Origin of the sequence: Carboxylicivirga sediminis (assembly GCF_018156225.1) — a bacterium.
GTDB classification, from domain to species: domain Bacteria; phylum Bacteroidota; class Bacteroidia; order Bacteroidales; family Marinilabiliaceae; genus Carboxylicivirga; species Carboxylicivirga sediminis.
Genome location: NZ_JAGTAR010000024.1, coordinates 57,672 through 99,592, shown reverse-complemented (window position 1 = coordinate 99,592; position 41,921 = coordinate 57,672). Strand labels below are relative to the sequence as shown.

Annotated in this window: 35 protein-coding genes (1 of these 35 only partly in view); 33 read left to right on the top strand and 2 right to left on the bottom strand. The window is 42.2% G+C overall.

What is annotated here, in order from left to right:
- Nucleotides 1-429: 429 nt before the first annotated feature.
- The 22 genes from KDU71_RS15325 to KDU71_RS15220 all read left to right on the top strand — a co-directional run bounded on the left by KDU71_RS15325 (nt 430) and on the right by KDU71_RS15220 (nt 24,404).
- The gene (locus KDU71_RS15325; protein WP_212191970.1) at nt 430-1,266 is read left to right on the top strand and encodes a 1-acyl-sn-glycerol-3-phosphate acyltransferase; all 837 of its coding nucleotides are present in this window, start codon (nt 430-432) and stop codon (nt 1,264-1,266) included.
- 29 nt (nt 1,267-1,295) lie between these two features.
- Nucleotides 1,296-2,243 (top strand): GNAT family N-acetyltransferase, encoded by a 948-nt coding sequence (locus KDU71_RS15320; protein ID WP_212191969.1) that lies wholly within the window; start codon nt 1,296-1,298, stop codon nt 2,241-2,243.
- Between the two features lie 88 nt (nt 2,244-2,331).
- Nucleotides 2,332-3,822, top strand: coding sequence for a dihydrolipoyl dehydrogenase family protein (locus KDU71_RS15315; protein ID WP_212191968.1), 1,491 nt, complete (start codon nt 2,332-2,334; stop codon nt 3,820-3,822).
- A 318-nt stretch (nt 3,823-4,140) separates the two neighbouring features.
- Nucleotides 4,141-5,388 (top strand): aspartate aminotransferase family protein, encoded by a 1,248-nt coding sequence (locus KDU71_RS15310; protein ID WP_212191967.1) that lies wholly within the window; start codon nt 4,141-4,143, stop codon nt 5,386-5,388.
- Between the two features lie 122 nt (nt 5,389-5,510).
- The gene (locus KDU71_RS15305; RefSeq protein WP_212191966.1) at nt 5,511-6,494 is read left to right on the top strand and encodes a CoA transferase subunit A; all 984 of its coding nucleotides are present in this window, start codon (nt 5,511-5,513) and stop codon (nt 6,492-6,494) included.
- Between the two features lie 20 nt (nt 6,495-6,514).
- On the top strand, nt 6,515-7,291 hold the full coding sequence (locus KDU71_RS15300; RefSeq protein ID WP_212191965.1) for a CoA-transferase subunit beta: 777 nt from the start codon (nt 6,515-6,517) through the stop codon (nt 7,289-7,291).
- A gap of 53 nt (nt 7,292-7,344) precedes the next feature.
- Entirely contained in the window at nt 7,345-8,169 is an 825-nt protein-coding gene (kce, locus tag KDU71_RS15295; RefSeq protein WP_212191964.1) for a 3-keto-5-aminohexanoate cleavage enzyme, read from the top strand.
- A gap of 90 nt (nt 8,170-8,259) precedes the next feature.
- A complete protein-coding gene (kdd, locus tag KDU71_RS15290) occupies nt 8,260-9,300 on the top strand; it encodes an L-erythro-3,5-diaminohexanoate dehydrogenase (RefSeq protein ID WP_212191963.1) in 1,041 nt (346 codons plus the stop codon).
- A gap of 59 nt (nt 9,301-9,359) precedes the next feature.
- Nucleotides 9,360-10,643, top strand: coding sequence for a lysine 2,3-aminomutase (kamA, locus tag KDU71_RS15285; RefSeq protein ID WP_212191962.1), 1,284 nt, complete (start codon nt 9,360-9,362; stop codon nt 10,641-10,643).
- Between the two features lie 97 nt (nt 10,644-10,740).
- Nucleotides 10,741-11,604 carry a hypothetical protein gene (locus KDU71_RS15280; RefSeq protein WP_212191961.1) on the top strand — a complete coding sequence of 288 codons (864 nt, stop codon included), beginning with the start codon at nt 10,741-10,743 and terminating at the stop codon, nt 11,602-11,604.
- On the top strand, nt 11,591-13,168 hold the full coding sequence (gene kamC / locus KDU71_RS15275) for a lysine 5,6-aminomutase reactivase ATPase KamC (protein WP_212191960.1): 1,578 nt from the start codon (nt 11,591-11,593) through the stop codon (nt 13,166-13,168). Before KDU71_RS15280 ends, kamC begins: the two co-directional genes overlap by 14 nt.
- Before the next feature lies 1 nt (nt 13,169).
- Nucleotides 13,170-14,732, top strand: a complete 1,563-nt coding sequence (gene kamD / locus KDU71_RS15270; protein WP_212191959.1) for a lysine 5,6-aminomutase subunit alpha — start codon at nt 13,170-13,172, stop codon at nt 14,730-14,732.
- A 4-nt stretch (nt 14,733-14,736) separates the two neighbouring features.
- Nucleotides 14,737-15,468: a lysine 5,6-aminomutase subunit beta gene (gene kamE, locus KDU71_RS15265; RefSeq protein WP_212191958.1), complete on the top strand. Its 732-nt coding sequence runs from the start codon at nt 14,737-14,739 to the stop codon at nt 15,466-15,468.
- Nucleotides 15,469-15,621: 153 nt separating this feature from the next.
- Nucleotides 15,622-16,803 carry an acetyl-CoA C-acetyltransferase gene (locus KDU71_RS15260; RefSeq protein WP_212191957.1) on the top strand — a complete coding sequence of 394 codons (1,182 nt, stop codon included), beginning with the start codon at nt 15,622-15,624 and terminating at the stop codon, nt 16,801-16,803.
- A gap of 264 nt (nt 16,804-17,067) precedes the next feature.
- Nucleotides 17,068-18,456 (top strand): serine hydrolase, encoded by a 1,389-nt coding sequence (locus KDU71_RS15255; protein WP_212191956.1) that lies wholly within the window; start codon nt 17,068-17,070, stop codon nt 18,454-18,456.
- A gap of 368 nt (nt 18,457-18,824) precedes the next feature.
- Nucleotides 18,825-19,625, top strand: coding sequence for a DUF5677 domain-containing protein (locus KDU71_RS15250; protein ID WP_212191955.1), 801 nt, complete (start codon nt 18,825-18,827; stop codon nt 19,623-19,625).
- 222 nt (nt 19,626-19,847) lie between these two features.
- On the top strand, nt 19,848-20,615 hold the full coding sequence (locus tag KDU71_RS15245; RefSeq protein ID WP_212191954.1) for a hypothetical protein: 768 nt from the start codon (nt 19,848-19,850) through the stop codon (nt 20,613-20,615).
- A 77-nt stretch (nt 20,616-20,692) separates the two neighbouring features.
- Nucleotides 20,693-21,991: a hypothetical protein gene (locus tag KDU71_RS15240; protein ID WP_212191953.1), complete on the top strand. Its 1,299-nt coding sequence runs from the start codon at nt 20,693-20,695 to the stop codon at nt 21,989-21,991.
- Between the two features lie 145 nt (nt 21,992-22,136).
- On the top strand, nt 22,137-22,535 hold the full coding sequence (locus tag KDU71_RS15235) for a flotillin-like FloA family protein (RefSeq protein WP_212191952.1): 399 nt from the start codon (nt 22,137-22,139) through the stop codon (nt 22,533-22,535).
- A gap of 56 nt (nt 22,536-22,591) precedes the next feature.
- Entirely contained in the window at nt 22,592-23,314 is a 723-nt protein-coding gene (locus tag KDU71_RS15230; RefSeq protein ID WP_212191951.1) for a hypothetical protein, read from the top strand.
- A 270-nt stretch (nt 23,315-23,584) separates the two neighbouring features.
- Entirely contained in the window at nt 23,585-24,031 is a 447-nt protein-coding gene (locus tag KDU71_RS15225; protein WP_212191950.1) for a hypothetical protein, read from the top strand.
- Nucleotides 24,021-24,404, top strand: coding sequence for a hypothetical protein (locus KDU71_RS15220; protein ID WP_212191949.1), 384 nt, complete (start codon nt 24,021-24,023; stop codon nt 24,402-24,404). Before KDU71_RS15225 ends, KDU71_RS15220 begins: the two co-directional genes overlap by 11 nt.
- Nucleotides 24,405-24,451: 47 nt before the next feature.
- Here the strand turns inward: KDU71_RS15220 and KDU71_RS15215 are convergent, their stop codons facing one another.
- Nucleotides 24,452-25,474, bottom strand: coding sequence for a DUF4421 family protein (locus KDU71_RS15215; RefSeq protein WP_212191948.1), 1,023 nt, complete (start codon nt 25,472-25,474; stop codon nt 24,452-24,454).
- Between the two features lie 301 nt (nt 25,475-25,775).
- On the opposite strand from KDU71_RS15215, the gene KDU71_RS15210 reads away from it, so the two are divergent.
- From KDU71_RS15210 to KDU71_RS15160, 11 genes are all read left to right on the top strand, one after another.
- The gene (locus KDU71_RS15210; RefSeq protein ID WP_212191947.1) at nt 25,776-27,035 is read left to right on the top strand and encodes a M28 family metallopeptidase; all 1,260 of its coding nucleotides are present in this window, start codon (nt 25,776-25,778) and stop codon (nt 27,033-27,035) included.
- 143 nt (nt 27,036-27,178) lie between these two features.
- On the top strand, nt 27,179-27,760 hold the full coding sequence (locus KDU71_RS15205; protein WP_212191946.1) for an RNA polymerase sigma factor: 582 nt from the start codon (nt 27,179-27,181) through the stop codon (nt 27,758-27,760).
- Between the two features lie 100 nt (nt 27,761-27,860).
- Entirely contained in the window at nt 27,861-28,910 is a 1,050-nt protein-coding gene (locus KDU71_RS15200; RefSeq protein ID WP_212191945.1) for a FecR family protein, read from the top strand.
- 221 nt (nt 28,911-29,131) lie between these two features.
- Nucleotides 29,132-30,556, top strand: a complete 1,425-nt coding sequence (locus KDU71_RS15195) for a DUF6242 domain-containing protein (protein WP_212191944.1) — start codon at nt 29,132-29,134, stop codon at nt 30,554-30,556.
- A 119-nt stretch (nt 30,557-30,675) separates the two neighbouring features.
- On the top strand, nt 30,676-33,864 hold the full coding sequence (locus KDU71_RS15190) for a SusC/RagA family TonB-linked outer membrane protein (RefSeq protein ID WP_212191943.1): 3,189 nt from the start codon (nt 30,676-30,678) through the stop codon (nt 33,862-33,864).
- Nucleotides 33,865-33,888: 24 nt separating this feature from the next.
- Nucleotides 33,889-35,310 carry a RagB/SusD family nutrient uptake outer membrane protein gene (locus tag KDU71_RS15185; RefSeq protein ID WP_212191942.1) on the top strand — a complete coding sequence of 474 codons (1,422 nt, stop codon included), beginning with the start codon at nt 33,889-33,891 and terminating at the stop codon, nt 35,308-35,310.
- Nucleotides 35,311-35,327: 17 nt separating this feature from the next.
- Complete coding sequence (locus tag KDU71_RS15180; protein ID WP_212191941.1) at nt 35,328-35,843, top strand: hypothetical protein; 516 nt, start codon at nt 35,328-35,330, stop codon at nt 35,841-35,843.
- Nucleotides 35,844-35,863: 20 nt separating this feature from the next.
- A complete protein-coding gene (locus tag KDU71_RS15175) occupies nt 35,864-37,003 on the top strand; it encodes a TlpA family protein disulfide reductase (protein WP_212191940.1) in 1,140 nt (379 codons plus the stop codon).
- Nucleotides 37,004-37,026: 23 nt separating this feature from the next.
- On the top strand, nt 37,027-38,337 hold the full coding sequence (locus KDU71_RS15170; protein ID WP_212191939.1) for a thioredoxin family protein: 1,311 nt from the start codon (nt 37,027-37,029) through the stop codon (nt 38,335-38,337).
- A 75-nt stretch (nt 38,338-38,412) separates the two neighbouring features.
- Nucleotides 38,413-39,588 (top strand): thioredoxin family protein, encoded by a 1,176-nt coding sequence (locus tag KDU71_RS15165; protein WP_212191938.1) that lies wholly within the window; start codon nt 38,413-38,415, stop codon nt 39,586-39,588.
- 177 nt (nt 39,589-39,765) lie between these two features.
- Nucleotides 39,766-40,884, top strand: a complete 1,119-nt coding sequence (locus KDU71_RS15160) for a DNA alkylation repair protein (protein ID WP_212191937.1) — start codon at nt 39,766-39,768, stop codon at nt 40,882-40,884.
- A gap of 742 nt (nt 40,885-41,626) precedes the next feature.
- On the opposite strand, the gene KDU71_RS15155 is transcribed toward KDU71_RS15160, so the two are convergent.
- Nucleotides 41,627-41,921, bottom strand: the 3' end of a protein-coding gene (locus tag KDU71_RS15155) for an amidophosphoribosyltransferase (protein ID WP_212191936.1). Its footprint extends 1,607 nt past the window's final position; only the last 295 of its 1,902 coding nucleotides appear in the window; its start codon lies beyond the right edge, outside the window; it ends in the stop codon at nt 41,627-41,629.

Below are 41,921 nucleotides of genomic sequence, written 5' to 3'. Positions count from 1 at the left end.
CTAAACACCGCACCCCCATCTCCCGTCATCCAGCTCATTCAACTTTCAACTCCTCAACTCTAAACTCTTCAACTCTAAACCCCAAACCCTAAACCAGCTACCATTAACTACCAAATAACACGCCTCAACCCACGTCTCATTACTCTCTAAAATAACTCCGCGTCTTTGCGACTCTGCGTTTATAAGACCGTAGATGCCAGACTAAACACCAAACGCCTATCTCCCGTCATCCAGCTCATTCAACTTTCAACTCCTCAACTTTCAACTCTTCAACCCTAAACCCCAAACCCCAAACCCCAAACCCTAACTACTGACTACTGACCACTGACTATTGACTAATCACTATTCAATCTTCTCCCAGAAAAACCTGCTAATTACCGCATCTTTCTAAAATATTTCCTAAAATTGAACTCGATTAGTTATTGAAGCATGGAAAAGAGACAAGGAGACGACAAGTTTATTGATATCGATAAGGTATTTCATGATAAAAACCCGCGGCTTAAAAAATTCATCCCTAAATTCCTGATCAACTACCTGAAGCGCATCACTCACCAGGAAGAGATCAACGAATTTATTGCCGACAAACGCGATGTATATGGCATCGAATACGCCGAAGCCATTATTGCCAATTTCCAGTCGCGTTACGAGATTAAAGGTGCAGAAAATATACCCCAAGAAGGGCGTTATGTATTTGTAGCCAACCATCCGCTGGGAGGATTAGACGGCATGGTGTTCGTAGCAGCTGTAGGACGTTATTTTAGAAACCTTAAGTTTCCGGTCAACGACATACTGATGAACCTCACCAACCTGCGCGACATTTTTTTACCCATCAACAAACACGGTGGTCACAGTCGCGATGCAGCCAGGCTCATTGACGAAGCCTATGCCAGCGATAATCAATTACTGATGTTTCCGGCCGGACTGGTATCACGCAAAGGTAAAAACGGCATTATTAAAGACCTCGACTGGAAACCTAATTTCATTAAAAAGGCCAAAACGCACAACCGCGATATCGTACCGGTACACATATCGGGTGAAAACACCAAACGCTTCTACAACCTGGCCAACTGGCGTAAGAAACTGGGCATTAAAGCCAATATTGAGATGCTTTACCTGGTGGATGAACTTTATTTACAACGCAATAAAACAATCACCATCACATTTGGGCAACCAATTAACATTTCAGACGTAGAAGTGGGCAAAGCCAGTAAAGACTGGGCTCAAAAAATTAAAGACGAAGTCTACGCCTTAGCGAAAATAAATTAATTTTGTAGTCTACTGTAAGAAATCACCGAATGAGAGTAAAAGAAATAATACCTCCTGTGCCGCGAGAAGAGCTGGAAGCTGAATTGAATCAGGAGACATTTGTTCGTAACACCAACAAAGGCGATAACAAGATATACGACTTTACTGCCCATCAGGCACCTGCGTTGATGCGCGAGGTAGGTCGTTTGCGCGAAATCACTTTTCGAATGGCTGGTGGCGGAACCGGTAAACCAACCGACATTGACGACTACGATACAGCCGAGGTACCCTATCGCCAGCTTATAGTTTGGGATCCTCAACAAAAAGAGATATTAGGCGGCTACCGTTACCTGCTGGGCAGCGACATACCTGTTGATAAAGACGGCAATGTGAAGCTGGCCACCTCTCGCCTTTTTCACTTCTCTGAACAATTTGTAAAAGATTATCTGCCATACATGATTGAGTTGGGACGCTCGTTTGTGCAGCCCACCTATCAATCGTCTAAAGCGGGCACCAAAAGCCTGTTTGCGCTGGATAATCTGTGGGACGGTTTAGGTTCATTAATTGTGAGCCACCCCGAAATGAAGTATTTCTTTGGTAAGGTAACCATGTACACCCATTTTAACAGGTTTGCACGCGACCTGATTCTGGGCTTCATGCAAAAGTACTTTGGCGATCCGGATAAGCTGCTGTATCCACACAAACCGGTAGAAATTGATCTGACACCCCAGGATTTGAAAGAAATCTTCTGTGGCCAGAACTACCAGGAGGATTACAAGATATTAACGAAACGCGTGCGAGAGTTTGGCGAAAACATACCGCCGCTCATCAATGCTTATATGAACCTGTCGCCATCGATGAAAACATTTGGCACCGCCATCAACGACCGCTTTGGCGATGTAGAGGAAACAGGTATCATACTAACGATAAACGAATTATACAGGCAAAAAATTAATCGCCACGTTGATACGTTTACACCTAACGAGCCGCATGAATAACAAAATATTGACGGAGATATAAATAAAGAAGAGTTGCCAATAAACAATTGCGACTCTTTTTTTTTATATGGATATAAGTTTTTATACGATGACAAACACTTACGACCTGGTAGTTATTGGCAGTGGTCCTGCCGGATTTTCTTCCGCCATTCGCGCTTTAGATTACGGATTAAATGTATGTATTGTTGAAGGCAAACACCTGGGTGGAGCCGGTATCATGAATGGAGCCCTCACTTCCAAAACCATGTATGAGCTTTCAATGGACTATGCCATTGCAGCGCGCATCGACCGTGGCTACCGCGTCAGCTCACTAAGTGTTAATTTCGAAAAGGTGAAGAAAACGGTTATACAGGCCGCCAAAGAAAAGCAGTACCAGATGCTGAGCCAGATTGAAACCTTTTCGCCGGCGCAAAACAAAAAAGGAGCACTGACCATTGAATACGGTTGGGCCAGCTTTGTGGATGCCGATCATATTGAGGTAACAGGCAAGGAAGGCACGAAGCTGATTAAAGGCACCAACTTTGTTATTGCTACAGGTTCGCGACCACGCCTGTATGATGGTCTGCAGATTGATGGCGAGCGCATCATTACCTCCGACGGCATTCTGCATTTGAAAGAGTTTCCGGAGCGCATGCTCATCATTGGTTCGGGTATTATTGGTTGTGAGTTTGCCACCATCTTCTCCAACTTTGGTCAAACCGAAGTGCACCTGCTCGACCGTTCCAACAGGGTACTACCCTACGAAGATGATGATGTGAGCAGCTTTGTGTCGCGTAACCTCGAAAACAACGGCGTAAACATACACCACACGGCTACGCTTCGCCATATACGCAAGCATCCAGAGCACCTGGAAGTAGTGCTTGATTATCATGATGGACACAGTAAAGTAATTGAAGTAGATGTGGCCCTGGTGGCCATTGGGCGCGTACCTAATACCGAAGGCCTCAACCTCGAAAAAATAGGCATCGAATTGCACAAGAACGGTACCATTCCCATCCAGGATGATTGCCTGCTGAGAGATGGCAAAGGCACCTGCCATGTGTATGCTGCCGGTGATGTTACAGGTCACAGCCAGCTGTATAGCGTCGCCGAGTTTCAGGGGCGTCTGGCGGCTGAGAAAATTGGGGACATCCCACAGTATCCTTTAGACTACTCACACATGAGTACACTCATGTTTTTCAAACCCGAAGTAGCTGCTGTTGGCGCCAATGAAAAAATGCTGCAACAAAGACAAATACCTTATAAAGCAGCCTATTATTCCAACAAGCTGGTGAACCGGGCCATTGCCATGCGCAACACCAACGGCTTTGTGAAGATACTGGTCAGTAACGATGATGAGCAACGTATTTTAGGGATGCGGGCAGCCGGCCCCCAGGCATCGGCCTTTATTGTATCAGTAGCACACCTCATTAACCAGGGCAATAGCCTGCACGAAGTACTAAAAATCTTTTACCCCCACCCAAGTATTCCAGAAGGCATACAGGAATGCCTGCGCACACTGAGTGGCAAATCCATTTATAAACCAGAAGCTTTCCCCGATTTAATCAATATAAGGGAATGGACACCCAAGAAAGAGTAATCACTACTTGTATTTAGATTAAATTCAAATTACACAAAAGCGCATGTTTTAATAAAATTCATGCGCTTTATCATGTTGTAATTTTAACATTCATCTTATTTTTGTGTATATTTTAACACTAAAAACAACTAGCGTTACTATACAACAATGATTTGGGTGCATAAATTCATACACGATTCAAATGAAAGAATAGAAGTAACTGACTTCTAAAGCACCTCCTATGGCAATATTTCTTCTGCCATCAACCGATACTATCCTTAACCATACTGGTTCACCGAATAGTCAGATTTCGCATTAGTCCAAAAAAACAATATAGCTATGGAAGCAAAAAAGCTACACTTAGAAAATTCATTAAATGAATTAGAGAAAGGTAAATCCTTAATTCCTGGCGGAGTACTTGGTATTCGTCGCCCATATAATTTTGTGGAGGGTGAATTCCCTGTGTATTTCGATCATGGTAAAGGTGGCCGCGTTACCGATATCGATGGTAATGAATACATCGACTACCTATGCGCCTATGGGCCTATGATACTAGGCAATCGCGAAAAGGAAGTGGATGATGCAGTTATTGATCAAATCCAGAATAAAGGCTTCTGCTTCTCGTTGACCCAGAAATACCAGAACATGCTGGCTGAGAAGATGAATGAACTGATTCCATGTGCTGAAATGAGCCTCTTCGTATGTACCGGTTCCGATGCCACTTCAACAGCTATCCGCCTGGCTCGCTCTTATACCAAGCGCACAAAAGTAATGCGCTGCGGCTACCATGGCTGGCACGACTGGTGTGTGGAAGTAAAAGGTGGTGTTCCTGAAAAGCTTTACGAAGATGTATTTGAGTTCAGATATAACAACCTGGAGTCTTTAGAGAACCTGCTAAAAGAGCACGGTAACGATACAGCAGCAGTAATTATAACTCCACTGGGCCACCCATTGGCAGCTCCTATTACAGAACCAAAAGAAGGATTTCTGGAAGGCGTAAAAGAATTGTGTAAGCAATATGGTGTAGTACTTATCTTCGATGAAATTCGTACCGGCTTCAGAGCCAGCATTGGTGGTGCTCAAAAACTTTATAAAGTAACACCTGATTTGGCTGTATTTGGTAAAGCCATGGCTAACGGCTATCCTATCGGCGCTGTTACCGGCAAGGCCGAAATCATGAAAGAAGGCGAGTCTAATGTATTTATTTCGTCAACCTTCTTCCCAAACAGCTTAAGCTATGTGGCTGCATTAAAAACAATTGAAATCCTGGAGCGCGATAAAGTACTGGATAAAATCTGGGAAAAAGGCGAAGAGTTCAATAACAAGATTGACGCCCTGTTGAAGAAATATCCTGTTGGCGCACGCATCAGTGGTATTGCACCAATGATGTTCATCACCTTCGATAAAAACGAAGACGGCAGCTATAAGAAGAAACGTAACGATTTCTATACGCAGCTGATTCGCCGAGGCGTATTCCTTCAGCCTTATCACCACGGTTACATCTGCCACCGTCATACCCAGGAGGATCTGGATTACACCGTGAAGTCCATTGAAGAAGCATTGCAATACCTAACCGAAAAGTATTAATACTTGATTTTCGCCCGCAGATGGCGCAGAATGACGCTGAAAAAATCTGTGAAAATCAGCGAAATCTGAGGGAAACATTAATAAGCACCATGCAAAATGCTAACAGCTTAAAAAGAAAAACAATGAACGATACAAAATTAAATACTGGTATTGGCGAGCTGTTTATGTCGCCCAATGCCGATGAAATGAGAGGCTTTCTGCGCAACAAGAAAAAGCAGATGAAGAATAAGCTTACCACTGTTGCTGAAGCCATTGATACCTATGTAAATGATGGTGATTATCTGGCCATCGGTGGTTTTGGCGGGGTACGTATCCCAACAGCTCTCATCCATGAAATCATCCGTAAGGAAAAGAAAAACCTGGGCTTTGCAGGACACGTATCCACACACGATTGTCAGCTGCTTAGTGCCGGTAAGTCCTTTAACCGTTGCGATGCAGCTTACATAGTCGGACTGGAAGCCAGGGGCTTATCCAAGAACTCACGACGCATGTTTGAGTCCGGCAATGTAAAAGTTACCGAATGGTCCAATGGTGCACTCTCGTGGCGCTTTAAAGCGGCCGCCATGGGTTTACCTTATCTCCCATCGCGCGTCATGCTGGGCACTGACACATTTAAGCACTCTGCAGCCAAAGAGGTAGAATGTCCGTTTACAGGTCAGAAACTGGCTGCTTTACCAGCTCTGTACCCTGATGTAGCCATCTTACACGTACATCGCGCTGATGTATACGGCAACTGCCAGATTGATGGCATCCTGGTGGCTGATGACGACATCGCCAAAGCATCTAAGCGTGTCATTGTAACCACCGAGAAAATCATCTCTAATGAAGAAATACGCCGCGAACCAGGTAAAACAGTGATTCCATACTGGTGCGTGGATGCCGTGATTGAAATGCCATTTGGTTCCTATCCAGGTAATATGCCGGGTGAGTATTTCTCTGATGAAGAACACCTGAAAGACTGGTTAGTAGCTGAGAAAGACGAGATGCAGCTGGAAGAGTTTGTTGGCCACCACATCCTGTCGTCAAAGGATTTCTATGAGTATCTGGAGAAAAACGGCGGCATGAACAAGATGAAGCAACTGATGCAAGCCGAACATTTGTACTAACCCTCATAAACCAAGACAAAATGGAAACAACATATAATCCAATGGAGTTAATGATAACCGTTGCAGCCCGTAACCTTGAAGACGGTGCAATGGTAGTGGTAGGTACCGGTGTTCCTGTGGCGGCAGCCATGTTGGCGCAAATGACCCAATCACCGAACCTCACCATCATGTTTGAAGCAGGTGGCATTGCTCCTCTTTTACCAACCATGCCCATCTCGGTAGGCGACTCACGCACCACTCACAAAGGCCTTAAAGCCACATCAATGGCTGAGATCATGGAACTTTGTCAGGCCGGCGTAGTGGATTACTGCTTCTTAGGCGGTGCCCAGATTGATAAATACGGTAACCTGAACTCCACGATGATTGGAGATGACTACAATAAACCAAAAACACGATTCCCGGGAAGTGGTGGCGCTAATGACCTCGCTTCTCTCTGCTGGAGAACCATGGTGGTGACTCCCCAAAACCAAAAACGATTTGCCAATAAAGTGGATTTTATCACCACTCCGGGATTCTTGGAAGGTGGCACCTCACGTGTAGAGGCAGGTTTACCAGCCAATACCGGACCTTACAAGGTGATTACCGATATAGGTGTTTATGGTTATCACGAGGAGTCGAAGGCCATGATGCTGCTATCACTGCACCCTGGTAAAACACTGGAAGATGTGAAAGCCAACGCTGAATTTGACATCATCATTCCAGAGAACTATGAAACAACTGTTGAGCCAAGTGCCGAGGAGCTGCGCATACTGCGTGAAAAAGTAGATCCTTCAGGCGTAATCATTGGCCGCGGATAAACCCTTCTTCAACAATTAAACCTTAACAATCAGTAACTACTAAAAAAAGAAAAATGAAAAAAATGATAATCACCTGTGCAGTTTGTGGAGCGGAAACCACTCGCGAGCACAATCCCAACTTACCATTAACACCGCTTGAAATAGCTGATGCTACCTATGACGCCTATAAAGCAGGTGCTTCAATTGTTCACCTGCATGTACGCGACGAGAATGGCGGACCAACACAAGATCCAAAGGTATTTAAAGAAGCCATCCGCCTGATCCGTGAACGTTGCGACATCGTGATTGAAATTACTACTGGTGGTGCTGTTGGCATGACGGACGATGAGCGTGTAGCCGTTATAGAAGAGCTGCAGCCTGAGATGGCATCGCTTGACTGTGGGACAGTTAACTTTGGTGACGACTACATCGTGAATACCTTGCCAACCATGCGTCGCTTTGCCAAAGAAATGATTAAATATAATGTTCGTCCAACATTAGAATGCTTTGATATTTCGCATGTGGCAGCAGCCGATATCCTGATTAAGGAAGGTTTGCTAAAACCACCATACCACTATGGTTTTGTGATGAACGTGCCAGCTGCCATTCCTTACGACATAGAGTTATTGAATCTGCTGGTGAGCCGTATTCCTGAAGGTGCGCACTGGACAGTTATGGGCGTAGGACGCGCATGCGTTCCTGCTCACTACGGTGCATTTGCCATAGGCAATGGCTTTATCCGCGTTGGATTTGAAGACAATGTATATTACTCAAAAGGGGTGTTGGCCGATAGTAACGCACAACTGGTAGAACGCACTGCCAAACTTTCGCGTGACGCCGGCTATGAAATAGCAACACCAGCCGATGTGCGTGAGATGTTGCAGTTGAAAGGCATATAAAAAACGTAAGAATCAAGATTTTTAATGGTACAAGAACAAAGGCTAATAGCTGTTAGCTGATGGCTATTAGCCTTTTTATCTACGATAAAAATGAAGACGGGAAATAAATACGGGACACACAGGGTAATAGAACCAAAAGGAGTTTTGCCACAACCAGCTACTGTTGTTGATAACAACATGAGTGAGATATATGACAACGAGATACTCATCGATGTTGACGTATTAAATATCGACTCGGCCAGTTTTACACAGATTAAAGAGCAGGCAAAAGGGAATATTGAAGAAATTAAATCCATCATTTTGGATATTGTTGCCAAACAGGGCAAGATGAAGAATCCGGTGACTGGTTCGGGAGGTATGCTGATTGGTTCCATTGAGAAGGTTGGCAGCGCACTGGAAGGAAAGATTAACCTGCAAAAAGGTGATCGCATTGCAACGCTGGTATCGTTATCGCTGACGCCATTGCATATTGAAGAAATACTGGACATTAAACCAGAAATTGACCAGGTGAAGATCAAAGGAAAAGCCATCTTGTTTGAAAGTGGCATCTATGCCAAACTGCCCACTGACCTATCTGAAACACTCGCCTTGGCTGTTTTGGATGTTTGTGGTGCTCCTGCTCAAACCGAACGCCTGGTGAAAAAAGGCGACACAGTGGTAGTGCTTGGAGCCGGCGGTAAGTCGGGCATCCTGTGTTGCGCTGTTGCCAAAGAACTGGTTGGAGAGAATGGAATGGTCATTGGTGCCGATTACAGCGATGAAAACATTGAGCGCCTGAAACAGGTAGAAGTTTGTCATCACGCCATTAAACTGAATGCGACCGATGCGCTTCAGTGCTACGAAACCATTGACAAGCTAACAAATGGGCAACTGGCCGATGTGGTTATCAACAACGTCAACATCACCAACACTGAAATGGGCTCTATTCTTATGTGTAAAGATCGTGGAACAGTTTATTTCTTCAGTATGGCAACCTCCTTTACCAAAGCAGCTTTGGGAGCTGAAGGAGTTGGCAAAGATGTGGATATGCTGATTGGCAACGGTTATGCTATGGGACATGCGGATATGTCGATTGATATCCTGCGGAAGAGTGAGAAAATAAGAAAATTATACGAAGAACTATATACATAAATAGTGCACAGTAATCCGTGCACAAAACACCAATCACCGACAACAAAAAATCTACATAAATGAAACGACAATATTCAAACGTTGACTATAAGAGTATCCCTCTTTTTAAAGATGTGAAGGAGGAGGACTGGAACAACTGGAAATGGCAAATGCGTAACGCTATTCGTGACGTTCCCAGCCTGGAGAAGGTATTGCCATTGAGCGATGAAGAGCATGAACACCTGGCCAAAACCCTTAAGAAGTTTAAAATGGCCATCACGCCTTACTATGCGGCTCTGATGAGCAAAGAGGATGTGAATTGCCCGGTGCGCAAGATGGCGGTGCCAATTTTACAAGAATTACACATTGATGAGTCGGACTTAAGTGACCCATTACACGAGGACGTGGATTCACCTGTTCCGGGTTTAACACACCGCTACCCTGACAGAGCCCTTCTGCTGGTGACACATGAGTGTTCAATGTATTGCCGCCATTGTACACGCCGGCGCATTGTGGGCGAAACAGATGAAGACATGGCCCGTGGCCATCTGGAAAAAGCATTTGAATACATTGCTAAAACGCCTGAGATACGTGATATCGTCATTTCTGGTGGCGACCCGCTGATTCTGAGTGATAGCCGCATTGATTATATCCTTACCGAGCTGCGCAAGATTGACCATGTGGAGATTATTCGCATAGGCAGCCGCATGCCGGTGGTATTGCCACAGCGCATCACCGATGATTTGTGCGATATCATAAAAAAACACCATCCGGTGTATGTGAATACGCACTTTAACCATCCTAAAGAAATTACAGAAGAGGCACGTCTGGCATGCGAAAAATTGGCTAATGCCGGTGTTCAGATGGGCAACCAGTCGGTATTACTGAAAGGGATTAACGACTGCTCTAACATTATGAAAGCTATGATGCACGACTTGCTGCGCATCCGTGTTAAGCCTTACTATATCTATCAGTGCGACTTGTCAGAGGGTATTTCTCACTTCAGAACCACCATTTCAAAAGGTATCGAAATCATTGAGAACCTCAGAGGACATACAACAGGAATGGCCGTGCCCACCTTTGTTGTGGATGCACCAGGTGGCGGTGGTAAGATTCCGGTGATGCCTGATTACCTGATTTCGCAAACGGAGAAGCGCGTGGTACTTCGTAATTATGAAGGTATGATAACCAGCTACACCCAACCATCAGATTACCAGGGGCACAAAGCATCAGATTGTACATTCTGCAGCGACGAGTCCTTAGTAGCCAAAGACGGTGTGGCCAAACTGCTGAACGAAGGTGGTACCATCATTCCACAATCGTTACGCCGCGAATCGCGCACCAATGGAAACGGGAAGCATTAAACGAGGCAGAAGTTTGCCAGGCAGCAGGCAGTAGCAAATAAACAATAATGATTGAAGCTTAGCATTAGGGAGATTTAATAAGTTCCTAAACAACAAAATGAACACAACTAACGCAACATATCGCTTTATTAACACCACCAGCTTTGTGATGGGTAATCGCAAAAACGCAGGTAAAACCACTTTTATGAATTGGGCCCTTAACCAAATCAGGAAAGTGGAAGCTCCTGCCTTTGCAACCATTGGCATTGATGGCGAAAGTCATGACCAGATTGATGGCCGTGACAAGCCATTGATAAAAACAGAGCCTGGTGACGTGTTCATTACCAGCTACCCCATGTTGCGTAAAAGTTCAGGATTGTTTAAAGTTGAGAAGGCTTTTCAGATTAAAACACCTCTGGGCCAATTGGTGGTTGCCAAAACACTGCGAAGCGGCACCATCGAACTGGTTGGCCCGGAATACAATGAGCAGCTGAAGCATCTGATTGATTTTATCAGACTGGAACTTAACTACCGCTCTATCGTCATTGACGGAGCAGCCAGCCGCCTGACACCAGTGAGCGCAATTGCCAATAGTGGTTTCTATTATGTGGTTAATATCGACCGTCGTAATATGAAAAAAACACTGGAACAAATGCAACTGCTATCAATATCTGCTGACTTTGAACTGGCCTCTCAAGATGATGATGCATTTGTTGTTGAAGGGGCCCTGACACCGGGTAAGCTCAGCAGCATACCACGCGATTGCCAGACAGTGGTCATTAATGATCTGACTGCCATTTTTCTGAATTACGAGCAGCTTCAACATCTGCAAAAGCGGGTCACCATTAAGGTGGTCAATCGTCCCGTTTTAAAAGGCTTTGTGGCAGTACTGAAAGATATTGCCCAGGAAGCCTTTTCGCAATTATACATGAGTAAAGGCATTCGAACAGAACTAATTCTTAACCCATATGTGCATCAGTAAAGTCATAGAGTTCACTGCGTTTAACAGCTTTTACGAAAAGTACAGGCCCTTGACGCCCTATGGCAAAGCACATAAGGAGGCTCTGCATTTTTACACGCAAAGCAGTGAGCTGGACACTATTCACCTCATCACTGATGCGTTGATTAGTTTTATTAAGAAGCATGAGCATCAGGCCCTCAAGGTTGAAAACCATCTGAGTCGTATCGATCGCCTTAACACCCTGGATAAAAATGAGTACGATGCCGTTGACATTCAGCTCATCAAAAAGTTCCTGCTTCAGTTAAGAGCTATAGACAACGAGCTCAATGAGACAACTAAGCAGCTGTTGAATTTCAAGTATGAACTGAATGAACTGCTGCAGAAACTGATGCCAGACAGCGACCAGAGTGAGTCTTTTTACCTGTCTTCGGCCTTTGACGATGCATTAAAAACTGTCAGAAATACCATCCGCCTGCGGGATGAAGAGCTTGAGGCGATACGCATCAATAAATGCCATGAGATTAAGGAAAAGTATCTGATAGATATGGATGGGCGTGAGTTTGTGCTGATTGACAAACAACGCGCCGAGTTACTGGAAGTGAGTGATCTCAATTGCGAGTTTTACGATTCGAACCTGATTAAAGTGAAGCCCTATTTTGGCAAAAGCTATTTGGAAGCATTGCAGGCAAAGGAAAACCTGCTAATGAAAGAATCGGAACTGGAAAAGAAAGTGCTGATTGATTTGTCTGAGACCATCAAACAGAACAAAGAAGCGCTTAAGCAAGCGATAGACACCATCTGCCTGTTGGATATTAGTCTGGCACGGGCACGTTTTAGTTTACAACTTAAGCTCAACAAGCCTGACTATAAAGCTTCAAGCATTGACCTTACTGATGGTGTTTATTACCCGCTTTGGGAAAAACATCAGCAGAAACAACTCGGATATACCCCCTTAAATGCAGCTTTTGACAGCAACGCCATTCTGCTTTCGGGCTCTAATATGGGTGGTAAGACAGTATTGTTTAAAACGCTGGCATTTTTACAACTGCTGACGCAGTTGGGTTTCAGGGTACCTGCCAAACGTTTCTCAACACGCCTTTTTGATAGCATTCATGTGCTGGGCAACGGGCAATCGGGCAATGTGGAAGGCCTCAGTTCCTTTGGGCAGGAGATACACCAGCTAACAGAAGCCATTGAAGCAAGTGATGAGCGCCTGATTTTTGTTGACGAACTGGCACGCACCACCAATGCCAAGGAGGCCAAAGCCATACTATTTGCCGTTCTGAAATTTGTAACGCAACATGTTAATATTACCGGCTTCTTCTCAACGCATTTTATCAATATGCCTGCCATTAACCTTGTTGCCAAATACAGGATGAAAGGACTCAACCGGCAAGCTTATGAGCAACACTGCTATGAGCAACCAGATGACATCAATGAAAAAATAAGGCTTATCAATGCCTTTATGCAATACGAGGTAGTGCCCGATGATGGGCAACAATCAAAAGATGCACTATCCATAGCAGGCATGCTTGGCCTGCCAACCGAAATAATCAATTATGCTAACGACTATTTAGACCAATAAAATGACGCAATCGAAACTAAATCTGGATAAAGATAAAATTAGCAGAGCACGGGAGCTGTCGAAGCAAATCACCCGTCCTGTTAACGACTATATCGAAAAGCATACCACGGTAGCCATTGAACGTGCCACACTGCGCATGCTGGGCGCCGACGGCGTAACAGCCGACGATGTGCCAGTACCTAATGCCATTGTGAGCGCGCTGGGTGATAACATTCAATACGGTGCTTCCACTTACTATGTGAATGCACTTTTGCGAAAAAATATGACTGTAGAACAGTTGAATGGGGCCATTGCTAATGGCTTGGACATCTCGCAACTGGAGCTGACAGACATGGAACTGATTCGCCAAAAGGCTGAAGAGCTGGTGGCTGCTTTCGCACACCGGGTGAAAGGCAATGTGGCTTACCGGACTTCTAAAGTTACCGAATACAAAGAGAAAGAAAACGCGCCTCTCCTCTACCTGATTGTTGCCACCGGTAACATTTTTGAAGATGTGAAGCAGGCACAGGCGGCTGCTCGCCAGGGAGCAGATATCATCGCGGTGATACGCACCACCGGCCAAAGCCTGCTGGACTTTGTACCTTACGGCGCCACCACCGAAGGATTTGGCGGCACCTATGCCACGCAGGAGAACTTCAAAATCATGCGTAAGGCACTGGATGAAGTAGGCAATGAGATTGGTAAGTACATCCGCCTGGTAAACTACTGCTCGGGCTTGTGTATGCCAGAGATTGCAGCTATGGGTGCCATTGAGCGGCTGGACATGATGCTGAACGACTCCATGTACGGCGTACTGTTCCGCGACATTAACATGTACCGCACCTTTGTGGACCAGAAGTTTTCGCGCATGATTAATGCCTTTGCCGAGATTGTGATTAACTCGGGTGAAGATAACTACCTGACCACTTCAGATGCCTACGAAAAGGCCTACACCGTAACAGCTTCTCAGTTTATCAATGAGCAGTTTGCCTATGACTCTGGCCTGCCTGCCAAGCTAATGGGATTGGGCCATGCCTTTGAGATGAATCCACAAATTGAAAACGGTTTCCTTTATGAGATGGCGCAGGCGCAGATGGCTCGTGAAATATTCCCCGAAGCACCATTGAAATACATGCCGCCAACCAAGTACATGACCGGCGATGTGTTTAAAGGCTACATCATGAACGCCATGTTCAACTTCATTGCCAAGTCAACCAACCAGGGCATTCTGCTGTTGGGGATGCTCACCGAGGCTATTCACACGCCATTTATGCAAGACCGCTTCCTGGCTGTTGAAAACGCCCGTTACATCCTGAACAACACCAAGGATTTTGCCAACGACATTGAGTTCAAGAAAGATGGTATTATGCAAACGCGCGCGCAAAACGTGCTGGATGAAACCATTGAGTTCCTGGAGCAGATTAACGAAAAAGGCCTGTTTGATTCAATTGAACAGAAACTGTTTGCCGAAGTAAGTCGCCCTAAGCATGGCGGTAAAGGCTTTGACGGGGTGAAGGAAAAAGCAGACAACTACTTTAACCCGGTTTACGATTATTTGGAAGTTGAACTTGGATTAAAAAAGTAAAGAAATGGATAACATGATACGTCCCTATGGAGATACAATGAACGACGGCGCTGTGCAGTTGTCGTTTACCCTGCCTGTGCCTCACTCAGCCAAAGCTGATGAAGCGGCCAAACAATATGCACACAAACTGGGCTTTGAAGAGGTGGAAGTGGTTCACTCCAACCCGCTGTCAGAAGACTTCTCCTTTTTTGTGGTGTATGGTAAATCACAGCTGCAACTCGATTACGACAAGATTGAGGTGGAGGCAGTTGAAAAGTCGATGGACTTTTACGAGGTCAATAACTTCATCAAAGAAAACATCAAACGAAAAGTAGTGGTAGTGGGCGCCTGCACCGGTACTGATGCTCACACGGTGGGTATCGATGCCATTATGAATATGAAAGGCTTTGACCAGCACTACGGCCTGGAGCGTTATCCAATGATGGAAGCTTATAACCTGGGCGCACAGGTACCCAACGAAGAGCTGATTCGCAAAGCCATGGAGCTCAATGCCGATGCCATCCTGGTATCGCAGGTAGTGACCCAAAAGGAAGTACACATCCAGAATATGACCGACCTGATTGAACTACTAGAGGCAGAAGGCTTGCGCTCTAAGCTGATTGTATGTGCCGGCGGTCCGCGCATCAGTAACAAACTGGCGCTTGAGCTGGGCTACGATGTGGGCTTTGGCCGAGGTACATATCCTGAGAACGTAGCTTCTTTTATTGTGGAAAAGATGGTGGAACGAAATAGCTGATAGCTATTTACATGATGACTAAAAGCCTAAAGAAGAAATCCTCAAGCTCTTACAACATCTTCCCCTTGGGGAAGTGCCTGAAAGGCGAAGAGGGAACAATAAAGTAAAAACCTTCGGACTCTGAAAGTCGGACTTCGAACTAAAATATTAATCATGAAAGAAATCTATATCATTGACGCTGCCCGCACAGCTGTAGGAAATTTTGGCGGAACACTGGCTAATGTATCACCAGCTCAGATGGGTGCCACTGTTGTTAAATCACTTTTGGAACGTAACAAACTGGAAGGCAGCCAAGTGGATGAAGTAATTATGGGTAGCGTGCTGCAGGCCGGACACGGACAGAACGTAGCACGCCAGATTACTATGCAGGCTGGTATCCCTAAAGAAAAAACAGCTTTGACCATTAACATGGTATGTGGCTCGGGTCTTCGTACCGTTGCTTTAGCGGCTCAGGCAATCAAAGCAGGTGATGCTGAGCTAATTATTGCCGGTGGTGCCGAAAATATGTCACAAGCTCCTTACCTGCTGCCTAAAGCACGTACCGGTTACCGCATGGGTGATGGCACTTTGGTAGACTCAATGATTGCTGACGGCTTAACCGATGTGTTTAACAACTACCACATGGGTATTACCGCCGAAAATCTGGCCAATAAATACAATCTGACTCGTGAAGAGCAGGATGCCTTTGCTGCACATTCACAGAATAAGGCTGAACAGGCTATCAATACCAATCGCTTTGCCGACGAGATAGTGCCTATGGAGATTCCTCAGCGCAAAAAGGACCCAATCATCTTTGATAAGGATGAGTTTGTGCGCTTTGGCGTAACAGCTGACTCATTGGCTAAATTGCGCCCGGCCTTTACAAAAGAAGGCACTGTAACAGCTGCCAACGCTTCGGGCATTAACGATGGAGCAGCTGCCGTTATAGTGGCCAGCAAAGAAGCAGTTGAGAAATACGGATTGAAGCCAATGGCTAAAATCGTATCGTACGCCTGGCATGGTACCGAGCCTTCAATAATGGGTATCGGACCGGTTGAAGCTGTGCGCAAAGCATTAGACAAAGCACAGTGGAGCAAAGACGAACTGGAGCTGATTGAAGCCAATGAGGCCTTTGCTGCCCAGTCCCTGGCCGTTATGAAGGAGCTGGAATTGAATCCTGAGATCACCAACGTTAACGGTGGTGCTATCGCCATTGGACACCCCATTGGAGCAAGCGGTACCCGTATTTTAACAACACTGGTACACGAAATGAAGAAACGTGAAGTGAGCAAAGGTCTTGCAACGCTATGTATTGGTGGTGGCATGGGCATTGCCATGTGTGTGGAACGCATCTAAACCAAGTATATATATACGTCCTATTTATTAATTTAAACCTTTAGTCTATTGAGAAAGAGTCGGCCTGCCTGGGTCGGCTCTTTTTTCGCAAAAAGTTATAATCACTCATACACTGTTGAATCTTTGATATAACATATTAAACAGGCAATTAAAATTTTTTAATCTTTATTCGGTATATTAAGCGCGGAAATAAGTTATCCCTGTAAAAAAGTCTGGAAGAAAAGTCCAACAAATCTAAAACTCAAATATCAAAAGTCTCCTGATATGAATAAACATTCCCTTTACATCCTATTCCTGCTTGCAGCATTCGCCTGTGTTCAGTGCACGAAAATTTCAAAAAGTGAGGACAAAATAAGCCTACCTACTGAAGTAGTTGAAATAATTAAAAAAGGCATAACGCAAGGACTGACTCCAGGGATTGCAATGGCTCTAATTGATTCATCAGGGATTCATTATATGAACTTTGGCAAAACCACTTCTGATGGCACAGAAGTAAATGAGCATACCATTTACGAGATTGGATCCATCACAAAAGCGTTCACCGGAATACTTCTGGCTCAGCAAGTATTGGATGGTGATATACAACTAGACCAGGAAATCAGTGCCTTACTACCCAACAGACAAAAAATTCCGGTTGTAGACGATATTGAAATTACAGTTGGAAATCTTACAGATCATACATCCGGCCTTCCAAGGATGCCTTCTAACTTCAACCCCACCAATCCAAACAATCCTTTTGCAGACTATTCTGTTGAGCAGATGTATGAGTTTATCTCGAATTATCACCCAAAACACCCAGTCGGCTCTACTTATGAATATTCAAATATTGGTCAAGGATTGCTGGGGCATCTATTAGCATTGAACCAGAATACAACATACGAGGATTTAATGGTACAAACCATCGCTACCCCACTACAAATGGCGGATACCAGGATTGTTTTCACCTCGCGTATGAAAGAAAACCTGGCACCTGGGCATAGTAATGGAGAGGTGGTTGAAAATTGGGATTTACCAACACTTGCTGGTGCTGGTGCTATCAGGAGCTCAGCTGCTGACATGGCCAAGTTTATTTCTGCCAATTTAGGATATACGAATACACCACTTACTGAAGCGATGAGCTTATCTCACCAAATCAGACACAATAAAGCAGGTAATATGTCTGTGGCAATGGCGTGGCACGTCAAAAAAGATGAGAATCAGGATATAATCTGGCATAACGGCAGAACCGGAGGATATTGCTCTTTTGTTGGATTTAATAAGGAAACCGGCAAGGGCATTGTTCTGCTAACCAATTCTTCAACCTATGCTGATGACATTACCGAAATTGGCTTATATATAATGGATCCTGATGGTGGATTAACTGCCAGAAAATTTAAAAGCGATGCCATCATATTGCCTGAGTCGCTACTTAAACAATACCTTGGAGTTTATGAGCTACAACCCAACCTCAGATTAACTATCACTAAAGAGGGAACACAATTATATGGACAGGTTACCGGACAACAGCGATTTGAGATGTATGCAGAAAATGATTCCTCTTTTTTCTTGACTACTGTTAAAGCGCAAATCACTTTTCAACAAAAGAAAGGTGAAACGAACAACCTAATCCTCTATCAACTTGGACAAAAAATAACTGGCAAGAAAATAGAATAATAATGGAATGAGCAGCTATGGTTCAATAATTGGCATTAGTATCAACCATATCGTAAAACGCAATATAAAGAATTATACATGCGCGGCTCGTCTTTTCTTTCATCCACAAAACAGACTACACATAACACTGCTTATTAAACTAAAAATTCTATTTTAGTAGTGCTAATCGGAATAGCCGCCTCCCTGACCAGGGATAAATGTGAGCGATATGAGGCGGAAAGCGAGCAAGAATATAAGAATACATCGGCACCTTAGTACAGGTAGCGTAAGATTTAGAATTTGTATCGGGTATGATGTGGTGATATAAACTAGTTATGGGCAACTAATTAACGTAGCTCAGAAGAAACAATTGTTTTGAAAAATTAACCATGGAGACAATAACAAAGATTGAGTATATAAGGGAGCTAGACGATGAATTGTTTGAGATTTTTGAACAGACTAATTTTCTAATTTTAAACCAATTATCAAAAGGTGAAATTCCTAAGACTAGCGAGTTATTATTAATGTTCATGACAAGTTCTAACTTTATAAAAAACGCAATACTGGACTGTCTTGAAAATGATGATATTTATAGTGCAAACATACTTTTTCGCTCTTTAATTGAACACTTTCTAAGATTTAAATTCATCTGCTTTAAATATTTAAAAGAAAAATCAGACAAACAATCTGAGTATTACCTAACAATACTTGAAATTTCAGAACATTTAAGTTTTTCAAAATCTATTAATGCTGTAAATAAAATTAATGGAATAGATAATCAAACAATTAATGAAATGTGGTCTGAATTGTGCGAGAAGTTCCCTCACCTTAAGAAATATACGAAAAAAGAAATCGAAGAATTTTCAAGACAAATATCAATTAAGAATATTATTGCATACCTGACAGAAGTTTTAGAAAGTGAGGAAAAAAACGAACAATTATTATCAAAGATGATTATTGAGTATTCTGACCTATCCTCTTTCGTTCACGGTGGAGTTTTTGCTTTTAAAAGCTGTTACAAACTTAGCAATGACGAAGTGCGTCAGAAAGAATCTGAAAGAATAGCGGGTTTGACTTTTAGAATAAGTGGGGCAATTAAATCAATAAGTTATCTGATTTTCTACCAGTTTAATAAAGAATTTGGATCCTTGCTTTTACAAACTGAAGAAATCTTGAGAAAATATAAATAAAAGCCATAACACGCTAGTATAAAGCAATTGGCGTTTGTAAGTATTTGGTGGTTAAGTTGGGTAATCGAATACCGCCGAATCTTTGATTTGGCTTTAGAAATAAAAGTTAAAAACAAATACAACGTTTTGGCTTCGTGAAGTTCTAAAAAGTAATTTGGTTAATATTCACTTACGCTTCATCTAGCCACCGTTTCAAACATATAAAAATTGACGTATAATCTTATGAAACTGATTGATAAAATAGCATACATTTCATTTTGGGTTACTATTATATTCGATGTCTTTATGTTCTTTGGGATACCAATATTATTTATGAATATGCCCAATTTCATGGATTATGTGACTTACAAAAACGGATTAAACCCATTTAATATTACTTATACAATTTTGAATTATCTGGTTTTTTTTCACTGGGGATACTGCATCTGGTTTCTATTAAAATACGACCGTTATTCCAAGTCATTGATACCATTACTGTTTTTAAGTGTCATTTATTCGCCTTTTTATTTCTATCAAGTAAAAATTAAGAAAAGACCATTAAAGAATGAAATTAATAAACCTACTGAATCCCAAAGCGAAGATTATAGTATTACCTATTCTGAATTTATAGAATTAACGAGAGCCAATGTTATCAACGTGCTAAAGTTATGGGCTTCAAAAACAGACCAATTAGAATTGCAAAAGACAATACCCAGAGACGAAATAACAAGAGAACTATTTGATTACTGGTGTGACTATTCAATGGCAGATTCTGAAGTTATTAGAGAATCATTTAGTTCGAAAGAAATTGACTTTCTATCAGAATTTGACATGCAGATTAGCAACATAGAGAACAAGTATAAAGGAGTTTTTTTAGACATTGAAGAATTTCAAAAAACACCTGACTGGAACTCATTAAACAAATTAGCAAAAGACACCACAAATAAAATAACGAAAGAAAAAACAGTTGCAACACGCCGAAATAGGGCCCCCGCTGAGCGACGTTTGTGACTTCGTTCGAGATAGCAGTTAGTTTGTAACTAACAATGGCTTCGACTAATACGGCTCCCTTTATAAATCCCAAAACTATGAAAATATCCATTATCATCCTAACGTTAATCATCCTCTGTGGATGTAGCAGCAAGAAACAAAACACAGTGGTTTCTCAAAGCGATTGGAAACAAGCCACCTTAGCATTTAGTAAGCTAAATGAAGTTCTTAAAACTGAAAATGGTCAAACCTGGAACCACTCACTACAAGGGCCTTTAATGCTGGTAAACCGCGAGTCGAGAGTGATTATTGCCAATGAAAAGGATGACACCAATGAATTAAGCAAACAAGGCGCGTTGTATGTTGGTAAGCTGCCTGAGAATATTAACATTGCCAACACAGCCTTTGATTGGAATGGTAAGCAATGGACCATGGTGGCATTGCCGTTACCCGAAACAAATGCAGAACGTTTGAGCCTGCTGATTCACGAATCATTTCACAGGATTCAGCCCATAGTAGGTTTTGATTCAATTTATGAAGTGCCAAGTGTCCATTTGGATACAAAAGACGGACGCATCTATTTAAAACTTGAGATTGAAGCGCTTAAGAGAGCATTAAACACGAGCCATCCGGCTACGCACATTAAAAATGCTTTGCTGTTCAGGCAGTACCGTTACCAACTCTTTCCGGAAGCCCCAAAAGCAGAGAATTCATTAGAAATACTGGAAGGCCTGGCAGAATATACCGGCTCCATCCTGAGTCAAAGAAGCGATTCGGAACTAAAAGAACACTATACATCACAGATTGATTGGTTTTATACCTTACCTACCTTTGTTCGCTCGTTCGCCTATTTCACAACACCTGTATATGGCTATTTGATGCATCAAACAGATGAAGGCTGGAATCGGCAAATAACTAAAGACACCAATCTAAGTGAATATCTGTTTGCGTTTTTTGAAGTGCCACAACAGGTATTAACGAAGGAGGCCATCATGCAACTTGGCACTGATTATGGGATTGATTCAATCATTGACCTAGAAACACAACGGGAGATAAAAAAAGAACTACAAAAACGTAGTTATAGAACTACCTTTTTAAGTGATAGTGTGGTGGTGATAGGTCTGGAAAAGATGAGCATCGGATTTAATCCTTCCAACATTATGCCCCTGGATTCCCTGGGAACAGTTTACCCAAATCTGCGCATTACAGATAACTGGGGCATCCTGGAGGTGGATAGCTGTGGTGCTTTAGTGAGTCCTTCATGGGATAAAGTCACCATATCATATCCTGAGATAATAACGGATACTCTAATTGTTGGCCGCGGCTGGCGTTTAAAACTAAATGACGAGTGGAAACTGGACAAAGCAGACGTAAGATACAAAATGATAAAAGAGTAAGAATTTAACGTAATAAGCCTCAAAGCAAAAGTTCGTCACATATTAGCTAAAGATTTCAATAACAGGGCTATAAAATAAAGCTGTTCAATATTGAAATAATAAAGTAATCAATGGTGAATAAATAATGATTAATAAATAAGTAAAAATGAATACTACCCTCATAACCATACTGATTATAGTTGTACTTCTTTTCATCCTTTATTACGTACCTATTTTGCTTTTGTTTGTGGCACGATTATCCGGCGTAAAAATTAATCTGTTGACGCTAACTTTCATGCGTTTTAGAAACGTACCACCTGCATTAATCGTTAAGTCATTGATTGAATTCAACAAAGCTGGCTTAAAGAGCATCGATAGAAAGGTACTAGAAGCCCATTATCTGGCTGGTGGAAATATTGAGAATTTAGTTCATGGTATTATTATAGCCAATAAAGCGGGAAGAACGTTAACTGTGGAGAAGGCATGTAAGGATGACCTTGCCGGTATAGATTTAACGGAGGCATTTAATGAAGTAAAACATGCTGGCGATGATGAAGTGATCTAATAACCTAAGAGCGAAATAAATTACCTGTACTATAACAGCTTATTAACCCCTACCCCATGTCAATAGAAAGTTTTATCGAACAATGGCAGCCCATACTGGCCAACATTCCACAGGAAGAGATTAAAAAGCCCAAAATTCCTGTTAAGCACCTTTGTATTGAGGCCGAAGCACTGGCCGTTACCTGTCTTAAGGACAAAGAGCAGCTGGTAAAAGCAGGTCTTAACTGGCAACACGCCATGGACCTGAAGCCCTTGAGTGAGCTGCTGCGGCACTATCAGGCTCAATGGCAAAGCACAAGAGGCCAATCACCTCAAACAAAACAATGGCTCGCCATGAAACAGGAAGCTATCGCCTTAAAAAAAGAGTTGCTGCGCCACTACTATTATGCCTTTCATCACCATCCGGCTATTTTAAAACAGCTGAAGCCCATCAGCCACAGTAATAAAAACAACCAACTAAACATCCACCTGCTGGAACTGGCTAATATTGCTGATAAGCATGGCACGGTTCTGTCAGGCATTAACTTCGACACGAACCAAAGCACGAGAGCCCGGATGTTGGCGAACCAACTGACAGAACATCTGGCCAAAAACCACAATGCTTCCCCCTCGGGAAAAGACGCTTTACAATGGCGCAACAGAACCTATACCCTTTTATATGAGAAAATGACCGAGATTCGCACCTGTGGCAAATATGCCTTTTACCATAACAGCCGAAAACGCAAACTTTATATGTCCAGCTACTTTGCGAAGAGCAAAAAGAACGGAAGGCCCACGTAAATATGATATTTTTTAGAGCCTTCCCATATTTTCTATGGCCTTCCGGAAAAACACGATGCCCTTCCCGTATTTTCATCGTCCTGCTAAGAAAATAGCAGGGCCTTCCTGTATTTTCGATGTCCTTCCAGTAATTAATGGTTCCAACCGGCCTGCCGATGACCTTAATACCTGTTATACATCTTAACTAATTAGATTAAATGTTACCAACTTACGTTGTGTATCAGCCAGAATAGCCGTAAATTTTAATGGTATCATTTAATTATCTGCATCATGATTCAAAACATCACAAACAGCGTGCATGATAAATATGCTCCCTATTGGGCCGCTATTCTGGTCCTTTTGCTGATAGCAGGTCTTTCAACTCTTTGGTTTGACTTTGGTGACTTTGCAAGTGGATACCTGCTGGATATGGTGGGGCCGGCTTGGGTATATATTTTATTCCGGGGCTTATATACTAGCAAAGCGGATAATATATGGACACGCTTTTTCACCCCTGTCCGTACATTGATGATACTTATAACAGCCTGCTTTGGCATTGAATTCATGCAGTATTTAAACCTGTATAGCTCCACCTTTGACCTGTGGGACTTCCTTGCTTACTCAAGCGTACTTGTACCGCTATTTTTAATCGACACTCAACTTTTGCATAAAGTGTCAAAGATGACTCGCCCCAGGCAGACAGTTATTAACGCTACAACATCTAACTATGGTTCCTAGAATCAAAAAATCGCGTTTAGAAGGGATTCCGGCATGGGCGCTATCCTTGATGGTTGCCTTTGCCTCATGGCTATTTCTAATATTACTGTTCGACGAAACAGGGGCCCGGAACTTGTCATCACTTTACCTGTTATCTATTTCACTGCTGTTGGTGGTATTTTTTGCGGTGGCCTGCTTTTATATTTGTAAAACCTATCCCGGGAGCGTTTGGTATACACCTTTAATCTGCAACACCTTTATCATTACCTCATTTATCTTTGACATGCCATTCTGGACGCGCTCACAGCTGGTATGGATAATGCTTGGTATAGGTTTCTTGCTTTCGTTTGTGGGGGCCATAGCTGGTGCCAGCAAGGGAAAGATTCACGCATAGTAACTCCATATCAAATTACGATGGATAGCTCGTTCCCCCGACAAGGTTTACTTTCTAATTCGCCGAAAACTCTTCTCCAGGAAGTCAGGTGCTTCAAAGCGCATACCTATAAACAGGTGATAAAACACCCTTGTATCGAAATTATGAACAGTCGTATGTTCCTGCTTATACCTGGCACCCGACACATTGGTATATAAACCGGCATAAAAGCGGTCGCCGTTATAGCCAATGCCAGCTCTTCCATCCCAGCGCCATATAAAATTATCCTGCCAGGTGGTGACGGTGCCATCGGGTAAGCGGGTGAGCAGCTTAGTGTTTAAATAGCCAAAGGTGGTAAAACCTGCCAAAGACATGTAAAATTGCTCGTTTACCACAAAAGTATAGGCATAACCGGGCCCCATATTAGCCTCAACATTAGTTGATTTTTGTGTATTATATTGTGCCGAGCGATCATTAACTACCAGATAATTGAATGATAAAACGGGCATAAAACTGCCAACACTCTTCAACTGACGTTCCGTCTGTGTGGTCAGGCTCTTAAACGAGAACCTTGAATTGGAGAGGTAACCTGTCCGAACCACAAAGCTTTGATATTCCAAATCTGGAAATTGAATGTAAGGCTGCCCCTCGTGCCATAAAACAAAGTCAGCCGTATTCTTCAGGTAAAAGCCTTTAATCCGTGCATAAAGCAGTTCGGCAAACCAGTGTTTAAAGAGCAAACCAGTGCCTATTTCAAAAGACCTGGTATCGCCTTTTAAATCTCTATCACCATTACCTGGCAGGAAATCAGGGGCAAACTGAATCCCCAATGAGATGAATTCATAGTTCAGCTTAAGCCGCAGGTGATTGGGCGTATTGGGATAAAGGATGATATCATTGGTGGCGGTTTGCACCTTCAAAATGTTATAAGAATTATTGAAAGAGAACTCAAAGGCCACCTTATTGCTCATCTTTTCAATCCATCCATCTTCAACAATAACACGACTGGTATCGGTAGATTGGGAACAGAGCGGCAGGCCAACAGCAAACAGACAGACCAGTAAAATTGGTATTTTTATCAACAAAGACATGAAACACATTAATACTTAGAACAAAACAAACAGAAGGTAAAACGATTCGCTGTTGATTTCAAGCTTGCAGGCTAAAGATTACCTCAGTGAAACAAAAGATATGACCAGAAAGATGCTCCATAACCTCCATCATGCGGGCTATGTTAATTACCTCTATGCCCAGAAGGTAATGATACAATCAAAACCAATTCTGCCCAATACACGCGGAATTATATCTCTTTTCCTAACAATTGTTATTGAATAGTTCAAAAGCATGCTATTACTTTGCCGCCCGGCAAAACAAGTTAAAGTAAATCAAAAAATGAAACGAATAATTATTGGTGCATGGCTGCTCATGGCCTTGTCTTTTAGTGCAATGAGCCAAAGCATGCAACGTGTAAAAAAAGTGGTTGAAGAACTGAGTTCTCCGGCTTACTATGGAAGAGGCTATACCCATAAAGGCGATAGCCTGGCGGCTGATTATATTGCAAGATGCTTGACAAAGATGCGGATTAACCCTGTTGGTGATTCCTATTACCAGCATTTTCCAATGGATATAAATACCTATGTGGGTACTCCGGTCTTATCAATTGACGGCCATCAGTTACAAAATGGAATCGATTGGGTAGCATATCCCAACTCGCCAGGTGTTAAAGGTACCTACCCTTTACAATGGATCAACTCCAACATGCTTACCAGCAAGCAACAGCTCAATTCATTGCTGGCATCAGATCTCGAAAACACCTTCATCTGCTTCGATACAACTGTCACAGCCAATGAGCAACTGCATTACTTCGCCCGCAACCTGTTTACGTCCAAGCGGCTAATGGTAAAGGGTATTATCGACTGTGTTGAATCACCTAAATACTCAGCCCGTCGATATGTCAATGAGTACTGTACTTTACGTGTCAGGGAAGAGTGGCTAAAGCCATCAATCGATTCCATCACTATCGATTTGGAGAATCAGTTTATCCACGATTACCAGACTCAAAACGTTAGCGGCTTCATCCAGGGACAAACGGATACCTGCGTGGCGCTAATTGCCCATTACGATCACCTGGGTACATTTGGAGAAGCGGTTTATGCAGGTGCCAATGATAATGCCAGCGGGGTAGCCATGTTGCTCGAACTGGCCAGACACTTTAAGCAGCATCCTCCCCATTACAGCATTCAGCTTATCTTTTTTACTGCTGAAGAGGCCAGTTTTTACGGCTCAGAGTATTACGTGGCTAATCCGGTCTATCCACTTGAAAAAACCAAACTGGTTATTAACTTCGACATGGTGGCATCGGGCACTGACTGGACCGAGCTGATACATGCGGAGCTATACCCTTCGATTAAAAAGCAGTTTATTACCTTAAACACGGCAGGTGAATACATTGAACAACTAAAACCCACTGGCTACGAGGCCACTTCTGATCATTACCATTTTCATGATGCAGGTATCCCAGCGTTGTTCTTCTGGACAGCGGGCGGTAATGACTATTACCACGAGCCTTTAGATACGCCCGAAAAACTGGAATATCCAGTTTTTGAAGGCATCTATCAGCTGGTAGTTGATTTTATAGAACAGTATCGCTGATGCCAAAACCACACTAAATACTGAAGATAACAGGAAGGGATTTAAGTTTTTTGAATCCCTTTTCATTTGTCTTTCCGGATTATAATTTGAGGATAGCGCTTCTGGTTGATGACTAAAAATCATTATATTGCGCCCACTTAATCATGGAAAATTTCGGAAAACAATCGGACGATTTGCTCATCAGGCAAATATTGGATGATAGTCAGTATGCTTTTAATCAACTGTTTGATAAATACTATGACTATGCATTTGATGTGACTAGTCTTTACTGTAATTTTCAGGATGCTGAAGAAGTAATTAGTGATGTATTTGCTAAATTATGGACAAATCGGCAAACGCTGGAAGGCATATCTAATTTTAAGAGCTACCTGTTTATCTCGCTCAAAAATCAATGTCTCAACTACCTTCGCAAAAAGAAAATTGATACTCTCTCGATAGAAAATAGTTTTAATCAGATTGCAAACAGAGAAAATGATCCGCATTTTCAGATTGAAATAGATGAACTGACCGCTAAAGTGGAAGACGTGATAGCAGAATTACCACCTAAATGCAAGGAAGCTTTTCTGCTGGTTCGAGAAGAAGGATTAAAATACAAAGAAGCGGCCAAAAAATTATTTATCTCTGAAAACACTCTCGATGTACATCTCAAGAAGGCTACTAAACGGATTTTAGAGGTGATCAAAAATTATGGATTGAAGCTTTTAATACTTTTTTTACACCTCTAAAGAGCTATCTATAAGACTGAAAGAAATTTTTTTCAAAAAAACAATCAAACCAGTAACGGAACACTCAGCTTAATGAGTCTTTATAATCAGATAGAAGAAAATGACACTGAACAAAGCAAACATAGAACAACTAATCAGCCGAAAATTAGCCGGTGAACTGACGCCAGCCGAAACGCAACAGTTATTCGACTGGATTGCTGAAAGTGATGAAAATGCCATCGTCTATCGCCAGACAATACATATTCTGGGGCGCCAACAGAAGTTACTCAGAAAAAGCAGTGTATGGAATAAGGTGAAGGGTAAAACTACTATGACAAGGTCTTCATCCAATGCGTCGTTTACAATTGGAAAGCTCATCAGAGTCGCAGCTGTACTGGTGCTAATTGTTTTAATTCCGCTGGCACTTGGAAAACTTGGTGAAGATGAATTGGGCAATGGCTTTGTACATACGGTTAAAGGTAATGATGTTGTAACATCTTTTTACCTGCCTGATGGTAGTAAAGTGTTTCTGTCGAGAGGAAGTGAAATAAGCTATAATGATGGATATAGCCAGAGCAACCGTGAGTTGCTGCTCAATGGCAAAGCGTATATTGAAATCAATGATCAGGTCAATAATATGCCGGTTATTGTTAATGCAGGTAAACGATGTGCGATAGCAAGCAAGGGCAAACTGGCCGTGAATGGCAAAAATGATCAGTTTGATGTGGCTGTTGAAGAAGGCGAAGCAACCATTGTAGATACAGTGTACAAAAAGGTTATAATTCCAATGTTTAAATTAACGCCTGCCGCTAAAATTGGCGAGAAAAGTGCTACTCCTTTTGCCGAGAGCACCAAAGTATCAGGTGGGCAACGTGCCACCTATTCATCAGCTGATGAGGTAGCCAAAACGAAAGTAAACAGCTATTGCGAGGTGTTTAGTTGGAAAGATAAGGTATTTTGTTTCAGCAACCTGAAACAACATGAGTTAGCCTTTAAAATCTCGGAATGGTATGGTAAAAGTGTTGAATTTAAAGGGGAAATGAATCCTTATCAAAACTATTCGGGAAGTTTTGATAACCCCTCAGCAAAGGATTTAATAAATACAATTTTTAGCAATCAGGTTAAAGACATAAAGGAAACAAAGCGAAAGATTACAGTCATATTTTCATAAGTAACTAAATCTCAATAAATAATTCACCGCCTCCTATTGACTGGCCAACAGTAGGTGTTGATGAAGTAAATGATTAACAATGTTAGTCGTAATGGGATAAATGTATCCCTGCATGAAGTGAACAATCCGTAATTATTTAATGCTAACGGATGGTAATTGGCAGACAACAATCCCTTAATCACTCTGCTTATTACTTCCATAATTTATTAAAACTTAATTGTATGAAAACAAATCTTCTCAAATTTGTAATGGGATTCGTATTGCCTGTTGCCTTGGTGTTTACCGCATGCGAAGACGATGCACCAAAATCATCATTAACAGGATTAACAGCCTTTAGTTTCATGGCTGACAGTAACATTCCTGGACTCGAAAACATTGAATTTAATATTGATCAGACCAATTATACGATTACCAATGCCGATGAACTACCATACATGGCCGACGTATCGGCTTTGGTAGCTGAATTCGAAGCCATCGATAAAACCGTTGTGACCGTTGTTGGAAACGAACAGTTATCTGGTGTTACAGCCAACAACTTCAGTTCACCGGTAAACTATGTTGTAACAGCTGAAGATGGCGTTACACAAATTACTTACCAGGTAACCGTAAAGGTCTCACAAGTTAATCCGGAAGGTGTTAGTTGGGTAAAAGAAAATCCTGCTATTACTGACATGGGTTATAATGCCTCTCAAGCTATCTTTTATAAAGACAAGCACTTGGCTGTATTTAGTAACGGTGGTTATTCCAGTACATCAAAACTGTTTAAATCAGCCGACGGCAAAAGCTGGACAGAAATAACTCTGGACACAAACTTCCCGGGTGGAGCAAGCGGCGCCTACTATACATTTTCTGTATTTAATGACAAGCTTTACATTACAGGTTATGCTGCTATTGCAGATGGTGGCTGGGCTCCTGAGGATTTAGCCGAAGTTTGGGAAAGCACCGATGGCGAAACATTTACTAAACTAGAAAACGGCTATACCACTGCCGCTGTTACAACAGAGAACTTTGTTCATAACAATGCTCTATGGGTTGTAGGAGGTCAAACTACATTCTATGGCTCCATTTCAGGAACGAAAGGCGAAGGTTCTGATTTCTTCGGTCCGCAATCTTTATCGAATAAAGTGAGAACAAGCACAGACCTGACCACTTGGACAGAAACAGATCTTCCAGAAGAAGCGCCTCGCCGTTACGCTGCTAACATTGTGCACGAAGGTACCATGTTTATGATTGGCGGACAATTGCAGGGAGGTTACATATCAGGTGATGTTTGGAGCAGTACAGATGGAACAACATGGACAAAAAGTACACCAGTTGGCATAAGCCCTCGTATGGGAGCAGCAGCTATTTCATATGATGGTAAAATTTGGCTATTTGGCGGACAGACTGCTTTAGGCGTATGCTCTAACGAGGTATTGGTATCTACAGATGGTATCAACTGGACAACTCCTGATGAAGATGCATTACTGCCAGCTGAATTTACAGCCCGTGCCGGACACTCGGCTTACCTTGATGCAGACAACAAAGTATGGATTGTTGGTGGATACACATCAACTCCAACCACATCTGAAGGTGCCAGCGAGCCTGATGGAGAAACAATCACACAATTACTGGATGTTTGGAGTGGTAAATTAAATAAACTATAGCAGGTATGGAGTGCCTGGTTAGAATAGCAGGCACTCTTTACTTTATTAATTTTTTTGCATAACTAAACTAAAAAAATCATCTGCCTATCAAGCTATTGCCAGGTAAAAAATCTACTACCATGCACAAAGCAATATATATAATTGGCCTATGGCTATTAACAATCTCCTCCCTGGTTGCCCAGGATAAAATTAAGGCTTCGAGCTTGCAACCGGCAACCGTGAAAGGACTCATTGTTGACGCTAAAACGGGCGAACCAATTCCGGGAGCTAATGTCTATGTAAAAGAAACCATGCGAGGCGATGTATCCAATATGGATGGCGAGTTTAATATGCTCCAGGTAGTTGAAGGACAAACCATCTGCATCACTTGTATTGGCTGCAAAGACATCAATATTATTTATGATGGACAAGAATTCATCAAAGCAGAACTAATAGAAGATGTAGTGGCGCTGGGTGAGGTCGTTACAGTTGGTTACGGTGTTCAGGAAAGACGCGATTTGACTGGTGCTGTTGCGAAGGTGTCTGCAGAAGACATTGCAGGACTGGCTCCAAGTTTTGACAATGCGCTGGTAGGTAAAGTGGCCGGGGTAAACGTCAACTTGAGTAGCGGTGCACCTGGTAGCGCTACCTCCATTACAATTAGAGGCTTATCATCTCTTAATGCCGATAGCAATCCGTTGATTGTTATTGATGGTGTACCAGTTTATGGAACCGGTAAAACGGTGAATAATATTGATTTTGGCAATGGCTCTATATCCGGAGGTATGATTGGTGGTAATTCGGTTGCAAATGGTTATAGCCAGCAGCCCGAGTTTGAGCGCAACCCACTGGCCGCTCTTAATCCGGATGATATTGAATCCATTGAGATTCTTAAAGACGCCTTCTCTACCGCTATTTATGGCTCAAGAGGCGCCGCAGGGGTTATATTAGTAACAACAAAAAAAGGAAAAAAAGGAAAACCTCAGATAAACATAGGCTACTCGGTTGAGATGAGCCAGCCCATTGCTACGCCGGACCTACTGGATGCGGATGAGTTCAGTGATATTTATACACGCTTCAATCGCTCACAAGGTTATACCGATCAGTTTCCAACAACCTACAATACCAACTGGCTTGAGGAAGTACTGCGCACAGGAGTAACACAAGAAACACGCGCATCAGTTTCCGGGGGAACGGATAATACGTCTTACTACATTAGCTTTAACAACTTCGATCAGAAAGGTTACATCATCAACCAGGACTTCATCCGTAACAGTGTGCGGACCAACTTTGACTTCAGCCCGGCAGAGTGGATCAACTTCGGCACCAACTCATCATTTGCACTGGTTAATAATGCAGCACTTAACAGTCAAAGCGTATACCGCGATGCGATTATGATGTCACCAAACATTCCGGTGTACAAACAGGATGGCAGCTATTTTTACCACACGCCTTTAAACTTTGATTCGGAGAATAACATTAATACAATAACCGGTCACCTGGGTAATCCGGTAGCAACAGCCAACGAGGATAATTACGTAAAAGATACGCGTGTTATTTCCAATTTCTATGCTGAATTAAAGCCATTACCATGGTTACGTTTTAAATCAGAGATTGGTCTTGATATATACAATACCAAGTCTTATAACCGTAACTGGGCTACACCACAAAACACTGGTGGAACAGGAACTAGTGCTTCCAACCAGAACCTGAAATACGTTGTTAACAATGTATTGACCTTAAGAAAAATCACAGACGATCATACGATAAATGCCATTCTTGGCCAAAGCTTTGAAACCTCAGAAGAGAGCCGCACCCGCGTTACAGGCACCGGTTTCTTCGATGATAACGAAAAAAGTATACAGTCTGCAACCGACAAACGGGTACTGGATGCCATCACACAGGAATGGGCGGTTGTATCCTACTTTACCCGTTTGAACTACCGCTATAAGAATCGGTACCTGGCCGGTTTCACCTACCGCATCGATGGCTCATCACGCTTTAGCAAGAATGAGCGTTATCGTGGCTTCCCATCAGTCTCGGCAGGCTGGATTATGTCAGAAGAACGTTTTATGGCTAGCTCCAAAGGCTGGTTAGATGACCTTAAACTTCGAGCCAGCTATGGTTTAACAGGTTTAGACGGCTCCTTTGGTGGCTACTATGGTAACCAGGGGCAGTGGACACGCGACAACCGTACAGTAAATGGTGGTACCCTCATGTACAATGGTGTTCCGCTGTTATTTAATTCACAATCTGTAAACCCTAACCTGGAGTGGGAAACAACCACCTCGTTGGATTTAGGAATTGATGCAAGCCTGTTTAATGGCAAACTGGACATTACACTTGACTATTTCTATAAGCGCACTAATAACTTATTGGCAAGCGATTTGGTGCCTTTATACATGGGATGGAGTGCGCAGCAACAGAATGTAGGCGACATGAAGAATGAAGGCCTCGAACTACTGGTGAATGGCACTATTCTTCAGACAAATGACTGGTTATGGACTGGCTCCTTTAACATTTCCCGCATCAAGGATAAACTACTTCGATTGAATGAAGCAGGTTATCAAATGGCCTCCAATCAAGGACTGGAACGCAAGGTATTTGTCGTTGGCGAAAGCCTGAACCAATTTTATATGTACAACTGGGTGGGTGTAAATCCAATGAACGGTAACCCCCAATGGCGATATGATGACGGTTCTATAAGTGAAGTACCTCCTCAGGGTGTATATGATAGTGATAATCCTTTGGCTAACCGCTATGCAGCCGGCAGTAGCATGCCTGACTTCTATGGGGGGTTCAGCAACCGGATTCAATACAAGAATTGGGAACTAAATTTTGCTTTCTCTTATTCTATCGGTCAAAAGCTTTACAATGGCACACAGGCTACCTTAATGACCTATACACTAACAGATGCCAATAACTTGTCTGAAGATATGCTTGATTACTGGAAAATACCAGGTCATCAGACAGATGTTCCCAAACTGGATAACGCTACTACAGTGTATAAAGATCCAAGGTGGGCCAATAGCGGCTTGAGTGGTTATGATGTCAGTCGCCTTAACGATCGCTTCCTTGAAAATGCTTCCTACTTGCGCTTAAGAAACATCACCCTGGCCTACTCATTTAAAAATAATTGGGTTAAGAAATTATACATGGAACGTATCCGTCTGTATGTACAAGGAACTAACCTGCTAACTATCACCGGTTACAGCGGCATCGACCCTGAAGTGAGTGCCTACGGTTCCAGTGCCTTGTTAAGTGGCTATGACGAGTTAACCATGCCACAGGCAAAAAGTGTAAAATTTGGTGTTGACATCAGCTTTTAATAACAAGCAATAAGAATAGTTAATATGAAGACAAGATATTTTTTCCAGACATTGCTAATCGCGGCTATATTTCTGACGGCTTGTGATAAACAACTGGACCTGGCTCCTGAAGATACTATTATAGAGGATAAAGTTTTTGAGAAATTCACAAGTACTGAATCGGCAGTGGCAGGTACTTACCATATGCTATTTGCGGCGGCCACTAAGGATTATATCATGGCTGAGGCCACTTCGCCAACCTGTAATTACAGTTCGGCAGCCGGCCGTACCTACGATGAGATAAATAATGGAGCCGTATTACCTGAAAACACACAACTACAGGGAATATACGAGGCCTATTATGCAGCTTTAGTACAGGCAAATCTCCTATTATACAAGATACCTGAATTAGGAAAATACGACCAGAACGAGATGCTACAGCACATGGCAGAAGCTAAATTCATCAGAGCATACGCCTACCTGCGTTTACTGGGATGGTATGGTGATGGTGCACTCATGAATGAACCACAAAAAGATGGTGTAGTACTTTACCTTGAGCATTACGATGGCTTTAACCGTGATACGGATATCCGCCCGCGTAACAGCAACCAGGAGGTATTTAATCAGATTATTGCTGATTTGGAGGATGCAATTATCGACCTACCCGAGCCTGGTGAACAGACTGCTGTTGAAACACGCGTGAGCCGTGCCAATAAAGCCACATGCGAAGCACTGTTAGCACGTGTGTACATGTATCAGCGCGATTACACCAATGCGCTTACCTGGGCCGGCAAAGTATTGACACGCACCGAATACCAGTTGGAAGACGATTTACTAAAAGTCTTTCCATTGAATCCGAATGATGCTGTTATTCCATTCTCTAAAGAACACCTGTTTGGTTTCCCGGTGAGTTCTAATGGCGGAAACTGGCAGTTCGGCGGCAACAATATTTATTACACATATAACAATTACTGGTACAGCCAGTCACTAATAGGTACCTTCGCTGATACCGATCTGAGAAAAACCAGCTTAATGCGAGAATTAAAGTATCAGGATAATCCGGTATATGTAACGAACAAATACCCTAATACAAATGGGCGGGATAATCTGACAATAATGCGCTTGCCAGAAGTTATCTTATACAAGGCTGAGGCTTTAGGTCGCACCTCCAATACGGTGACACAGGAAATGATCGATTTATTGAATGAGGTTCATCTAAGAGCTAATCCAACTGAGTCAGGATATACCATCGAGGACTTCGAATCAAACGATGCATTCATCGACCGTGTACTGTTGGAAAATAATAAAGAACTGGCTTTTGAAGGTTGTTCACGTTTTGACCAGTTACGTACCGACAGACCATTGTACAATCCGGAATTACCTGATAATAAAAAGGTATTCCCCATACCATTGCGTGAAGTCCAAATCAGTAATGGTGTTGTAAAACAAAACGAAGGCTATAACTAGATTTTATCCTGTAAATAATGAAATTAAAATGTATCAGATTATACCTGGTAGTGGCAGTTATTGCCTTTTCATCAGGTCTGCAGCTAATGGCGCAAATGCAACCCGCAAAACGCATAGCTCCTAAAGTCATTAAAGGTGTAACCTTAAAGGCATCAACTCATGACGTGTGGGCTTACATTTCATCACCCGGTGATTTTTATGCCTCAATCGAAGAAGTAAAAGACCTAAAATGTTCAGGTAACAAACAAGGTGCACAGATTAGTTTCAGTATACCTGGCGATAAACGCAGGGTGCAGGAAATAAGCGTTCTTGATAACCAGGAACGAATAATGGTCTATTACATCACCCAATCGGACTATTACAACCAGCCTTTGGTGTACCGTATTCTGGTAGGCAGAGATGAAGACAATGCCTATGTGCAGTTCGAAGGCATATTCAGCACTGGCGATGCTACTCAGGATAAGAAAATTGAAAAGCTGATTATCAGCGAATGGATGCTGATGCAAAACAACCTGGAGAAGAAGTTTAATTAGTACCTAAAAAACAAACACATATGAAAGTTAGATTAACACTGGCCTCAATGGTAATTATCCTTTTGAGTGCGTGCAATACACAGCCTAAAGACACAATTACCATCTCAGGAAAAGTAAAGTTTCCTGATAATAAATTCAAGATGTACATCTCGCAATACAGGGATGGCGAAAAAGTGGTGACCGATTCATTTCAGGTGGCTGAAGATGGCAGCTATAGTTACAGCATGAATACCAGCCAGCCGGGGGAATACAACCTGGACTGTCAAAAATGGCAATCGGTACGTTTCTGGGCCGAAGATGAAGATCTCAATATTGATTTCCGGGGCCAGGACACTGCCAAGATTAAAATCAAGAATCCTCCTTACGTATACATCAATGGGGGCCCTAAAAATGAGGTGATGAACCACCTTAACTTTGTTAATTACCGTTCGTACCAGTTGATTATCGGACTCTCACAAACCGTCTACAAAGCTACCAAAGATGTTCCTGAAAAGTATGGCGAGATTGCTGGTCAGTTGTACGGTGTTGCCAGTGATGATGACAGGGCCCGCTTTCGTTTTCTGGCTCAACAATATGCTGACAGAAACAGCGTATTGGCAGTCATCAGTCGCCTGCGCGATAAAACCGATAAAGATATAATCGATCAAACCCTTGCAACTCTAGAAAAGACTAACCCTACTTATCCTCCACTGTTCAAATACATCAAAGACAAGGAAGAAGCCCGGGCAGCTGCTGAAAAGGTGAAACTGGGAAAAGTGGCCCCACACTTCTCTTACCCAACTCCTGAAGGTGTTATGGTTTCGCCTGAGGATTTTAAAGGAAAAATTGTTGTCATCGATTTTTGGGCATCCTGGTGTGGTCCGTGCCGAAATGAAATTCCTCACCTGAAGGAGGTGTACGAAGAATACCACCCTAAGGGAGTTGAAGTATTGAGCGTTTCCATTGATAAAAAGGAGGCCGACTGGCATAAAGCATTGGCAGAAGAAAATATGGAATGGGCTCAGGTATTAGCGCCTAATGCTGGAAAACAAACCATGAAAGACTACCAGTTCAGTGGCATACCGTTTATCATCATCCTGGATAAAGAAGGTAAGATTGTTGCAAAGCAACTTAGAGGTAAGAAGATAGATGAGAAACTAGACGAACTATTATCTAAATAATCAACGAAAAATTAAAATATAAGATGAAAAAACTATTTTCAATATTAGCAACTTGCTCTCTTTTGCTGATTGCTTCCAATCAATTAAAAGCTGAGAATGAAGGTAACGAGGGGATTCAATTCACCCATGACAGTTGGGAGGCTATCGTATCGAAAGCAAAAAGCGAAAACAAAATTATTTTTGCCGATTGCCATACAACCTGGTGTGGTCCCTGCAAAATGCTGGCAAAACAGGTGTTTCCACAAAAAGAGGTAGGCGATTATTTTAATGCCAACTTTATAAATGTAAAAATTGATTGTGAGAAAGGCGAAGGCGTTGATTTGAAGAACAAGTTTGGCGTTTCTGCTTTCCCAACAATGTTATTTATTGACCCAAATAACGAGAAAGTATTGCACCGTGTGGTTGGTTTCCGTCCGGCAGAGGAACTGCTCAAGGAAGCTAAAGGAGCACCTGCAGAAGCTAAGCGAGCCGAAGCATTGGCCGCTGCCTACAAAAAGAATAAGAAGGATTTAAAAACAACAGAAGAATACCTGAGCTACCTTGTAAAAGTCAGTGATCCAAAAGCTGAAGAGGTTACACTACAATATCTTAAGCTGATACCAAAGACGGATTGGCACAAAAAAGAATATTTTTGGTTGATGAGCCGCTATGTGAATGATCCATTCAGCAAAGAGGCGGCATATTTCTATAAGAACAAGGCAAAGTTCGTTGAGGCCAACGGCTTTCAAGGTGAGTATTTCGAATCGGGCATGTACTACAACTATGCCGGAAAACTTACCAAAGTAAATAGCAAAGCCGAATTTGACCAGAAAAAGTTTGATAAGCTGATTAAATTAATGGAGTCGAATGGCTTTGAAGGAATCGAGGGTATTAAGGACTATATCAATCGCGCTTTATTAATTCAGGTTAAAGATTATAGCACCTATATGGATGTGGTTGAAGAGAAATTCTCAAAAGGATTGGCGACAAATCCTAGATACTACTCGGAATCAGGTTTCAACCTATTGAATCAACTTAGGGATTGTCAGGATAAGGCATGTTTTGAACGCGCTTTAAAGCTGATGGATGATGTGGTGGCTGGACAAATGGCAGCCGAAGAACTGGATATGTTCAGTTTATCAATTGCCTATCGCGACAGTTACGGGTTTGCACAGAAGGCTGGGATAACAGGTGAGCGTTTGGCAGTGGCAAAGGCTATGAGCGACTTGTTCGATAACATAGTGCCAAAGCATCGTTTACTGCTTGATAAAACCTACAAGGAGGCTCAAAAAGCTAAAGAAGAAGGCAACACAGGCGGTCGTGCTATTCCAGCTATGAAAATGGGTGGATTTTAGTGATAGGTTAATAATAGGTTTAACACTCAAGCGCCTTGGATATCAATTCAAGGCGCTTGTTATAAACAGTAAAATATGAGATTTATTTTAAGCGTAATTTTTAGCATGGCTTTGTTGAATGGCTTTGCACAATCAAGTGAGGGCATTCAATTCACGCATGGCAAATGGGAAGAAGTTAAACAACTGGCAAAAGAACATAACAAGCCCATATTCATTGATTGCTATACATCATGGTGTGGTCCTTGTAAAATGTTATCGAAAAACGTATTCACCCAAGCAGTAGTGGGACAGCTTTTCAACAATAATTTTATCAACTATAAAATTGATATGGAAAAGGGAGACGGCCCCGCATTGAAAAGCCAGTATAATGTAGCGGCCTACCCAACGCTTATCTGGGTGGATGCTGAAGGCAATGAGCTCCACAAAGTAGTGGGTGCTCCCAATACTGATGAATTACTGCAATTGGCAAACGTAGTGCTCGAAGGAAAAGGATTAGCGGCCTTGAAACGCAACTATCAGGCTTCACCTGAGAACTACGAACTGATGCTAAAGTACATTGAAGCATTAAAAATGGCTTTCGACAGGCAAACCATTCAGCAGGTGTTAAATGGATATTTTACGAAGCACCAAAAAAGTGAACTATTAAACGAGTCTAATTACGTTTTGATTAAGAACTATCTCGATGACATCTACTCTCCGGCTTTTATTTGGTTTGATAAGCACCAGAAGGACTTTAAGGAGCGTTATCCAGCAGAAGAGATCGAACAGAAACTATTTATGAGTTACCTTAGCCATGGCCGAACAATGATTAGTAAAAATGGTGTAGATCAGGAAGGTTATACTCACCTTTGCAAAACACTGAAGAAACGTCGGGTTAAGGACCGTGATAAAATTGTGGCATTTCTGGAAGAGGATATTTATCGAACAGAAAAAAAATGGGATGACTTTATCAGAAAAGTACAAAACAATATTACACAAGGCTATCACGTGGCAAATAATGCCTTATTGTATTACAACTGGGCCCTCGTTATCTCTCAAGATGAGGCAGCCAGATCTGAGCACTTTATGCAGGCTGCAGAGTGGATGGAAAAAGCATTTGAAGTAAGTCAATGGCCACTGGTTAATAACATCGTTTATCTGGAAGAAAAACTTAAAATACTTGTAAAAGCAGATAACACCGGCGATGAAATCAAACAATTGGAAGAACGTATATCGGCTTTAAAGAAGAAGGTAAATAACGAAACTCATTAATTATCTGATTTCATCCTGCCTAAGGCGATTACATGAAACGGGGCAATACACACTATTGCTCCGTTTCTTTTAGATACATTTACTAGCTATAGCGTCTTGATAAGTTGCTTCCCTATTCTTGCAGCTTTATAAGTTCTTAAGTATTTTGCCCCGAACTTTATCCGATAGTATTAACTTATGGCAGATTTATTTAAGAACCTTTACTCACAAAAATTTTTTGAAGCCCTAACAGATGCTTTGCAGAATGTGTTAGAACACTTTGACAAGCAGCAATTCCTGAGAGAAATCTATAATTCAGAGTGGGAGGAGTTGGAATTAAAGCAGCGCATGCATCACATCACCACTATTCTTACCAACTATTTATCGAGCGACTATCCCAAAAGCATTGAACAAATAGAACAAATAATTATCTGGTTAAGGAATAATCGTGTAGAAGACAAGGTAAAATACCCCGACCTGGTATTTATGATCTTCCCACACTATATCGAACTAAACGGGCTGCATGACTTTAAGACATCAATCAGGGCATTTGAAACCATCACACCTTTTTCTACCTGTGAATTAGCAGTCAGGCCGTTCATCATCAAGTATGAAGATAAAATGATGAATGTGATACAGAAATGGACTGCACACCCCAATGAGCATGTCCGGCGGCTGGCTTCTGAAGGCTGTCGACCACGTTTACCATGGGGCATGGCACTAAGACGTTTTAAGCATGATCCTACTCCTGTAATACCTGTTTTAGAAGCCTTAAAGCAAGACGACTCAGCCTACGTAAGAAAAAGTGTTGCCAACAATTTAAACGACATATCTAAAGACAATCCTCAGGTAACCATAGACATTGCCACCAAATGGAAGGGACACTCAAAGAATACTGACTGGATTGTAAAACATGCATGCCGAACATTATTAAAAGCAGGCAACCGGGAAGTACTTGAATTATTTGGCTTTGGTGCACCAGAACATATGGAAGTACGCAACTTTTCTATCACAAACGATAGGATTAGTGTGGGTGATGATCTGGAATTTAGCTTCGAGCTATATAACCATTCTAATGAAAGCATATTGGTCCGCCTGGAATATGCCATTTATTTTCTGAAGCAAAAAGGCCACCACACCCGAAAGGTATTTAAAATAAGTGAGAAAAAATACGCATCGGGTTCAAGCACAACCATCAGCAGGCGACAATCATTCAGGCTTGTCTCAACCCGCAAGTATCATTCAGGCGAGCATTATGTGAGTTTAATTATCAACGGTTCTGAATTTGAAGAAGCGGCATTTACTTTGCAAACCTGATAAAGAGTGTCCATAAAAAAATAGGATGCTAAACCGTTGTTTACCATCCTATTTTTAACCTAACCCAAATCTATGAAAAAAATCTATAAGACAATTTGCAAGTGCTATGCCAGAAATTTAAACTGGCCTGTTAGCGTTTGTTAAATGATATCAATAAGTAATGCTTCTACAACCGCTTTAAATATGATCATCTTTGCAGGCATCCCATACACGATGGCCGTGTCAGATATATAATGACAGCATACGAAATTAATGGCACAAAAAAATGGGATATAAACCGTTGTTTATCATCCCATTTACTAACCTAACCCAAATCTATGAAAAAAATCTACAAGACAAATAGCAAGTGTTATGCCAGAAATTTAAACCAACCTGTTAGTGTTTGTTAAATGATATTAATAAGTAATACTTCCACAACTGATTTAGATACTATCATTTTCTGGCATGCTGTTTTGAGCAAGTGCCGTGATAAAATTATCAGCAGGCAATAAAGCAATAGCACAAAAAAATGGGACATAAACCGTTGTTTATCATCCCATTTACTAACCTAACCCAAATCTATGAAAAAAATCTACTAAGTAATTAACAATTGCCGTGCCACATTTTGCAAGAACGTGTTAGCAAACATTAAAGTATGTAATTAAATGTACATATATACATTATTAAATATCGTTTAAATAAAAAACCCGCCACCTGAATTTTTGTTCAGTGTGACGGGTATATTTTTAAACTAATTTATTTCCTAGTAGGCTCTGCCGGTATTCCCCTCAACAAAATTAATAAATGAGGTATTAACCACCTTGTTACCTCCTGGTGTAGGATAGTCACCTGTGAAATACCAATCTCCATTATCGTCGGGACAAGCAGCATGCAAGTTTTCAACCGACTGATATACCAACTCCACATCTGCCTCAATATCTTCAGGACGCAGCATTTCAGCTATTTTAGCCGAAACCTGTTCTGCCGTAAACGGACGATAAATTTCCTTCACATGATTGACGATTTCTTCTTTTGGTAAGAATTGCTGCTCCTTACAC

Coding starts and splice junctions, on each gene's coding strand:
- KDU71_RS15300 (WP_212191965.1), top strand. CDS start 6,515: ATGGAAACAACATATAATCCAATGGAGTTAATGATAACCGTTGCAGCC.
- KDU71_RS15310 (WP_212191967.1), top strand. CDS start 4,141: ATGGAAGCAAAAAAGCTACACTTAGAAAATTCATTAAATGAATTAGAG.
- KDU71_RS15215 (WP_212191948.1), bottom strand. CDS start 25,474: ATGTCTTTGTTGATAAAAATACCAATTTTACTGGTCTGTCTGTTTGCT.
- KDU71_RS15195 (WP_212191944.1), top strand. CDS start 29,132: ATGAAAACAAATCTTCTCAAATTTGTAATGGGATTCGTATTGCCTGTT.
- KDU71_RS15280 (WP_212191961.1), top strand. CDS start 10,741: ATGAACACAACTAACGCAACATATCGCTTTATTAACACCACCAGCTTT.
- KDU71_RS15200 (WP_212191945.1), top strand. CDS start 27,861: ATGACACTGAACAAAGCAAACATAGAACAACTAATCAGCCGAAAATTA.
- KDU71_RS15185 (WP_212191942.1), top strand. CDS start 33,889: ATGAAGACAAGATATTTTTTCCAGACATTGCTAATCGCGGCTATATTT.
- KDU71_RS15255 (WP_212191956.1), top strand. CDS start 17,068: ATGAATAAACATTCCCTTTACATCCTATTCCTGCTTGCAGCATTCGCC.
- KDU71_RS15320 (WP_212191969.1), top strand. CDS start 1,296: ATGAGAGTAAAAGAAATAATACCTCCTGTGCCGCGAGAAGAGCTGGAA.
- KDU71_RS15230 (WP_212191951.1), top strand. CDS start 22,592: ATGTCAATAGAAAGTTTTATCGAACAATGGCAGCCCATACTGGCCAAC.
- KDU71_RS15305 (WP_212191966.1), top strand. CDS start 5,511: ATGAACGATACAAAATTAAATACTGGTATTGGCGAGCTGTTTATGTCG.
- KDU71_RS15220 (WP_212191949.1), top strand. CDS start 24,021: ATGGTTCCTAGAATCAAAAAATCGCGTTTAGAAGGGATTCCGGCATGG.
- kamA (WP_212191962.1), top strand. CDS start 9,360: ATGAAACGACAATATTCAAACGTTGACTATAAGAGTATCCCTCTTTTT.
- KDU71_RS15245 (WP_212191954.1), top strand. CDS start 19,848: ATGAAACTGATTGATAAAATAGCATACATTTCATTTTGGGTTACTATT.
- KDU71_RS15225 (WP_212191950.1), top strand. CDS start 23,585: ATGATTCAAAACATCACAAACAGCGTGCATGATAAATATGCTCCCTAT.
- kamE (WP_212191958.1), top strand. CDS start 14,737: ATGGATAACATGATACGTCCCTATGGAGATACAATGAACGACGGCGCT.
- KDU71_RS15210 (WP_212191947.1), top strand. CDS start 25,776: ATGAAACGAATAATTATTGGTGCATGGCTGCTCATGGCCTTGTCTTTT.
- kamC (WP_212191960.1), top strand. CDS start 11,591: ATGTGCATCAGTAAAGTCATAGAGTTCACTGCGTTTAACAGCTTTTAC.
- KDU71_RS15250 (WP_212191955.1), top strand. CDS start 18,825: ATGGAGACAATAACAAAGATTGAGTATATAAGGGAGCTAGACGATGAA.
- kce (WP_212191964.1), top strand. CDS start 7,345: ATGAAAAAAATGATAATCACCTGTGCAGTTTGTGGAGCGGAAACCACT.
- KDU71_RS15190 (WP_212191943.1), top strand. CDS start 30,676: ATGCACAAAGCAATATATATAATTGGCCTATGGCTATTAACAATCTCC.
- kdd (WP_212191963.1), top strand. CDS start 8,260: ATGAAGACGGGAAATAAATACGGGACACACAGGGTAATAGAACCAAAA.
- KDU71_RS15315 (WP_212191968.1), top strand. CDS start 2,332: ATGACAAACACTTACGACCTGGTAGTTATTGGCAGTGGTCCTGCCGGA.
- kamD (WP_212191959.1), top strand. CDS start 13,170: ATGACGCAATCGAAACTAAATCTGGATAAAGATAAAATTAGCAGAGCA.
- KDU71_RS15175 (WP_212191940.1), top strand. CDS start 35,864: ATGAAAGTTAGATTAACACTGGCCTCAATGGTAATTATCCTTTTGAGT.
- KDU71_RS15235 (WP_212191952.1), top strand. CDS start 22,137: ATGAATACTACCCTCATAACCATACTGATTATAGTTGTACTTCTTTTC.
- KDU71_RS15160 (WP_212191937.1), top strand. CDS start 39,766: ATGGCAGATTTATTTAAGAACCTTTACTCACAAAAATTTTTTGAAGCC.
- KDU71_RS15325 (WP_212191970.1), top strand. CDS start 430: ATGGAAAAGAGACAAGGAGACGACAAGTTTATTGATATCGATAAGGTA.
- KDU71_RS15260 (WP_212191957.1), top strand. CDS start 15,622: ATGAAAGAAATCTATATCATTGACGCTGCCCGCACAGCTGTAGGAAAT.
- KDU71_RS15180 (WP_212191941.1), top strand. CDS start 35,328: ATGAAATTAAAATGTATCAGATTATACCTGGTAGTGGCAGTTATTGCC.
- KDU71_RS15165 (WP_212191938.1), top strand. CDS start 38,413: ATGAGATTTATTTTAAGCGTAATTTTTAGCATGGCTTTGTTGAATGGC.
- KDU71_RS15240 (WP_212191953.1), top strand. CDS start 20,693: ATGAAAATATCCATTATCATCCTAACGTTAATCATCCTCTGTGGATGT.
- KDU71_RS15205 (WP_212191946.1), top strand. CDS start 27,179: ATGGAAAATTTCGGAAAACAATCGGACGATTTGCTCATCAGGCAAATA.
- KDU71_RS15170 (WP_212191939.1), top strand. CDS start 37,027: ATGAAAAAACTATTTTCAATATTAGCAACTTGCTCTCTTTTGCTGATT.